At 59.6% G+C, this 57,671-nt stretch carries 53 protein-coding genes (2 of these 53 running past the window's edge); 24 read left to right on the top strand and 29 right to left on the bottom strand.

Annotated elements, in window-relative coordinates:
• From lon to bolA, 5 genes are all read right to left on the bottom strand, one after another.
• Positions 1–2,157: the 5' portion of an endopeptidase La gene (gene lon, locus GUC32_RS04840; protein ID WP_025301766.1), read on the bottom strand. The gene continues 198 nt to the left of window position 1, outside the view; only the first 2,157 of its 2,355 coding nucleotides appear in the window; its start codon is at positions 2,155–2,157; its stop codon lies beyond the left edge, outside the window.
• Between the two features lie 194 nt (positions 2,158–2,351).
• A complete protein-coding gene (clpX, locus tag GUC32_RS04835; RefSeq protein ID WP_004940354.1) occupies positions 2,352–3,623 on the bottom strand; it encodes an ATP-dependent protease ATP-binding subunit ClpX in 1,272 nt (423 codons plus the stop codon).
• Positions 3,624–3,766: 143 nt separating this feature from the next.
• Positions 3,767–4,390, bottom strand: coding sequence for an ATP-dependent Clp endopeptidase proteolytic subunit ClpP (gene clpP / locus GUC32_RS04830; RefSeq protein WP_004940356.1), 624 nt, complete (start codon positions 4,388–4,390; stop codon positions 3,767–3,769).
• Between the two features lie 438 nt (positions 4,391–4,828).
• Positions 4,829–6,133, bottom strand: coding sequence for a trigger factor (gene tig, locus GUC32_RS04825; RefSeq protein ID WP_004940358.1), 1,305 nt, complete (start codon positions 6,131–6,133; stop codon positions 4,829–4,831).
• Between the two features lie 367 nt (positions 6,134–6,500).
• On the bottom strand, positions 6,501–6,815 hold the full coding sequence (bolA, locus tag GUC32_RS04820) for a transcriptional regulator BolA (RefSeq protein ID WP_004940361.1): 315 nt from the start codon (positions 6,813–6,815) through the stop codon (positions 6,501–6,503).
• A 314-nt stretch (positions 6,816–7,129) separates the two neighbouring features.
• Between bolA and GUC32_RS04815 the strand changes: the two genes are divergently transcribed.
• The 8 genes from GUC32_RS04815 (at position 7,130) to GUC32_RS04780 (ending at position 16,037) form a co-directional block, all read left to right on the top strand.
• A complete protein-coding gene (locus GUC32_RS04815) occupies positions 7,130–7,708 on the top strand; it encodes a lipoprotein (RefSeq protein WP_033634001.1) in 579 nt (192 codons plus the stop codon).
• 51 nt (positions 7,709–7,759) lie between these two features.
• On the top strand, positions 7,760–9,238 hold the full coding sequence (gene ampG, locus GUC32_RS04810) for a muropeptide MFS transporter AmpG (protein ID WP_025301764.1): 1,479 nt from the start codon (positions 7,760–7,762) through the stop codon (positions 9,236–9,238).
• A 440-nt stretch (positions 9,239–9,678) separates the two neighbouring features.
• Complete coding sequence (cyoA, locus tag GUC32_RS04805) at positions 9,679–10,629, top strand: cytochrome o ubiquinol oxidase subunit II (RefSeq protein ID WP_025301763.1); 951 nt, start codon at positions 9,679–9,681, stop codon at positions 10,627–10,629.
• 3 nt (positions 10,630–10,632) lie between these two features.
• On the top strand, positions 10,633–12,624 hold the full coding sequence (cyoB, locus tag GUC32_RS04800) for a cytochrome o ubiquinol oxidase subunit I (protein ID WP_025301762.1): 1,992 nt from the start codon (positions 10,633–10,635) through the stop codon (positions 12,622–12,624).
• A complete protein-coding gene (locus GUC32_RS04795; protein WP_004940367.1) occupies positions 12,614–13,228 on the top strand; it encodes a cytochrome o ubiquinol oxidase subunit III in 615 nt (204 codons plus the stop codon). Before cyoB ends, GUC32_RS04795 begins: the two co-directional genes overlap by 11 nt.
• A complete protein-coding gene (locus tag GUC32_RS04790; protein WP_016928864.1) occupies positions 13,228–13,566 on the top strand; it encodes a cytochrome o ubiquinol oxidase subunit IV in 339 nt (112 codons plus the stop codon). The genes GUC32_RS04795 and GUC32_RS04790 overlap by 1 nt, the downstream gene beginning before the upstream one ends.
• Positions 13,567–13,583: 17 nt before the next feature.
• Positions 13,584–14,474 (top strand): heme o synthase, encoded by an 891-nt coding sequence (gene cyoE / locus GUC32_RS04785; protein WP_025301761.1) that lies wholly within the window; start codon positions 13,584–13,586, stop codon positions 14,472–14,474.
• A gap of 198 nt (positions 14,475–14,672) precedes the next feature.
• A complete protein-coding gene (locus GUC32_RS04780; protein WP_025301760.1) occupies positions 14,673–16,037 on the top strand; it encodes an MFS transporter in 1,365 nt (454 codons plus the stop codon).
• A gap of 34 nt (positions 16,038–16,071) precedes the next feature.
• On the opposite strand, the gene GUC32_RS04775 is transcribed toward GUC32_RS04780, so the two are convergent.
• Positions 16,072–16,563 carry a YajQ family cyclic di-GMP-binding protein gene (locus GUC32_RS04775; RefSeq protein ID WP_025301759.1) on the bottom strand — a complete coding sequence of 164 codons (492 nt, stop codon included), beginning with the start codon at positions 16,561–16,563 and terminating at the stop codon, positions 16,072–16,074.
• A gap of 182 nt (positions 16,564–16,745) precedes the next feature.
• Here GUC32_RS04775 and panE point away from each other — a divergent pair, with 182 nt between their 5' ends.
• Positions 16,746–17,657 carry a 2-dehydropantoate 2-reductase gene (gene panE, locus GUC32_RS04770; RefSeq protein WP_025301758.1) on the top strand — a complete coding sequence of 304 codons (912 nt, stop codon included), beginning with the start codon at positions 16,746–16,748 and terminating at the stop codon, positions 17,655–17,657.
• Positions 17,620–18,210, top strand: a complete 591-nt coding sequence (yajL, locus tag GUC32_RS04765; RefSeq protein WP_043135643.1) for a protein deglycase YajL — start codon at positions 17,620–17,622, stop codon at positions 18,208–18,210. The genes panE and yajL overlap by 38 nt, the downstream gene beginning before the upstream one ends.
• 66 nt (positions 18,211–18,276) lie before the next feature.
• Here the strand turns inward: yajL and thiI are convergent, their stop codons facing one another.
• Positions 18,277–19,725, bottom strand: a complete 1,449-nt coding sequence (thiI, locus tag GUC32_RS04760; protein WP_043135640.1) for a tRNA uracil 4-sulfurtransferase ThiI — start codon at positions 19,723–19,725, stop codon at positions 18,277–18,279.
• A 160-nt stretch (positions 19,726–19,885) separates the two neighbouring features.
• Here thiI and xseB point away from each other — a divergent pair, with 160 nt between their 5' ends.
• From xseB to GUC32_RS04740, 4 genes are all read left to right on the top strand, one after another.
• On the top strand, positions 19,886–20,149 hold the full coding sequence (xseB, locus tag GUC32_RS04755; RefSeq protein WP_025301755.1) for an exodeoxyribonuclease VII small subunit: 264 nt from the start codon (positions 19,886–19,888) through the stop codon (positions 20,147–20,149).
• 5 nt (positions 20,150–20,154) lie between these two features.
• Positions 20,155–21,075, top strand: coding sequence for a (2E,6E)-farnesyl diphosphate synthase (gene ispA / locus GUC32_RS04750; protein ID WP_043135638.1), 921 nt, complete (start codon positions 20,155–20,157; stop codon positions 21,073–21,075).
• 34 nt (positions 21,076–21,109) lie between these two features.
• The gene (dxs, locus tag GUC32_RS04745) at positions 21,110–22,975 is read left to right on the top strand and encodes a 1-deoxy-D-xylulose-5-phosphate synthase (protein WP_025301753.1); all 1,866 of its coding nucleotides are present in this window, start codon (positions 21,110–21,112) and stop codon (positions 22,973–22,975) included.
• Positions 22,976–23,082: 107 nt separating this feature from the next.
• Positions 23,083–24,057 (top strand): aldo/keto reductase, encoded by a 975-nt coding sequence (locus GUC32_RS04740; protein WP_049206201.1) that lies wholly within the window; start codon positions 23,083–23,085, stop codon positions 24,055–24,057.
• A 33-nt stretch (positions 24,058–24,090) separates the two neighbouring features.
• Here the strand turns inward: GUC32_RS04740 and pgpA are convergent, their stop codons facing one another.
• From pgpA to nrdR, 6 genes are all read right to left on the bottom strand, one after another.
• On the bottom strand, positions 24,091–24,585 hold the full coding sequence (pgpA, locus tag GUC32_RS04735; RefSeq protein ID WP_004940382.1) for a phosphatidylglycerophosphatase A: 495 nt from the start codon (positions 24,583–24,585) through the stop codon (positions 24,091–24,093).
• Positions 24,578–25,570, bottom strand: coding sequence for a thiamine-phosphate kinase (gene thiL / locus GUC32_RS04730; protein WP_369435586.1), 993 nt, complete (start codon positions 25,568–25,570; stop codon positions 24,578–24,580). The genes pgpA and thiL overlap by 8 nt, the downstream gene beginning before the upstream one ends.
• Before the next feature lie 51 nt (positions 25,571–25,621).
• Positions 25,622–26,038: a transcription antitermination factor NusB gene (nusB, locus tag GUC32_RS04725; RefSeq protein ID WP_004940384.1), complete on the bottom strand. Its 417-nt coding sequence runs from the start codon at positions 26,036–26,038 to the stop codon at positions 25,622–25,624.
• Positions 26,039–26,058: 20 nt separating this feature from the next.
• Positions 26,059–26,529 (bottom strand): 6,7-dimethyl-8-ribityllumazine synthase, encoded by a 471-nt coding sequence (ribE, locus tag GUC32_RS04720; protein ID WP_004940385.1) that lies wholly within the window; start codon positions 26,527–26,529, stop codon positions 26,059–26,061.
• A 107-nt stretch (positions 26,530–26,636) separates the two neighbouring features.
• Positions 26,637–27,746, bottom strand: a complete 1,110-nt coding sequence (gene ribD, locus GUC32_RS04715) for a bifunctional diaminohydroxyphosphoribosylaminopyrimidine deaminase/5-amino-6-(5-phosphoribosylamino)uracil reductase RibD (protein WP_025301750.1) — start codon at positions 27,744–27,746, stop codon at positions 26,637–26,639.
• Between the two features lie 10 nt (positions 27,747–27,756).
• Entirely contained in the window at positions 27,757–28,206 is a 450-nt protein-coding gene (nrdR, locus tag GUC32_RS04710; RefSeq protein ID WP_004940387.1) for a transcriptional regulator NrdR, read from the bottom strand.
• 176 nt (positions 28,207–28,382) lie between these two features.
• On the opposite strand from nrdR, the gene GUC32_RS04705 reads away from it, so the two are divergent.
• Positions 28,383–28,943: a DUF3251 domain-containing protein gene (locus GUC32_RS04705; protein ID WP_049209300.1), complete on the top strand. Its 561-nt coding sequence runs from the start codon at positions 28,383–28,385 to the stop codon at positions 28,941–28,943.
• 65 nt (positions 28,944–29,008) lie between these two features.
• Here the strand turns inward: GUC32_RS04705 and secF are convergent, their stop codons facing one another.
• The 5 genes from secF to queA form a co-directional block, all read right to left on the bottom strand.
• The gene (gene secF, locus GUC32_RS04700; RefSeq protein ID WP_004940389.1) at positions 29,009–29,977 is read right to left on the bottom strand and encodes a protein translocase subunit SecF; all 969 of its coding nucleotides are present in this window, start codon (positions 29,975–29,977) and stop codon (positions 29,009–29,011) included.
• Between the two features lie 10 nt (positions 29,978–29,987).
• The gene (secD, locus tag GUC32_RS04695; RefSeq protein ID WP_004940390.1) at positions 29,988–31,835 is read right to left on the bottom strand and encodes a protein translocase subunit SecD; all 1,848 of its coding nucleotides are present in this window, start codon (positions 31,833–31,835) and stop codon (positions 29,988–29,990) included.
• A 24-nt stretch (positions 31,836–31,859) separates the two neighbouring features.
• A complete protein-coding gene (gene yajC, locus GUC32_RS04690) occupies positions 31,860–32,192 on the bottom strand; it encodes a preprotein translocase subunit YajC (RefSeq protein WP_004940391.1) in 333 nt (110 codons plus the stop codon).
• A gap of 33 nt (positions 32,193–32,225) precedes the next feature.
• Positions 32,226–33,350 (bottom strand): tRNA guanosine(34) transglycosylase Tgt, encoded by a 1,125-nt coding sequence (tgt, locus tag GUC32_RS04685; protein WP_016928877.1) that lies wholly within the window; start codon positions 33,348–33,350, stop codon positions 32,226–32,228.
• 72 nt (positions 33,351–33,422) lie between these two features.
• Positions 33,423–34,493: a tRNA preQ1(34) S-adenosylmethionine ribosyltransferase-isomerase QueA gene (queA, locus tag GUC32_RS04680; protein ID WP_004940394.1), complete on the bottom strand. Its 1,071-nt coding sequence runs from the start codon at positions 34,491–34,493 to the stop codon at positions 33,423–33,425.
• Positions 34,494–34,613: 120 nt separating this feature from the next.
• On the opposite strand from queA, the gene GUC32_RS04675 reads away from it, so the two are divergent.
• The 3 genes from GUC32_RS04675 (at position 34,614) to ggt (ending at position 38,026) form a co-directional block, all read left to right on the top strand.
• Positions 34,614–35,195 carry an ACP phosphodiesterase gene (locus tag GUC32_RS04675; protein WP_025301748.1) on the top strand — a complete coding sequence of 194 codons (582 nt, stop codon included), beginning with the start codon at positions 34,614–34,616 and terminating at the stop codon, positions 35,193–35,195.
• Between the two features lie 229 nt (positions 35,196–35,424).
• A complete protein-coding gene (locus GUC32_RS04670; RefSeq protein WP_004940403.1) occupies positions 35,425–36,027 on the top strand; it encodes a peroxiredoxin C in 603 nt (200 codons plus the stop codon).
• Positions 36,028–36,262: 235 nt separating this feature from the next.
• The gene (ggt, locus tag GUC32_RS04665) at positions 36,263–38,026 is read left to right on the top strand and encodes a gamma-glutamyltransferase (RefSeq protein ID WP_369435585.1); all 1,764 of its coding nucleotides are present in this window, start codon (positions 36,263–36,265) and stop codon (positions 38,024–38,026) included.
• 53 nt (positions 38,027–38,079) lie between these two features.
• Here the strand turns inward: ggt and malZ are convergent, their stop codons facing one another.
• Complete coding sequence (malZ, locus tag GUC32_RS04660) at positions 38,080–39,903, bottom strand: maltodextrin glucosidase (protein ID WP_043135626.1); 1,824 nt, start codon at positions 39,901–39,903, stop codon at positions 38,080–38,082.
• A 247-nt stretch (positions 39,904–40,150) separates the two neighbouring features.
• Here malZ and GUC32_RS04655 point away from each other — a divergent pair, with 247 nt between their 5' ends.
• Both GUC32_RS04655 and GUC32_RS04650 read left to right on the top strand, forming a co-directional pair.
• Positions 40,151–41,407: a mechanosensitive ion channel family protein gene (locus GUC32_RS04655; RefSeq protein ID WP_049295136.1), complete on the top strand. Its 1,257-nt coding sequence runs from the start codon at positions 40,151–40,153 to the stop codon at positions 41,405–41,407.
• A gap of 132 nt (positions 41,408–41,539) precedes the next feature.
• A complete protein-coding gene (locus GUC32_RS04650) occupies positions 41,540–41,803 on the top strand; it encodes a hypothetical protein (RefSeq protein ID WP_369435584.1) in 264 nt (87 codons plus the stop codon).
• Between the two features lie 32 nt (positions 41,804–41,835).
• Here the strand turns inward: GUC32_RS04650 and proY are convergent, their stop codons facing one another.
• The 5 genes from proY to phoB all read right to left on the bottom strand — a co-directional run bounded on the left by proY (position 41,836) and on the right by phoB (position 48,125).
• Entirely contained in the window at positions 41,836–43,242 is a 1,407-nt protein-coding gene (proY, locus tag GUC32_RS04645) for a proline-specific permease ProY (RefSeq protein WP_025301743.1), read from the bottom strand.
• A 73-nt stretch (positions 43,243–43,315) separates the two neighbouring features.
• Positions 43,316–44,632 carry a branched-chain amino acid transport system II carrier protein gene (gene brnQ / locus GUC32_RS04640; RefSeq protein WP_025301742.1) on the bottom strand — a complete coding sequence of 439 codons (1,317 nt, stop codon included), beginning with the start codon at positions 44,630–44,632 and terminating at the stop codon, positions 43,316–43,318.
• Positions 44,633–45,117: 485 nt separating this feature from the next.
• Positions 45,118–46,080 (bottom strand): PstS family phosphate ABC transporter substrate-binding protein, encoded by a 963-nt coding sequence (locus tag GUC32_RS04635; protein WP_049206207.1) that lies wholly within the window; start codon positions 46,078–46,080, stop codon positions 45,118–45,120.
• 14 nt (positions 46,081–46,094) lie between these two features.
• Positions 46,095–47,411 (bottom strand): phosphate regulon sensor histidine kinase PhoR, encoded by a 1,317-nt coding sequence (gene phoR / locus GUC32_RS04630; RefSeq protein ID WP_025301740.1) that lies wholly within the window; start codon positions 47,409–47,411, stop codon positions 46,095–46,097.
• A 24-nt stretch (positions 47,412–47,435) separates the two neighbouring features.
• On the bottom strand, positions 47,436–48,125 hold the full coding sequence (gene phoB, locus GUC32_RS04625; RefSeq protein WP_197826186.1) for a phosphate response regulator transcription factor PhoB: 690 nt from the start codon (positions 48,123–48,125) through the stop codon (positions 47,436–47,438).
• Positions 48,126–48,340: 215 nt separating this feature from the next.
• Between phoB and sbcD the strand changes: the two genes are divergently transcribed.
• The 3 genes from sbcD to licT all read left to right on the top strand — a co-directional run bounded on the left by sbcD (position 48,341) and on the right by licT (position 53,902).
• Positions 48,341–49,573 (top strand): exonuclease subunit SbcD, encoded by a 1,233-nt coding sequence (gene sbcD / locus GUC32_RS04620; protein ID WP_025301739.1) that lies wholly within the window; start codon positions 48,341–48,343, stop codon positions 49,571–49,573.
• A complete protein-coding gene (gene sbcC, locus GUC32_RS04615; protein WP_369435583.1) occupies positions 49,570–52,821 on the top strand; it encodes an exonuclease subunit SbcC in 3,252 nt (1,083 codons plus the stop codon). The genes sbcD and sbcC overlap by 4 nt, the downstream gene beginning before the upstream one ends.
• 232 nt (positions 52,822–53,053) lie before the next feature.
• Positions 53,054–53,902: a BglG family transcription antiterminator LicT gene (licT, locus tag GUC32_RS04610; RefSeq protein ID WP_043135622.1), complete on the top strand. Its 849-nt coding sequence runs from the start codon at positions 53,054–53,056 to the stop codon at positions 53,900–53,902.
• On the opposite strand, the gene GUC32_RS04605 is transcribed toward licT, so the two are convergent.
• The 3 genes from GUC32_RS04605 to mak all read right to left on the bottom strand — a co-directional run bounded on the left by GUC32_RS04605 (position 53,899) and on the right by mak (position 55,532).
• Complete coding sequence (locus GUC32_RS04605; protein ID WP_025301736.1) at positions 53,899–54,285, bottom strand: type II toxin-antitoxin system VapC family toxin; 387 nt, start codon at positions 54,283–54,285, stop codon at positions 53,899–53,901. The genes licT and GUC32_RS04605 overlap by 4 nt on opposite strands.
• Positions 54,282–54,515, bottom strand: coding sequence for a type II toxin-antitoxin system Phd/YefM family antitoxin (locus GUC32_RS04600; RefSeq protein WP_025301735.1), 234 nt, complete (start codon positions 54,513–54,515; stop codon positions 54,282–54,284). Before GUC32_RS04600 ends, GUC32_RS04605 begins: the two co-directional genes overlap by 4 nt.
• 102 nt (positions 54,516–54,617) lie before the next feature.
• Entirely contained in the window at positions 54,618–55,532 is a 915-nt protein-coding gene (gene mak / locus GUC32_RS04595) for a fructokinase (protein WP_025301734.1), read from the bottom strand.
• Between the two features lie 216 nt (positions 55,533–55,748).
• Between mak and rdgC the strand changes: the two genes are divergently transcribed.
• The gene (gene rdgC / locus GUC32_RS04590; protein ID WP_004940461.1) at positions 55,749–56,660 is read left to right on the top strand and encodes a recombination-associated protein RdgC; all 912 of its coding nucleotides are present in this window, start codon (positions 55,749–55,751) and stop codon (positions 56,658–56,660) included.
• A gap of 65 nt (positions 56,661–56,725) precedes the next feature.
• Here the strand turns inward: rdgC and ppnP are convergent, their stop codons facing one another.
• Together ppnP and GUC32_RS04580 are read right to left on the bottom strand one after the other, a co-directional pair.
• Positions 56,726–57,016, bottom strand: a complete 291-nt coding sequence (gene ppnP / locus GUC32_RS04585; RefSeq protein ID WP_004940463.1) for a pyrimidine/purine nucleoside phosphorylase — start codon at positions 57,014–57,016, stop codon at positions 56,726–56,728.
• 211 nt (positions 57,017–57,227) lie between these two features.
• Positions 57,228–57,671, bottom strand: the 3' portion of a protein-coding gene (locus GUC32_RS04580) for an AroM family protein (protein ID WP_049209292.1). The gene runs 234 nt beyond the window's last position; 444 of the gene's 678 nt are visible here — the last part of the coding sequence; the start codon falls outside the window, past its right edge; it ends in the stop codon at positions 57,228–57,230.

The following is a 57,671-nucleotide window of genomic DNA, read 5'->3' as shown; positions in this document are numbered from 1 at the left end:
CAGGCCGCCGATCGGCAACACCTGGCCGCGCAGCGTGATCTCGCCGGTCATCGCCACATCGGCGCGTACCGGGTTACCGGTCAGGCAGGAGACCAGCGCGGTGCACATCGCGATACCGGCGCTCGGGCCGTCTTTCGGCGTCGCCCCTTCCGGCACGTGCACGTGGATGTCGCGTTTCTCGTAGAAATCGGCGTTGATGCCCAATTTCTCCGCGCGCGCACGCACCACGGTCAGCGCCGCCTGAATCGATTCCTGCATCACCTCACCCAGGGAACCGGTGTAGGTCAGCTTGCCTTTGCCCGGCACGCAGGCGGTTTCGATGGTCAGCAGATCGCCGCCCACTTCCGTCCACGCCAGCCCGGTGACTTCGCCCACGCGGTTTTCGGTATCCGCACGGCCGTAATCGACGCGCTGCACGCCCAGGTAATCCTTCAGGTTGTCGCCGTTGATCTCGATATGCTTGAGCTTCTTGTCCATCAGCAACGTTTTCACCGCTTTACGGCACAGCTTGGAGATTTCACGCTCCAGGCTACGCACCCCGGCTTCGCGGGTGTAGAAGCGAATGATGCCGATGATGGCGCTGTCGTCGACCGTCAGCTCGCCTTTTTTCAGCGCGTTGCGCTCAAGCTGCTTCGGCAGCAGGTGCTGCTTGGCGATGTTGAGCTTCTCGTCCTCGGTGTAACCCGACAGGCGGATCACTTCCATACGGTCCAGCAGCGGCGCAGGAATGTTCATCGAGTTAGAGGTGGCAACGAACATCACGTCGGACAGATCGTAATCGACTTCCAGGTAGTGGTCGTTGAACGCCACGTTCTGTTCCGGATCCAGCACCTCCAGCAGAGCGGAAGCCGGATCGCCGCGCATGTCGGAAGACATCTTGTCGATCTCATCCAGCAGGAACAGCGGGTTCTTCACCCCAACCTTAGCCATCTTCTGGATCAGTTTACCTGGCATCGAACCGATGTAGGTACGACGGTGACCGCGGATTTCCGCTTCGTCACGCACGCCGCCCAGCGCCATGCGCACGTACTGGCGACCGGTCGCTTTGGCGATCGACTGCCCCAGTGAGGTTTTACCCACGCCCGGTGGCCCCACCAGACACAGGATCGGCCCCTTGATTTTGCTGACGCGGCTCTGAACCGCGAGGTACTCGAGGATGCGATCCTTGACGCGCTCAAGGCCGTAGTGATCGGTATCGAGCACTTCCTGCGCCTTGTTCAGGTCTTTTTTCACCTTGCTGCGCGCATTCCACGGCACCTGCAGCATCCAGTCGATGTAGCCGCGCACCACGGTCGCTTCCGCCGACATCGGCGACATCATCTTCAGCTTTTGCAGTTCCGCTTCGGTTTTCTCGCGCGCCTCTTTCGGCATTTTCGCCGCATCGATCTTGCGCTTCAGCGCTTCGTGCTCGTCCGGCGCGTCGTCCATTTCGCCCAGTTCTTTCTGAATCGCCTTCATCTGCTCATTCAGATAGTACTCGCGCTGGCTCTTCTCCATCTGCTTCTTGACGCGGTTGCGGATACGTTTCTCAACCTGCAGCAGGTCGATCTCCGATTCCATCATCGCCATCAGGTATTCCAGACGCTCGGTGATGTCGGACATCTCGAGCACCGACTGCTTGTCGCTGAGTTTCAGCGGCATGTGGGCAGCGATGGTGTCCGCCAGGCGCGCGGCGTCGTCGATGCTGTTCAGTGAGGTCAGCACCTCTGGCGGGATTTTTTTGTTCAGCTTGATATAGCCTTCAAACTGATTGATCGCGGTGCGCACCAGCACTTCCTGCTCGCGCTCGTCGATCGATGGCGACTCCAGGTATTCCGCCTGCGCGGCGAAATGCTCACCGCTGTCGGACAGCGTAGTGATGCGCGCGCGCTGCAGCCCCTCGACCAGCACTTTTACCGTGCCGTCCGGCAGCTTCAGCATCTGCAGGATCGACGCTACGGTGCCAACCGAGAACAAGTCGTTAATGCCAGGTTCATCCGTTGAGGCCTCTTTCTGTGCCACCAGCATGATCTTCTTATCGTGATCCATTGCGGCTTCGAGGCACCGAATCGATTTTTCCCGGCCAACAAATAACGGGATCACCATGTGCGGATAAACCACCACGTCGCGCAATGGCAGGACGGGGATTTCAATGCGTTCGGAACGCTCAGGGTTCATAGAGCTCTCTCTTAGTTTAATTTCCGCCAGGTTGAGGGGGAATCTCATGAGACGCAAGCATCTAACGTTTCATAAAATCTGGTTAATGAGTATATGGGGATGAATCTCTTACATTCAACGGCAAGAATGCAGGAAAAAGAAATGGGGGATGAAATCCCCCATTTTGCTGATAACGCTCTGGTTTGACTGGCTAATTATTCGCCAGATGCCTGGGCTTCCGGCTTGCCGTAAATCAGCAGCGGCTTGGATTGGCCGGCGATCACCGACTCGTCGATCACCACTTTGTCTACGCTATCCATCGACGGCAGATCGTACATGGTGTCGAGCAGCGCGCCTTCCACGATGGAACGCAGGCCGCGGGCGCCGGTTTTGCGCGCCATGGCTTTCTTGGCAATGGCGTTCAGCGCTTCGTCACGGAACTCCAGCTCCACGCCTTCCAGGTTGAACAGCGCCTGGTACTGCTTGGTCAGGGCGTTCTTCGGCTCTTTCAGGATCTGAATCAGCGCGTCTTCGCTCAGTTCGCTCAGGGTCGCCACGACTGGCAAACGGCCGATGAACTCAGGGATCAGCCCGAATTTGATCAGGTCTTCCGGTTCGGCCTGCAGCAGCAGTTCGCCTTCGGTCGCCTTCTCGGACTCGCCCTTGACGGTCGCGCCGAAGCCGATGCCGGAGCCGGTGTTGACGCGCTGACCGATCACCTTATCCAGGCCGGCAAATGCGCCGCCGCAGATAAACAGGATCTTGGAGGTATCGACCTGCAGGAACTCCTGCTGCGGATGCTTGCGCCCGCCCTGCGGCGGAACCGCGGCGATGGTGCCTTCAATCAGCTTCAGCAGCGCCTGCTGCACGCCTTCACCCGAGACGTCACGCGTGATCGACGGGTTGTCGGACTTGCGGGAAATCTTATCGATTTCATCGATATAAACGATGCCGCGCTGCGCTTTTTGCACGTCATAGTCACATTTTTGCAACAGCTTCTGGATAATATTTTCCACGTCCTCGCCCACGTAACCGGCTTCGGTCAGCGTGGTGGCGTCGGCCATGGTGAACGGCACGTCCAGGAAACGCGCCAGCGTTTCCGCCAGCAGGGTTTTACCGCTGCCGGTCGGGCCGATCAGCAAGATGTTGCTCTTGCCCAACTCGATACCGTTGCTGGTATCGCCGTTGCGCAGGCGTTTGTAGTGGTTGTACACCGCAACCGCCAGCACTTTCTTCGCCTGCTCCTGGCCGATGACGTAGTCATCCAGGTGGTGGCGAATTTCGTGCGGCGTCGGCAGCGCACTGCGCTCACGATGCGGGGCAACTTCTTTAATCTCTTCGCGAATAATGTCGTTACACAGATCGACACATTCATCGCAGATATACACTGACGGCCCGGCAATCAGCTTACGCACTTCATGCTGGCTTTTGCCGCAAAAAGAGCAGTACAGCAGCTTTCCTGAACCGTCTTTGCGCTTATCTGTCATCAGTCAAACCTCTTCTTTAGTCTTGTCCCGCAGGAAAATCACGGCGGCAGTGCGCCCAAACTCATATCGGGAACGCCGAGGGGCTACAACAGAGCGAGCCCCTGCCCACTCTGATTACTATAGTCCATCGGCGCCGCGTGGTTCTAGCTGCGGTGTGTCAGAATGCCGTCAACCAGGCCGTATTCCACGGCTTCTTCCGCGGTCATAAAGCGATCGCGCTCGGTGTCGCGTTCGATCTGCTCCAGCGGCTGGCCAGTATGCTCGGCCATCAGTTCGTTCATGCGCGCTTTCACCTTGAGGATTTCACGCGCGTGGATTTCGATGTCCGTCGCCTGGCCCTGGTAGCCGCCCAGCGGCTGGTGAATCATCACGCGCGAGTTCGGCAGGCAGAAACGCTTGCCTTTGGCGCCGGCGGTCAGCAGGAAGGAGCCCATCGAGCACGCCTGGCCCATACAGATGGTGCTGACGTCCGGCTTGATGAACTTCATGGTGTCGTAAATCGACATGCCCGCGGTAATTACCCCACCCGGCGAGTTGATGTAGAGGTAAATGTCTTTTTCCGGGCTTTCCGCTTCGAGGAACAGCATTTGCGCCACGATCAGGTTGGCCATGTGATCTTCCACCTGGCCGGTCAGGAAAATGATGCGCTCTTTCAGCAGGCGGGAATAGATGTCGTAAGAACGCTCCCCGCGTGAAGTCTGCTCTACCACCATCGGCACCAGCGCCATGTTCGGTGCAAATTGATCTCGTTCGCCACTGTATGACATTACCGTCTCCTAATAGAAATTGCCTTGGCGGCCAGGGTGTCACCCTAATACGCCGATTCTACTTGAGAACGGCCATGATGACTATGCTCAAGCATTCGACCCGCGCCACACGTACCCGACGGTTATTTCATCCCGCGCACTTTGGCAAACAGCCCCAGAATTATTCTTTACAGATTGGGGGAGCCCGGCGCGATTTCAAGCCCAGAGGCCGATTTTCTCCGCGCGCCGAAAACGATGCCGTTAATCTGACCGTTATCATGCCAGCCAGTTCCCCAGGCAACAGGGTAAATATAGTGCATATTGCCCCGTTTAACCTGAGATTAATCAGCAACGTGGCAAAAAGAAAAGCCCGCAACCTGAGGTTGCGGGCTTTTTCATCGTGCGCCGGTTCGCCAGGCGAAACCGGGGGCGCCGTTCATTGCGCCCGGCACGCCGGCATTACGCCTGTTGAGTCTGGTTCATCAGCTCGCTGAAGGTAGTGGCTTTTTCTGTCACTTTCGCTTTTGCCAGCAGGGCTTCAACCGCTTGCTCTTCCAGAGCCACGTTACGCATGTTGTTCATCAGCTCTTTGTTTTTGCTGTAGAACTCGATGACTTCGCTTGGATCTTCGTAGGCAGAAGCCATTTCTTCGATCAGCGTCTTCACGCGGTCTTCGTCAGCTTTCAGATCGTTGGTGCTGATCACTTCGCCCAGCAGCAGGCCAACCACTACGCGGCGTTTCGCTTGCTCTTCGAACAGCTCGCGTGGCAGTTCCAGCGCTTGCTTCTCGTTGCCGCCGAAACGCTGTGCAGCCTGACGACGCAGTACGTCGATTTCGCCGTCGATCAGGGCAGCAGGCACGTCGATTTCGTTCGCGCTCACCAGGCCATCGATCGCCTGAGACTTGATGCGGTTACGCACGGCGCCTTTCAGCTCGCGCTCCATGTTCTTGCGAACTTCGGTGCGCAGACCGGCAACGGAACCGTCCGCCACGCCGAAACGTTTGATGAACTCTTCGGTCAGTTCCGGCAGTTCGCGCTCTTCAACTTTCTTCAGCACGATAGCGAATTTGGCCGCTTTGCCCTTCAGGTTTTCCGCGTGGTAATCTTCCGGGAAGTTCACGTCGATGGAGAACTCTTCGCCCGCTTTGTGACCGACCAGACCTTCTTCGAAGCCTGGGATCATGCGGCCCTGGCCCATTGCCAGCACGAAGTCAGACGCTTTGCCGCCTTCGAACTCTTCACCGTCGATAGAACCGGTGAAGTCAACGGTCACGCGATCTTCAGCTTCCGCTGCGCGATCGGTTTCTTTCCAGGTCGCCTGCTGCTTGCGCAGGGTGTCCAGCATCGCGTCGACGTCTTCGTCGTTCACTTCGACCACAGGTTTTTCAACTTCGATGTTTTCCAGGCCTTTCAGCTCAACTTCTGGATACACTTCGAATTCAACGGCGAAAGTGAAGTCTTCACCTTCTTTGTACTCGCCCGGCACGTAGTTTGGTGCGCCGGCCGGATTAATCTTTTCTTTGATGATCGCATCAACGAAGCTGCGCTGCATCGCTTCGCCCAGCACGTCCTGACGAACAGAAGCGCCGTAACGCTGTTCCACGATGTTCATCGGCACTTTGCCTTTGCGGAAGCCGTCGATACGCACGCTTTTCGCTGCGTTGATCAGCTCTTTCTTCACCGCCTGCTTGATAGTATCAGCCGGTACAGTAATAGAGAGACGGCGCCCAAGGCCTTGAGTGGTTTCTACTGAAACTTGCATCTTGTTACCTCAAAAAAATCACAGTGCTCGGTCAACTCCGTTCCAAGAACCAGGACGGCTACAGATAAGAACCGAGTTCCCTGATGACAGAAGCGTCCCGAAACCATTCCGGAAAAATAAGACGCGACATTATAGCGGCGCATGCGTGGCGAGTCGAGGAAAGCTAGGCGGCGCAGGCGCGCTAAAACTCACACTTTTGCCGATTCGATCGCCAAAAGGCCGCCAAAACAGACCGAACGTTGGCCACATTGCGCGTCGGCCGTGTCGTCGTCAAAAACAGAAACGGCCCGCAGGCCGTTTCAAAATTCGTCAGTAGTAATACCCTAATTCAAGGGCAAAGTTCCACTGATACCTGAAAATTTCCCCCTCAGGCCAGCGTCCCAGCGCCGCGGCACGGCGGCGAGGCCGGCACGGTATCCTGCAACCCTTCCCACTCCTTGAGCGTATAGGTGTGCAGCGCCAGCGCGTGTACGCCGTCCGCCAGCTCCTCCGACAGCACGCCGTAGATGGAACGGTGGCGCGTCAAAAAACGTTCGCCGACGAAGCGATCGCTGACCAATACCACTTTGAAATGGCTTTCTGAACCCGCCGGAACGTTATGACGATAGCTTTCATCAACGACTTCCAGATACGCGGGCTCAAACGCCGCCCTTAACTTTGCTTCTATTTGCTCGCGAATCATAGGATCTCCTTACAACACCGGCAGAGGACCGTGCCCATCTAGTTCAATATTAGCCGGTTTTCCCCCGTTTAGACCATCGCAGGGACAAATTTCTCTTTTCTGCGGTCAAATGATGAGCGCTATCCCCGTCGCTTGGGGGATTATCCGATTGAGCGGGACAAAAAAGCGTGTTTTTATCAACGGCAGGTAAAAATTTGTCACTCTGGCGCCTTCCGCGCTTCCACCGCACGGCGGCGATGCTATGATGTCGGCAATTTGTTGTCGGCTATCCCACTCTGATTATTGCTAAATCCATCGAGAATGAGACAGAAAACATGTTAAAGAAACTTTGTCTTCCTTTGCTGGCCGCCCTGCTGCTGGCCGGCTGCGCAACCAGCAGCAACACCCTGAACGTCACGCCGAAAATCGTTCTGCCGCAGCAGGATCCTACCCTGCAGGGCATCACCGTCAGCATCAACGGTGCGGATCAGCGTACCGACCAGGCGCTGGCCAAGGTAAACCGCGACGGCCAGCTGGTCACGCTGACGCCATCGCGCGATCTGCGTTTCCTGCTGCAGGAAGTGCTGGAGAAACAGATGGGCGCACGCGGCTACATGATCGGCGCCGACGGCCCGGTGGCGCTGCAGATCGTCGTCAATAACCTGTACGCGGACGTCTCCGAAGGCAACCTGCGCTACAACATCACCACCAAAGCCGACATCTCGATCATCGCCCAGGCGAAGAACGGCAACAAGCAGGTGAAGAATTACCGCTCGACCTATAACGTGCAGGGCGCCTTCACGGCGACCAACGAGAAGATCACCGACGCCGTCAACTCCGTGCTGGGCGACGTGATCGCCGACATGGCACAGGACACCAGCGTCAACGATTTCATCAAGCAAAACGCGCGCTAATCACCGCACCTTGCGCCGCCCGGCGGATCGGGCGGCGCAGACAGGGAACTCATGTCGAAACACTATCTGAACATCTTCACCCAGCGTAACTCCGCCATTCTGCTGCTGCTGGGCTTCGCGTCGGGTCTGCCGCTGGCATTGACCTCCGGCACGCTGCAAGCCTGGATGACCGTCGAAAATATCGATCTGAAAACCATCGGCATCTTCTCGCTGGTGGGCCAGGCCTATGTCTTCAAATTCCTCTGGTCGCCGTTCATGGACCGCTATACCCCGCCGTTCCTTGGACGGCGCCGCGGTTGGCTGCTGATCAGCCAGTTACTGTTGGTGGTCGCGATCGTGGCGATGGGCTTCATGCAACCCGCGCAGCACCTGTGGTGGTTGGCGGCGTTGGCGGTGCTGGTGGCGTTCTGCTCCGCCTCGCAAGATATCGTGTTCGACGCTTATAAAACCGACCTGCTGAAAGCCGAAGAGCGCGGCACGGGTGCGGCGATATCGGTGCTGGGATACCGGCTGGCGATGCTGGTTTCCGGCGGCCTGGCGCTGTGGCTGGCGGATCGCTATTTCGGCTGGCAAGCCACCTACTGGCTGATGGCCGGGTTGATGCTGATCGGCGTGGCGGCCACGCTGCTGGCGCCGGAGCCGGACGAAAGCATCCCGGCGCCGCGCACTATGGAACAGGCGGTCGTCGCGCCGCTGCGCGATTTCTTCGGCCGCAACAACGCCTGGCTGATCCTGCTGCTGATCGTGATGTACAAAATGGGCGACGCCTTCGCCGGCAGCCTGAGCACCACGTTCCTGATCCGCGGCGTGGGGTTCGACGCCGGTGAAGTCGGACTGGTGAACAAAACCCTCGGCCTGTTCGCTACCATCGTCGGCGCCCTGTTCGGCGGTGTGCTGATGCAGCGTCTCAGCCTGTTCCGTGCGCTGATGCTGTTCGGCGTCCTGCAGGCAGTCTCCAACCTCGGGTATTGGATCCTGGCGGTGACCGACAAGAGTCTGCTCACCATGGGCAGCGCCATCTTCCTCGAAAACCTGTGTGGCGGCATGGGCACCGCGGCCTTCGTGGCACTGCTGATGACGCTGTGCAACCGCTCGTTCTCCGCCACTCAGTTCGCGCTGCTGTCGGCGTTGTCCGCCGTAGGACGCGTCTATGTCGGCCCGATCGCCGGCTGGTTCGTCGAAGCCCATGGTTGGCCGCTGTTCTATCTGTTCTCGATCGCCGCCGCCCTGCCGGGCTTGCTGTTGCTCGGCATCTGCCGCCAGACGCTGGAACACACCCAGCAGCATGGCGACTTTATGCCGCGCACCGAGTTTTCAGAATCTTACCGTTGGGCTCTGCGCTTGCTGACGCTAGGCTGTTCGTTGCTGGGTCTGTGGTTGCTGTTGCTGATCGCCAATGCGCTGGACTGGGCACAGGCACCGCTGTTGGCCGATCGGCTGCTGCAGGTCGGCGCCGCGCTGAGCCTGCTCGGCGTCGCAATGGGCAGCACGCTGGATTACTTGGCGTTGCGCCGCACCCGTTTGGCATAACCTGACCGGCCGGCGATTTCGCCGGCCGAAAAAAAAGCGATCCGAGGATATATTTATTTCGCTAAAAAAAGATAATCGGCGCGGAAATTATTTTTTTATCCGACTGCGGCGCTCGGAAATAAAATTAAATTCACCTTTAAGACACAATTATTTTACATTAAATAAACCTTTTCTGCGTATTTCCCCGCCGCGCATTTCTTCGCCAAATTCATCATACCTTTAGTTTTCCTTAACATACGGGCTGCTCGTCACGATTCAGCGTGCCAACGCGTTGTTGTCATTAGTAAATTGTCACGTAGGGTTACATCTGTGACCCCCTTAACAGAAAGTGTCAACAAGCCGCTGACACTCCCTTAAGCATGTTTACAGTACTGCAACCTTCCCGTAAAATGCCCGCACACATGAAACGACAATTGAGCCTTTGTTATTGAGGTCGTTAGATGAGACTTAAGAAATACAATAAAAGTATTGGGATGCTGTCATTAATCGCAGCCACTGTATTGCTCAGTGGTTGCGATATGGTTTTGATGAATCCCAAAGGAGCAATTGGTGTTGAGCAACGGACACTGATTATCACTGCAATCGCGTTGATGTTGATCGTGGTGGTGCCAGTTATCTTCATGGCGTTCGCCTTTGCCTGGAAGTATCGCGCTTCCAACAAAGACGCCAAGTACAGTCCGAACTGGGCCCACTCCAACAAGATCGAAGCGGTCGTCTGGACCATTCCTATCATTATCATCGCCATCCTTGGCACCATTACCTGGAAGACTACCCACGAACTCGACCCGTTCAAGCCGATTGTCACCGACAAGAAGCCGATGACGATCGAAGTGGTGTCGCTCGACTGGAAATGGCTGTTCATCTACCCGGAACAAGGCATTGCGACGGTTAATGAGCTGGCTTTCCCGAAAGATGTTCCAGTCGAATTCAAGATCACCTCTAACTCGGTAATGAACTCGTTCTTTATCCCGCAGTTGGGTGGACAGATTTATGCGATGGCCGGCATGCAGACCAAACTGCACCTGATCGGCAACGAAGCCGGTGCCTACAAGGGCATCTCCAGCAGCTACAGCGGCGCAGGCTTCTCCGGTATGAAATTCACCGCGATCGTTACCCCGACCGAAGGCGACTTCGATCAGTGGGTGGCCAAGGTGAAGGCATCGTCTAAAAACCTGAACACCACCGACGACTTTAACAAACTGGCAGAGCCGAGTGAAAACAACCCGGTTGAGTACTTTGCCGCTGTCAAACCGAATTTGTTCAAAGAAACAATTGCCAAATTCATGGGCGACATGGATATGCACAAGGGCGCTGGCGCGCACGAAGGCATGGACATGAGCCAAGGTATGGACATGGGTGAACATGCTGCTCACGCCGGAGCCGAGGAATAACTGATGTTGGGAAAATTAACACTTGATGCGGTTCCGTACCACGAACCGATCATCATGGTCACCGTAGCCGCAATTATTGTCGGGGGCCTGGCAGTGCTGGCGCTGCTGACCTATTTCGGCAAATGGAAGTGGCTGTGGAGCGAATGGCTGACTTCGGTCGACCATAAAAAAATTGGTATCATGTACATCGTCGTGGCGATGGTCATGCTGCTGCGCGGCTTCGCCGACGCCATCATGATGCGTAGCCAGCAGGCGTTGGCGTCCGCCGGCGAAGCCGGGTTCCTGCCGCCGCACCACTACGACCAGATCTTCACCGCGCACGGCGTTATCATGATCTTCTTCATGGCGATGCCTTTCGTAGTCGGCCTGATGAACGTCGTGGTACCGCTGCAAATCGGTGCGCGCGACGTTGCCTTCCCGTTCCTGAACTCCCTGAGCTTCTGGTTCTTCGTGGTGGGCGTTGTGCTGATCAACATCTCCCTGGGGGTCGGTGAGTTCGCTCAGACCGGTTGGCTGGCGTATCCGCCGCTGTCGGGTAAAGAGTACAGTCCTGGCGTCGGGGTCGATTACTGGATCTGGAGTCTGCAGATTTCCGGTCTGGGTACCCTGCTGACCGGCGTGAACTTCTTCGCCACCATTCTGAAGATGCGCGCCCCTGGCATGCCTCTGATGAAGATGCCGGTGTTCACCTGGGCGGCACTGTGTACTAACGTCCTGATCATCGTTTCTTTCCCAATTCTGACCGTCACCATCGCGCTGCTGACCCTGGATCGCTATCTGGGCACCCATTTCTTCACCAATGATATGGGCGGCAACATGATGATGTACATCAACCTGATTTGGGCCTGGGGTCACCCAGAGGTGTATATCCTGGTTCTGCCGGTGTTCGGCGTGTTCTCCGAAGTCACCGCAACCTTCTCCAGAAAACGCCTGTTCGGCTATACCTCACTGGTATGGGCAACCATCGCGATTACCGTTCTGTCGTTCATCGTCTGGCTGCACCACTTCTTCACCATGGGGTCCGGCGCGAACGTTAACGCCTTCTTCGGTATCGCCACCATGATCATTTCCATCCCGACCGGGGTGAAAATCTTCAACTGGCTGTTCACCATGTATCAGGGCCGTATCAAGCTCAACTCCGCGATGCTGTGGACCGTTGGCTTCATCATCACCTTCTCCGTGGGTGGTATGACCGGCGTTCTGCTGGCGGTACCGGGCGCGAACTTCGTGCTGCACAACAGCCTGTTCCTGATCGCTCACTTCCACAACGTCATCATCGGCGGCGTGGTGTTCGGTTGCTTCGCGGGCCTGACCTACTGGTTCCCGAAATCCTTCGGCTTCACGCTGAACGAAAAATGGGGCATCCGCGCGTTCTGGTTCTGGATCATCGGCTTCTTCACCGCCTTCATGCCGCTGTACGCATTGGGCTTTATGGGCATGACCCGTCGTATCAGCCAGAACATCAACCCTGAGTTCCACCCTCTGCTGCTGGTTGCAGCCGGCGGTGCGGCGCTGATCGCCTGCGGCATCCTGTGCCAGCTGACCCAGATCTTCGTCAGTATCCGTGACCGCGAACAGAACCGCGATCTGACCGGTGACCCATGGGGTGCTCGTACTCTGGAGTGGTCAACCTCGTCTCCACCGCCGTTCTATAACTTTGCCGTAGTGCCACAGATCCATGACCGTGATGAGTTCTGGGACATGAAAGAAAAAGGCGAAGCGTATAAGAAACCGGCTAAATACGAACCGATTCATATGCCTAAGAACACCGGCGCCGGCGTTATCATCGCCTTCTTCAGCCTGGTATTCGGTTTCGCAATGATTTGGGAAATCTGGTGGATGGCTCTGGCCGGCTTCATCGGTATGATCGTTGTCTGGATCGGCAAGAGCTTCGATCACGATGTTGACTACTATGTGCAGGTTGATGAAATCGAACGCATTGAGAACCAACACTACGAACAAATCCGTAAAGCAGGCGTGAACCATGTCAACTGAAACTCTGACCAATCATAACGCAGCCCATGCAGAGCATGGGCACCACGACGCAGGAGAGACCAAAGTCTTCGGATTCTGGATCTACCTGATGAGCGACTGTATTTTGTTTGCGAGCTTGTTCGCGACTTATGCAGTCCTGGTGAACGGGACCGCTGGCGGTCCCTCAGGCAAAGACATCTTCGACCTGAAGTTTGTCCTGGTCGAAACTTTCCTGCTGTTGTTCAGCTCCATCACCTACGGCATGGCGATGATCGCCATGAACAAAGGTAAAGTTGGCGGTGTAAACACCTGGTTGTTCCTGACCTTCCTGTTTGGTCTGGGCTTCGTGGCGATGGAAATCTATGAATTCCATCACCTGATCGCCGAAGGCTTCGGTCCGGATCGCAGCGCGTTCCTGTCCAGCTTCTTCGCGCTGGTCGGCACCCACGGTCTGCACGTGACTTCTGGCCTGATTTGGATCATCGTGCTGATGATTCAGGTGAGCAAGTTCGGCCTGACCGCGACCAACAAAACCCGCCTGATGTGCCTGAGCCTGTTCTGGCACTTCCTGGACGTGGTCTGGATCTGCGTATTTACCGTTGTCTACCTGCTGGGGGTTATGTAATGAGCCATTCATCCCATGAAACCTCTCACGGCGGCGCAAGCCACGGCAGCGTGAAGTCATACCTGATCGGCTTTATCCTGTCGATCATCCTGACGGTAATTCCATTTGCGATGGTAATGAACGGCTCCGCCTCTCATTCCACCATCCTGGCGGTTGTTGTCGGTATGGCGGTTATCCAGGTGATTGTTCACCTGGTTTACTTCCTGCACATGAACACCTCATCGGAAGAGCGCTGGAACCTGGTGGCATTGCTGTTCACCGCTATGATCATCGGTATCGTTGTTGTAGGTTCACTCTGGATTATGTACAACCTCAACATCAATATGATGGTCGATTAAGAGCTGAGCTGCACGTGATGATTAAGCAATACCTGCAAGTCACTAAACCAGGAATTATTTTCGGCAATTTAATTTCTGTCGTCGGGGGATTCCTGCTCGCTTCCAAAGGGAGCATCGACTATCCCCTGTTTCTCGCCACCCTGGTGGGTGTCTCGTTGGTGGTCGCGTCGGGCTGTGTGTTTAACAACTACATCGACCGCGACATCGACAAGAAAATGGAGAGAACGAAGAATCGGGTGCTGGTAAAAGGCCTGATCGCGCCGAGTGTCACCCTGGTTTATGCGACCGCTTTGGGTATTGTGGGCTTTGCGTTGCTGTATATCGCAGCCAACCCGCTGGCCATGTGGCTGGCGGTGATGGGCTTCGTGGTTTATGTCGGCGTTTACAGCCTGTACATGAAACGCCACTCGGTCTACGGCACGCTGATCGGCAGCCTGTCGGGCGCCGCGCCGCCGGTTATCGGCTACTGCGCGGTGACCAACGAGTTCGACGCCGGCGCGTTGATCCTGCTGGCTATCTTTAGCCTGTGGCAGATGCCGCATTCTTATGCGATCGCTATCTTCCGCTTTAAAGATTACCAGGCGGCCAACATTCCGGTGCTGCCGGTGGTGAAAGGCATTTCCGTCGCCAAGAACCACATCACGGTCTACATCCTGGCATTTATGATCGCCACGCTGATGCTGACCCTGGTTGGTTATGCCGGCTACAAGTACCTGATCGTCGCTGCGGCGGTGAGCGTATGGTGGCTGGGCATGGCGCTGCGCGGTTACAAGACCGAAAACGACAGCGTCTGGGCGCGTAAACTGTTCGTGTTCTCCATCGTCGCCATCACCTCGCTGAGCGTGATGATGTCGATCGACTTCAGCGCCACGGCGGCGCCTGAAGCGCTGGTGACCTACGTTTGGTAAGCCAAATCATCTGTGAATGGGCCGCTTTTGCGGCCCATTTTATTTGTCACGCCGAAAAGCGGCCAAACTGTAATATCTGTTAAACAACATTCGATTTACCCCCCCTGCCCTGCACACTAAAATGACGCAGCTTTACAGAAATCATGCCATCAGGCGCTGTCGCAACGTCTGATGGCATGGTTTTTACCGAGGTTTGATGTGAACGATAATTCAATGACCCCGCAGGAGCGCCGCGCCACCTGGGGATTGGGCACCGTATTCTCCCTGCGCATGCTCGGCATGTTTATGGTACTGCCGGTGCTGACCACCTACGGCATGGCGCTCAACGGCGCCAGCGAAGCGCTGATCGGCATCGCCATCGGCATTTACGGCCTGGCACAGGCGGTATTTCAGATCCCGTTCGGCCTGGTGTCCGATCGCATAGGCCGCAAGCCGCTGATCGTCGGCGGCCTACTGATCTTTGCCCTCGGCAGCGTGATCGCCGCCGTCACTGACTCTATCTGGGGCGTGATCCTCGGCCGCGCGTTGCAAGGCTCCGGCGCCATCGCCGCCGCGGTAATGGCGCTGCTCTCCGATCTGACCCGCGAGCAGAACCGCACCAAAGCGATGGCGTTCATCGGCGTCAGCTTCGGTATCACCTTCGCCATCGCCATGGTTCTGGGCCCCATCATCACCCATGCCTTGGGCCTGCATGCGTTGTTCTGGATGATCGCCGTGCTGGCGCTGGCCGGCATCGTCATCACTCTGGCAGTAGTACCTTCCGCCGATACCCATCTGCTGAACCGCGAGTCCAGCATCGTGCGCGGCAGCTTCCGCAAAGTGCTGAGCAACTCGCGCCTGCTGAAGCTCAACTTCGGCATCATGTGCCTGCATATCCTGCTGATGTCGAGCTTCGTGGCGCTGCCGCTAGCGATGGAGAAAGCCGGGCTGGCGGCCAGCGAACACTGGATCGTCTACCTGGTGACCATGCTGGTGTCGTTCGCCGCCGTGGTGCCGTTCATCATCTATGCCGAAAAATATCGCCGCATGAAGCAGGTGTTTATGGGCTGCGTGGCGGTGCTGTTTTGCGCCGAAGTGCTGCTGTGGCTCTCCGGCGCTCATCTATGGGGCATCATCGCCGGCGTGCAGCTGTTCTTCATGGCCTTCAACGTGATGGAAGCCATTCTGCCTTCACTGATCAGCAAAGAATCACCGGCCGGCTACAAGGGCACCGCGATGGGGGTCTACTCCACCAGCCAGTTTATCGGCGTGGCGATCGGCGGCAGCCTCGGAGGCTGGCTGTACGGTTTGCAGGGGGCGGGCTTGGTGTTTATCGCCGGCGCCGTGCTGGCCGCAGTCTGGTTCCTGGTCAGCAGCACCATGAAAGAGCCGCCGTATGTCAGCAGCCTGCGCATTACGCTGTCGGAACTGGCGGTGAAGGATTCGGCGCTGGAAAGCCGCCTGAAGGCGCAGCCCGGTGTGGCCGAGGCGATCGTCGTGCCGGAAGAGCGCAGCGCCTACGTCAAGGTGGATACTAAGCAGACCAATCGCGGTCAGCTGGAAGCGCTGGTCAATTCGCTGTAAAGAATCAGGGCCGGCAATGCCGGCCCCGTAGAGATTAATCGCGGAAGTTCTTGAACTGGAACGGCTGCCCCAGATCGCCGCCGCGCACCAGCGCCATCACGCTCTGCAAATCGTCGCGTGACTTGCCGGTCACCCGTACTTCTTCACCCTGGATCTGCGCCTGCACCTTCAGCTTGCTGTCTTTGATCAGCTTGACGATTTTCTTCGCCACAGAGGTTTCAATCCCCTGCTTCAGCTTGGCTTCCACGCTGTAGGTTTTGCCGCTGTGGGTAAACTCTTCCGGGATCTCCAGCGCAGCGCCGTCGATGCTGCGCTTGCTCAGCTTTTCGCGCAGAATGTCGAGCAGCTGTTGCACCTGGAAATCAGACTCGGTGGCAACCTTGATGCTTTGGTCTTTCTCGTTTAGCTCAAAGCTGGCCGGCACGTTGCGAAAATCCCAGCGGGTACCGAGATCGCGGGTAGCGTTCTCAACGGCGTTACGCACTTCCTGCATATCAATTTCGGAAACGATGTCGAAAGATGGCATACTTCTTCCTCCTGAATGAGTGCCTAATAGCTTAGGCGATTTTGATGCCGAGCATGATAACCGCTTTGCCGCCTCAGACAAAATCTGCTGAACGCACGCAGGGATAGCGCTTCGGGCTGCCATAAAGCCTATAGTTAATTCACGGTAATTGAGCGGTATTCCCGTGTTTCCAAGGAGACTGAATGAAAATAACCATTCTTGGTTGCGGCGCGCTCGGACAACTGTGGCTCTCCCGGCTGTATCAGCAGGGCCACGATGTACAGGGATGGCTAAGAGTGCCACAGCCTTTTTGCGCAGTGAACGTGATAGAGCCGGAAGGCGTCTCGTTCAATCGCAATTTGCCCACCAACGATCCGGAGCATCTTGCGCAAAGCGAGCTGCTGCTGGTGACGCTAAAAGCCTGGCAGGTGTCCAGCGCGGTCAGCACGCTGCTGCCGAAGCTGAACCCCCAGTGCGCTATTTTGCTGCTGCACAACGGCATGGGCACCCAGGAAGAGCTGCCGCCGAACGGCCAGCCCATCCTGCAGGGCACCACCACCCACGCTGCGCGCCACGAAGGCAGCACCATTATCCACGTCGCCACCGGCATCACCCACATCGGCCCAACCTCGCCGGCCGCCCAACACCTCAGCCACCTGGCGGAAGTGCTGCATCAGGCACTGCCTGACGTCGCCTGGCACAACAATATCGCCTCGGCCAACTGGCGCAAGCTGGCGGTCAACTGCGTGATCAACCCGCTGACGGCGCTGTACGGCTGCCGCAACGGCGACCTGCAGCGTTACCCGGAACAGATCGAAACGCTGTGCCGTGAAGTCGCCAGCGTGATGGCGATGGAGGGCTACCACACCTCCTGTGAAGGCCTGATGCAATACGTGATGGACGTGATCCACAGCACCGCCGACAACATTTCGTCGATGCTGCAGGACATCCGCAGCCAGCGGCACACCGAGATCGACTACATCACCGGTTACCTGCTGCGCCGCGCGCGCAGCCACGGCCTCACGCTGCCGGAGAATGCGCGGCTGTTTGAATTGATTAAACGAAAGGAAAATGAATATGAGCGTATCGGCGCTGGTCTGCCTGGCACCTGGTAGCGAAGAAACCGAAGCCGTCACCACCATCGACCTGCTGGTGCGGGCGGGCGTAAAAGTCACTACCGCCAGCGTTGCCGGCGACGGCGAGCTGACTATCGTCTGTTCGCGCGGCGTCAAGCTGCTGGCCGACGCGCCGCTGGTGGCGATCGTCGATGAGCCGTTCGACGCCATCGTGCTGCCCGGCGGCCTGAAAGGCGCGGAATGCTTCCGCGACAGCCCGCTGCTGGTGGAGAAGGTGCGGCAAATGCATCTGCAGGGCAACATCGTCGCCGCCATCTGCGCGGCGCCGGCGCTGGTGCTGCAACACCACGATCTGTTCCCGATCGGCAACATGACCGGCTTCCCGGGCCTGAAAGACCAGATACCGGCGGATAAATGGATGGAGCGCCGCGTGGTGTACGATGCCCGCGTCAACCTGCTCACCAGCCAGGGGCCGGGCACCGCGATGGAGTTCGCGCTGAAGCTGATAGACCTGCTGCTTGGTAAAGCCAAGGCGGCGGAGATCGCCGCGCAGCTGGTGCTGATCCCGGGGATGTACGACTTCCGCGACTGAGCGGCTTGCCGATAAAAAAAGGGCTGAACATCGGTTCAGCCCTTCTCGTTGATGCCGCTCCGTGCGTTACGGGCGATAAACCTTCACGTTGTTGAAGCCCTGCTCCAACAGGTACAGCGCCTGCAGGCGGCTCATCACGCCGCGCTCGCAGTACAGCAGGTAGGTTTTGCTCTGGTCCAGATTACCAAACTGGGTGCTCAGCTTGTAGAACGGCAGCGCTTTCACTTCAACCTGTTCCAGCTGCAGCGGTTTCTCTTCCTGCTCGTCGTTGGAGCGGATATCCAGGATCACCTCGTCGGCGCCAAAGGCCGCGACGGTTTCCACCTCGGTCACCTGTTCCTGCGTCTGTTCGGCGATAGAGCGGATATCAACGTTCTTCGCCTCGCTCACCACCCGGTCAAGAATGCTGAAATCGAAGTGGCTCTCTTCCTCTTCGATCTTGGCCTTGACGGCTTTTACCGTCGGGCTCTTCGAAATCACACCGCAATATTCCGGCATGGTTTTGGCGAAGTCTTCAGTGCCGATTTCGCGCGCCAGCTTGATGATGTGCTCTTTATCGTGCGAGATCAGCGGACGCAGGATCAAGGTATCGGACGCATTGTCGATCAAGCGCAGGTTGGTCAGCGTCTGGCTGGAGACCTGCCCCAGCGCCTCACCGGTCACCAGCGCCTGCACGCCGTAGCGTTCGGCCACTTGCGAAGCGGCGCGCACCATCATGCGCTTGAGCACCACGCCCATCTGGCCGTCGTCGACCTTCTCCAGGATCTCGCCCACCACCGGCTCGAAGTCGATAGCGACGAAGCGCACCTTGTGCGAACTGGCGAAGCGATTCCAGAGATAATGTGCCACCTGCTTCACGCCGATCTCGTGCGCAGCGCCGCCCAGGTTGAAGAAGCAGAAGTGCACGCGGCAACCGCGACGCATCAACATATAGCTGGAGACGCCCGAGTCGAAACCGCCGGAAATCAACGACAGTACGTCTTCCTGGGTGCCGACCGGGTAACCACCGATGCCTTCGAGGCGGCGTTTGACCAGCATCAGCTTGTCGTCTTCAATCTCCAGATTTACCGTGACCTGCGGGCGGCTAAGGTTAACGCGCGCGCTCTCGATATGCTGGTTCAGGCCGCCGCCGACGTAGCGCTCTACGTCCTGCGAATTGAACGCCTGCTTGCCGCGGCGCTTGACGCGCACGCAGAAGGTTTTGCCTTCCAACTGGGCGCGGTAGGCTTCCAGCGTCTGCTCGAAGATGTGGTGGATGTCGGTATAAGCGCGGTCTTCCACTTCCAAAATATGGTGGATGCCGGGAATGCGCGTCAGGGCGTCGGCGATGATCGGCCGCTGGTTTTCATCTTTGGCGCGAACTTCGATATGATCCCAGTGACGGACGACCGCCAGCGTTTCATCATACTGCTTCAGGACGTTGCGAATATTGGTCGAGAGAATCTTGATAAAGCGCAAGCGCACAGATTGGCTCTTGATGGTGATTTCCGGGAACAATTTAATGATAAACTTCATGGCGGTCTTTGTTGTCAGATAAGAATTACGGCGCGGAGTATATCACCATATCGCCGTGCTCTGCGCACAAAACCACACATGAGCGCCATGATTTGCTAATCAAGATCCGCTAGGATAGGCTCTGGCGCCACGGTTCACATGATGACGTAAAAAGAAAATTATGCCGAAAAAACCAGCACAATCAGCCAGTACAGAGCAAACTGCCAGCTTTGAAAGCGCCCTCGGCGAGCTGGAAAGCATCGTGACGCGTCTGGAGTCAGGCGAATTGCCGCTGGAAGACGCGCTGAACGAGTTCGAACGTGGCGTACAGCTGGCGCGTCAAGGCCAGCAGAAACTGCAACAGGCGGAACAGCGTGTGCAGATACTCCTTAACGACAGCGCCGACGATGCGGCGCTGACGCCTTTTACACCGGATACCGAGTAACCGACATGTCTGAGATCGCCCCATCGGCCGCTTTTGCCGATCAAATGCAGATTTTCCGCCAGCGTGCCGATCGCGCGCTGTTGGACTTCATCGCCCCGCTGCCGTTCAACGACGGCAACATGGTGGCGGCGATGCGTCACGGCGCCTTGCTGGGCGGCAAGCGCCTGCGGCCATTCCTGGTCTACACCACCGGCCAGATGTTCGGCGTGTCGCTGAGCAACCTGGATGCGCCGGCGGCAGCGGTAGAATGCATTCATGCCTACTCGCTGATCCACGACGATCTGCCGGCGATGGACGACGACGATCTGCGCCGCGGCCAGCCGACCTGCCACATTAAATTCGGCGAAGCCAACGCGATCCTGGCCGGCGATGCGCTGCAAACGCTGGCGTTTTCGATCCTGGCCGATGCCGAAATGCCTGACGTGGCGTTGCGCGATCGGCTGGCGATGGTCTCCGAACTGGCGACCGCCAGCGGCGTAGCCGGCATGTGCGGCGGCCAATCACTGGATCTGGAAGCCGAAGGCAAGCGCGTCGATCTGCAGGCGCTAGAGCAGATCCACCGCCACAAAACCGGCGCGCTGATCCGCGCGGCGGTGCGCTTGGGCGCGCTGAGCGCCGGCGAAGCCGGGCGAGCGGCGCTGCCGCAGCTGGATCGTTACGCCGCCGCGGTCGGCCTGGCGTTCCAGGTTCAGGATGACATTTTGGACGTTGTCGGCGAGACTGAGAAAATCGGCAAGCGCCAGGGAGCGGACCAACAACACGGAAAGAGTACCTACCCGGCGTTACTCGGGCTTGACAGCGCGAAAGCAAAAGCGTGGGATCTCTATCAGGAAGCATTAGCTGCATTGGACACTTTGGCAGCGCAATCTTATAACACAGCGCCATTGCGAGCGTTAGCCAGCTTCATTATTGAACGCGACAATTAACGTGTGACGTTAACTCCTCTGATATGAGTATCGAATGAGTCTTGATATAGCCAAATACCCAACCCTGGCGCTAGCGGAAAACCCCGAGGAACTCCGCTCGCTGCCCAAAGAGAGCTTGCCGAAGCTGTGCGATGAGCTGCGGCAATACCTGCTGAACAGCGTCAGTCGTTCCAGCGGCCACTTTGCCTCCGGGCTGGGTACCGTCGAACTGACGGTGGCGTTGCATTTCGTCTACAACACGCCGTTCGATCATCTGGTGTGGGACGTCGGCCACCAGGCCTACCCGCACAAAATTCTGACCGGCCGTCGCGACCGCATCGCCACCATTCGGCAAAAGAACGGCTTGCACCCCTTCCCGTGGCGCGCCGAAAGCGAATACGACGTGCTGTCGGTCGGCCACTCATCGACCTCGATCAGCGCCGGCCTCGGCATGGCGGTGGCGGCAGAGCGTGAAGGCAAAGGCCGCCGCACGGTGTGCGTGATCGGCGACGGCGCCATCACCGCCGGCATGGCGTTCGAAGCGATGAACCACGCCGGCGACATCAATCCGGACATGCTGGTGGTGCTGAACGACAATGAGATGTCGATCTCGGAAAACGTCGGCGCGCTGAACAATCACCTGGCGCAGCTGCTGTCCGGCAAGCTTTACTCCACCCTGCGCGAAGGCGGCAAGAAAGTGCTGGCCGGCGTGCCGCCGATCAAGGAGCTGGTGAAACGCACCGAAGAGCACCTGAAAGGCATGGTGGTGCCGGGTACGCTGTTCGAAGAGCTGGGCTTCAACTACATCGGCCCGGTAGACGGGCACGACGTACAGGGCCTGGTCGCCACGTTGAAAAACATGCGCGATCTGAAAGGCCCACAGCTGTTGCACATCATGACCAAGAAAGGCCGTGGTTACGCGCCGGCGGAGAAGGATCCGATCAGCTTCCACGCGGTGCCGAAGTTCGATCCCGCCAGCGGCACGCTGCCGAAAAGCGCCGGAGGTCTGCCGACCTATTCGAAAATCTTCGGCGACTGGCTGTGTGAAACCGCCGCCAAAGACAGCTCGCTGATGGCGATCACGCCGGCGATGCGCGAAGGCTCCGGCATGGTGCAGTTCTCTCGCGACTACCCGCAGCAATATTTCGACGTGGCGATCGCCGAGCAGCACGCGGTCACTTTCGCCGCCGGGCTGGCGATCGGCGGCTACAAGCCGGTGGTGGCGATCTATTCCACCTTCCTGCAACGCGCCTACGATCAGCTGATCCATGATGTGGCGATCCAAAACCTGCCGGTGATGTTCGCCATCGATCGCGGCGGCATCGTCGGCGCCGACGGCCAGACCCATCAGGGGGCGTTCGATCTGTCGTTCATGCGCTGCATCCCGACCATGGTGATCATGACGCCAAGCGACGAGAACGAATGCCGGCAGATGCTGTATACCGGCTATCACTATAACGATGGCCCGAGCGCCGTGCGCTATCCGCGCGGCACCGGCACCGGCGCTGCGCTGGAGCCGCTCAGCCTGCTGCCGATCGGCAAAGGCGTGGTGCGCCGTCAGGGGGAAAAGATCGCCATTCTCAACTTCGGCACCCTGCTGCCGGAGGCCGCGCAAGCGGCGGAAGCGCTCAACGCCACGCTGGTCGACATGCGCTTCGTCAAACCGCTGGACGAGCAGTTGGTGCTCGAACTGGCCGCCAGCCATGAAACGCTGGTCACGCTGGAAGAGAACGCGATCATGGGCGGCGCCGGTAGCGGCGTTAACGAACTGCTGATGGCCAAACGCCGCCCGGTGCCGGTGCTGAACCTCGGCCTGCCGGACAGCTTCGTCTCGCAGGGCAGCCAGGAAGAGCTGCGCGCCGATCTGGGGCTGGACGCCGCCGGCATTCAGCGCCAAATCGAAACCTGGCTGGCGCAGTAATCAGCCCCCGCGCCTGAAAAAACGCCTCCGCTCTCGGGGGCGTTTTCGTTTCCGCCCTTCGGGATCCGCGCTACAGTTACTGTCTGAGCTGTGAATGGGAGGCAAGCATGAAGTACCTGAAACTGGGCAACACCGATCTGAACGTCTCGCGCATCTGCCTGGGTTGCATGACCTACGGCGAACCGAACCGCGGCAATCACGCCTGGACGCTGCCTGAAGAGAGTAGCCGTCCGCTGCTGAAACAGGCGCTGGAAGCCGGCATCAACTTTTTCGACACCGCCAACAGCTATTCCGACGGCAGCAGCGAGGAGATCCTCGGCCGGGCACTGCGCGACTATGCGCGCCGCGAGGAGGTGGTGATCGCCACCAAGGTGTATTTCCCGCTGAGCAACCTGGAGCGCGGTTTGTCGCGCGCCAAGATCATGCAATCCATCGACGACAGCCTGCGGCGTCTGGGCACCGACTATGTCGATTTGCTGCAAATCCATCGCTGGGATTACGAAACGCCGCTGGAAGAGACGCTGGAAGCGCTGCACGACGTGGTGAAAGCCGGTAAGGCGCGATACATCGGCGCCTCCTCGATGTACGCCTGGCAGTTCGCCAAGGCGCTGTATACCGCCGATCTGCACGGCTGGACGCGCTTCGTCAGCATGCAGGATCAATACAACCTGATCCAGCGCGAAGAAGAGCGCGAGATGCACCCGCTGTGCGCCGCCGAAGGCATCGCCGTGCTGCCGTGGAGCCCGCTGGCGCGCGGCCGCCTGACCCGCCCCTGGGGCGAAACCACCGCGCGGCTGGTTTCCGACCAGTTCGGCAAGAGCCTGTACGAGGAAACCGAAGGCATTGACGCCATTATCGCCGAGCGCGTCGCCAGCCTCGCCGACGAACGCGGCGTGTCACGCGCGCAGATCGCGCTGGCCTGGCTGCTGAACAAGCCGGCGGTCAGCGCACCGATCGTCGGCGCTTCGCGCAGCGAACAGCTGGACGACGCCATCGCCGCAGTCGATTTGAGTTTGTCGCCGCAAGAGGTGGCGGAACTGGAGACGGCTTACGTGCCGCACCGGGTGACAGGGTTTGAATAAAGAGAAGCGGGCGCGAAGAAGCGCGCCCGTCTGTCAGAACAGCCCGATCGGCCAGTGGTGCCCAATCAGGTAGATGATGCCGGCGGACAGCACGCCGGCGATGATATCGTCGACCATAATACCCATGCCGCCATGCACGTTGCGGTCGAACCAGCGGATCGGCCACGGTTTCCACATATCCAGAATACGGAAGATGACGAAACCGGCGGCGACCCAGCGCCAATCGTTGACCGGCAACGCCATCAGCGTGATCCACATGCCGACGAACTCGTCCCAGACGATGCTGCCGTGATCGTGCACCTTCATGTCTTTTGCCGTGCGATGGCAAATATAGACACCGATGCAAATGCTGAACATCACCGCCAGCGAGTAAAGCTGCCACGGCAGTTGGATCAGCAGCAGCCAGAACGGGATCGCCGCCAGCGATCCCATGGTGCCCGGCATCACCGGCGACAAACCGCTGCCAAAACCGGTGGCCAGCAGGTGCCACGGATTGCTCATCCGCAGCCGGCGCTTGGCTTCATCCATCGGTGCCCGGCTCCGCGTTGAAATGATCGAAGCCGGCCCAGTCCAGCTCTACCGCCTCATCGTCGCGATAATAGCGAATACCTTCAGACAGCGGGCCAATTTGGCCGATACAGGTGTAGTCGGCTCCGAGGTGGCTCAGCGCCACTTCCAGCGCACCGCGGTTGATCTCCGGCACGGTGAAGCACAGCTCATAATCTTCGCCGCCCGCCAGCGCCCAGCGCAGCGCCTGCTCGGCATCGGCGTGGCTGCTCAGCGCCTGCGACATCGGCAGCTCCTCCAGTACGATGCGTGCGCCACAGTCGCTGGCCTTCAGGATATGCTTCAGATCGGAAATCAGGCCATCGGAGATGTCGATCGCCGAGCTGGCCAGATCGCGCAGCGCCTGCCCCTGCAACACCCGCGGCTGCGGCCGCAGATGACGCGCGACCAGATAATCGCGCGCCGCCGCATCCGTCACCGCCAGGCGATCCTGCAGGATCGCCAGACCGGCGGCGCTGTCGCCCAGCGTGCCGGTCACATAGATCCAGTCGCCGATGCGCGCGCCGCTGCGGGTCAGCGCCCGGCCGGCCGGGATCAGCCCCTGAATGGTCAACGTCATGCTCAGCGGGCCGCGCGTGGTATCACCGCCAATCAGCTGCATGCCGTAATAGTTGAGCTGATCGAACAGGCTGTCGCTGAAGGCCTTCAGCCACGGCTCGTTCACCTCCGGCAGGGTCAGGGCCAGCGAGAGCCACGCAGGATCGGCGCCCATCGCCGCCAGATCGCTCAGATTGACCGCCAGCGCCTTGTAACCGAGATCGGCCGGATCGATGTCCGGCAGGAAGTGAATGCCCGCCACCAGTGTATCGGTACTGACGGCCACCAGCTGTTTTTCCGGCACTGCCAGCAGTGCGCAGTCATCTCCAATGCCCAACTGTACATCCCGGCGCACGCGCTTAAACCGGTCAAAATAGCGGGCAATGAGGTCAAATTCGCCGCATGCCATATCGATATTCCACTAGAAGAAATTAAGGCCGGGAATGCCGGCCTTAATGTTTTACTTTTTCTTGCGAAGGGTTGGCGCCACTTTATCCAGCACCCCGTTCACAAACTTGTGGCTGTCTTCCGCGCCGAAGGTTTTCGCCAGCTCGATCGCTTCGTTAATCGCCACCTTATAAGGGACATCCTCGCGCATTTTCAGTTCAAACAGCGCGACGCGCAGCACCGCGCGCTCCACCTGGCCCAGCTCTTCGAGCTGACGCGACAGGTAAGGCGCCATCAGTTCGTCCAGCATACCTGCATTCACTGCCGCGCCGGACAGCAACTCGCGAAAATAGGCGACGTCAACATCTTTGACATCCTGCTCCGTCAGGAACTGGTGTTCAACATCGGCAAGGTCGTTTTTAGACAACTGCCAAGAGTAAAGCGCTTGAACAGCGCACTCACGAGCGCGGCGACGAGCAGCAGGTTTCACGGAATTCCCCTTAACTAAATTCAGGCTTTAATAGCTTTGATAACATTAATCATTTCAAGTGCGGTCAGCGCGGCTTCAGCGCCCTTGTTGCCCGCTTTGGTGCCGGCGCGTTCGATCGCCTGTTCGATGCTTTCGGTGGTCAGCACGCCAAAGGCAACCGGGATTTCGGCATTCATCGCAACGTTGCCGATGCCGGAGCTGGCTTCGCCCGCTACATATTCGAAGTGCGCGGTGCCCCCACGGATAACGGTGCCCAGCGCGATAACCGCGTCGTATTTGCCGGTTTTAGCCAATACGCTCGCCGTCAGCGGCAGCTCGTAAGCGCCCGGGACCCAGACAACGGTGATGTTGTCGTCAGCAACCTGACCAATGCGTTTCAGCGCGTCGATAGCACCTTCCAGCAGGCTGTCGTTGATGAAATTGTTAAAACGTGCAATTGCGATCGCCACACGGGCATTTGGAGTAGCAACAACACCTTCGATAACTTTCATGGGCTTTCCTTAAAAATGGGTTCAATACCCCGCAGGGGGGCGGATTCTATCATATTCTTTCATCGCCTGCGCGGCGCTTTTGTAAAACCGGCGCGCGGGCGCGAGATTCAGTGTTTCGCCCGCAGGCGCAAACGCAGATCGGGGCCAACCTGACGCACGTCACTAAAGACGAATTCCGGCGCGTCGGCCAGCCGTTCCAGGCCCGGCAGATGACACAGGCCACGGCCATTATCGCCCAACAGTTTCGGCGCGATGTACAAAATGAGCTCATCCACCAGGCCAGCCTGCAGCAGCGCGCCGGCCAGCGTTGCGCCCGCCTCTACCCAGATTGAATTCACCTGGCGCTTGGCCAACAGCATCATCATCACCACCAGATCGATGCCGCCGCCGTGCGCCGGGCAGATAAACTGTTCGACCTCTTGCGGCCAGGCCTGTTCATCCGCCTGCAGGCGCGCCAGCCAGGTAGCGCCCGGCTGCTGCACCACGCGGTGCTGCGGGGTAATGCGATTTTGGCTGTCGAGCAGGATGCGCAGCGGCTGGCGCAGATTTTCGCGCGGATAGAGGCGCTGCGTCTCGGCGTCCAGCTCATCCCAACGCACCGTCAGCGACGGATCGTCCGCCAGCACGGTGGCGCTGGTGCTGAGAATGGCGGCGCTCTGCGCGCGCAGGCGCTGCACGTCCTGACGCGCTTCGGGTGAGGTGATCCACTGGCTTTCGCCGGAGGCCATCGCCGTGCGGCCGTCCAGCGACGCGCCCAGCTTCAGCTGCACATAGGGGAAACCGGTGCGCATGCGTTTGAGGAAGCCCAGGTTGACCGCTTCGGCCTCGGCCAGCATCAGGCCATGACGGACTTCGACGCCGGCTTGCTGCAGCTTGTACAAGCCGCGCCCCGCCACCTGCGGATTGGGATCTTGCATCGCCGCGACCACCCGCGTCACGCCGGCGGCCACCAGCGCATCGGCGCAGGGCGGCGTGCGGCCGTGGTGACTGCACGGTTCGAGCGTGACATAGGCAGTGGCGCCGCGCGCCTTGTCGCCCGCCATGCGCAGCGCGTGCACTTCCGCATGCGGCTCGCCGGCGCGCAGATGATAGCCTTCACCGACAATTTCGCCGTCGCGCACGATAACGCAGCCGACGTTCGGATTGGGCGCGGTGGTGAAACGCCCCAGCCGCGCCAGTTCGAAGGCGCGCGCCATGTAAAATTCGTCGTGATGCATGAAAGATCCTTTAGTCTTGCAGGCGGGCAATCTCTTCACCGAACTCGCGCACGTCTTCGAAGCTGCGGTACACCGACGCGAAGCGAATGTAGGCCACCTTATCCAGCTTTTTCAGCGCATCCATCACCAGATTGCCGACTAACTTGGTCGGCACTTCGCGTTCGCCGGTGGCGCGCAGTTGGGATTTGATATGATTAAGGGCGTTTTCCACATCGTCCGAGCTGACCGGGCGCTTTTCCAGCGCTTTCAGCATGCCGCGACGCAGTTTGTCTTCGTTGAACGGCTCGCGCACCTCATCGCTTTTAATCACTCGCGGCATCACCAGCTCGGCCACCTCGAAGGTGGTGAAGCGTTCATTGCATACCAGACACTGGCGGCGGCGGCGCACTTGCGAACCGTCCCCCACCAGGCGGGAATCGATGACTTTGGTATCAACGGCGGCGCAGAAAGGGCAATGCATAACACGTCCTGATAAACGTTTTTTATAGATAAATGCAGTTTAACCCGAAGTGCAGCCACAACAAAGGGCGGCGGCCATTTGTTGCGACAGGCGGCGGGAAGGTGGCAGCGATATGACTTTCACCACTATGCGGACTAAGCTTGATAGCAGGAGACTCAGCATAGGAAATCGCCGTCATGACAACCTGTTACCCTAAAATCGCCCTGCTCGCCGCCGCCATTTTGCTGGCGGGCTGCGCGCACAACACCGCCGTGCCTCAACTGCGCCATCAGGTCGCCGCGCTGAACCAGAAAGTGAGCGTACTAACCGACCAAACCACCGCACTGGAGCGGCAGAATTTGCTCAATCAGCACTCCGACAATGGCGTCTACCTGCTGCCGGCGGCTCGAAGCGCTGCCCGTTTGCAGAGCGGCATCGGCGAACTGAGCGTTTCGCTGAGCCACATCAAGAGCGAAGCCAACGGCACGCAGGCGCAGCTGCATGTGCGCATCCTCTCACAGGCTACGCTGCCGCCGTTCAACGCGGTGGTGGAATGGGGTCAACTGGATGAGGCCACCGGCCGGCCGCTGACCGCCGAAGCACTGTCGCAACCGATCGCCAGCGCCGACTCGCTGCTGCCGAAACCCGGTCAGGACTTCGAGCTACGCTTCAGCGGCCTGACGCCGGAACAGCTCGGCTATATCCGTCTGCACAGTCTGGTGGCCACCGCCCAACCGGCGGTGGTGCAGCAACGCTGAAACCCAAAGCAAAAAAAGGAGCGCCATTGGCGCTCCTTCTCATTTTTCGCTGAATACTGCGGCGGTTAAGGCAGAATCGAAGGCTGATCCGCGCCCTCTTTTTCCACTTTTTGCTGCAGCATGTGCTCGCGTTTCATCCCCAGCTTCAACGCCAGCGCGGACGCGACATAGATGGAGGAAACGGTACCGATCGACACGCCGATCAGCATCGCCAGCGAGAAGCCTTGCAGCATCGCGCCACCGAAGATGTACAGCATCAGCACCACCATCAGGGTAGTACCGGAAGTCATCAGCGTACGGCTCAGCGTCTGGGTCAACGACACGTTCATGATCTCGTAAGGCGTACCGCGGCGGATCTTGCGGAAGTTCTCACGAATACGGTCGGAGACCACGATGCTGTCGTTCAGCGAGTAACCGATAACCGACATCAGGGAAGCGACGATGGTCAGGTCAATCTCGATGTGGAACAGCGACAGCACGCCCAGCGTGATGATCACGTCGTGCGCCAGCGCGATAACCGCCCCCAGCGCCAGGCGCCATTCGAAGCGGAAACCGACGTAGATCAGGATACAGATCAACGCCACCAGCAGCGCCATGCCGCCGGTTTGCGCCAGCTCGCTGCCCACGCTCGGGCCGACGAACTCGATGCGCTTCACGGTGGCGTTTTTATCCACCGAGTCGTTGATCACGCCGATCACCTTGTTGCCCAGTTCCTGGCCTGCGGTGCCGGTCGCCGGTGGCATGCGCACCATCACGTCGCGGCTGCTGCCGAAGTTCTGGATGATCGGATCCTGGAACCCGGCCTTCTCCAGCGTGTCGCGCATCAGGTCAAGGTTAGCCGGCTTCTCCAGGTTGATTTCAATCACCGTACCGCCGGTGAAATCCAGACCCCAGTTAAACCCGCGCACCGACATGGTGACGATCGACGCGACCAACAGCAGCAACGAGATGCCGAAGGCCAAATAGTCCCAGCGCATAAAGTCGTAGACTTTACGGCCGTAGTTGAGTTGCTCAACAGTATAATCCTGTGCCACAACGCACTCCTCAGATAGACAGCTTGTTAATGCGTTTGCCGCCGTAAAGCAGGTTGACGATGGCACGGGTACCGACAATCGCGGTGAACATGGACGTCGCCACACCGATCGCGGTGGTGATCGCAAAGCCTTTGATCGAACCGGTGCCCACTGCGTACAGGATGACCGCGGTGATCAGCGTGGTGATGTTGGCGTCGACGATACTGGAGAACGCGCCTTTATAGCCCTCATGGATTGCCTGCTGAACGGACCGGCCATTCTTCAGCTCTTCCTTGATACGTTCGTTAATCAGTACGTTGGCGTCGACCGCCACCGCCAGCGTCAACACGATCCCGGCAATGCCCGGCATGGTCAGCGTCGCCCCCGGCAACAGGGACATCACGCCGACGATCAGCACCAGGTTGGCGACCAGCGCCGTGGTGGCGATCACGCCGAACTTACGGTACCAGACCACCATGAAGACGATGGACGCCACCAGGCCCCACAGACAGGCTTCCAGACCTTGGGTAATGTTCTGCTGACCCAGGGTTGGACCGATGGTGCGCTCTTCAACGATCTGAATCGGCGCGATCAGCGCACCCGCACGCAACAGCAGCGAAAGCTGACGCGCTTCGTTCGGGTTGCCGATACCGGTGATGCGGAAGCTGTTGCCCAGACGCGACTGAATGTTCGCCACGTTGATCACTTCTTCCTGTTTCACCAGCACCGCACGGCCGTTGGCGTCTTTCTTACCGCTGTCCTTATACTCCACGAACAGGGTCGCCATCGGCTTGCCGATGTTGTCCTTGGTGAAGTTGGACATCGACGTGCCGCCGGCGCTATCCAGCGAGATGTTAACCTGCGGCTGGTTGTATTCGTCGGTGCTCGAGGTGGAGTCGGTGATGTGGTCACCGGTCAGGATCACGCGCTTGTACAGCACGATCGGCTGGCCGTCGCGGGTATATTTCACCTCGGAATCGCCCGGCACGCGGCCATTGGCCGCCGCGGTGGCGTCCGCATTGGTGTTCACCAGACGGAATTCGAGGGTCGCGGTGGCGCCCAGAATTTCTTTGGCGCGCGCGGTGTCCTGAATGCCCGGCAGCTCGACCACGATGCGGTCAGCGCCCTGGCGCTGCACCAGCGGTTCGGCGACGCCGAGCTGGTTGACGCGGTTACGCAGGATAGTGATGTTCTGCTGGACGGCGTATTCACGCGCTTCGCTCAGACGGGCGTCCGTCAGGTTCGCTTTCATGGTGTTGGCGCCGTTGGCGGACAGCACCAGATCGCGCTGACGCGGGCCGATGTAGCTGATGGCCTGGTCGCGAGCCGCATCGTCACGGAAGCGAACTTCCACGCCGTTGTTGTCCAGCTTGCGGATAGACGCGTAAGGAATGCCCTTCTCGCGCAGCTCGCTGCGCAGGGTATCCATGGTCTGTTCCTGCAGCTTGCTCAACGCGGTGTCCATGTCCACTTCCATCAGGAAGTGCACGCCGCCGCGCAGGTCCAGGCCGAGTTTCATCGGTTCTGCGCCCAGCATGGCCAGCCAGGTCGGCGTGGCCGGCGCCAGGTTCAGCGCCACGACGAATTTGTCACCCAGCTCGGTCACCAGCGCTTCGCGGGCGCGCAGCTGAACGTCAGGATCTTTAAAGCGAGCCAGGATAGCGCCATTTTCCAGCGCAATCGACTTGCTCGCGATGTTGTCTTTTTCTAATACGGTACGGACCTGGTCCAGCGTAGTTTCACTGGCGGCGACACCGCGCGCGCCAGTGATTTGTACGGCCGGATCCTCACCGTAGATGTTGGGAAGCGCATAAAGCAGACCGACGAGGATCACGACGATCAACATCAGATACTTCCACAAAGGATAACGGTTTAGCACGGCAATTCCCTTCGGGAAAAAAGATTACAGGGCCTTCATGGTACCTTTCGGCAGAACGGCCGCCACGAAGTCACGCTTGATCATCACTTCCGTGGTGTCGTTCAGCGCGATGGCGATGATGCCGGTGTCGGCCACTTTGGTCACACGACCGATCAGGCCGCCGGTGGTCAGCACTTCGTCGCCTTTACCGATGGAGTCCATCAGCTTCTTGTGATCTTTCGCGCGTTTCTGCTGTGGGCGCAGGATCATGAAGTAGAAGATCAGGCCGAACACCACCAGCATAATGATCAGAGAGTACGGGCTTCCCTGAGCCGGAGCCCCTGCGGATGCGACGGCGTCAGAAATGAAAAAGCTCATTGAAATTCCCTCATTAAGTTATCAATTATTAGATCAAGCGTTTAAAGGCGGAATCGGCTTGCCGATCCGACCATAGAAATCCGCAACAAACTGCTCTAATTTACCCTCTTCGATAGCCTGGCGTAAACCCGCCATCAGGCGCTGGTAGTGACGCAGGTTATGAATTGTGTTCAGTCGAGCACCCAATATTTCGTTGCAACGGTCGAGATGGTGCAAGTAGGCGCGGCTGTAATGGCGACACGTGTAGCAATCACAGTCCTTATCCAGCGGAGAAGTATCATCCTTGTGCTTGGCATTACGGATTTTTACCACACCGTCAGTCACGAACAAATGGCCGTTGCGGGCGTTGCGGGTCGGCATGACGCAGTCGAACATGTCGATGCCGCGGCGCACGCCTTCCACCAAATCTTCCGGCTTGCCGACGCCCATCAAATAGCGTGGCTTATCTTCCGGAATTTGCGGGCAAACGTGTTCAAGAATGCGATGCATATCCTCTTTCGGCTCGCCTACAGCCAAGCCGCCCACAGCGTACCCGTCAAAGCCGATATCCACCAGCCCTTTGACGGAAACATCACGTAAATCTTCGTAAACGCCGCCCTGAATGATGCCGAACAGCGCATTTTTATTTTCCAGCTCGTCGAAACGCTGGCGGCTGCGCTGCGCCCAACGCAGCGACATTTCCATCGAACGCTTGGCGTAGTCCCAGTCGGCCGGGTACGGCGTGCATTCGTCGAAGATCATCACGATGTCGGAACCCAGGTCATACTGGATTTCCATCGATTTTTCCGGGCTCAGGAACACCTTGTCGCCGTTGATCGGGTTGCGGAAGTACACGCCTTCCTCTTTGATCTTGCGCATCGCCCCCAGGCTGAACACCTGAAAACCGCCGGAGTCGGTGAGGATCGGGCCCGGCCACTGCATGAAATCATGCAGATCGCCGTGCAGCTTCATGATCTCCTGGCCAGGGCGCAGCCACAGGTGGAAGGTGTTGCCCAGCAGGATCTGCGCGCCGGTTTCTTTCACTTCTTCCGGCGTCATGCCCTTGACCGTGCCGTAGGTGCCGACCGGCATAAAGGCCGGGGTTTCCACCACGCCGCGGTCGAAAATCAGGCGGCCGCGGCGTGCGCGGCCATCGGTAGTTTGTAGTTCGTACTTCACAAAGCCTCCAGCATCAGAGAAACAGTCTGATGTCGTTGAAACGGGGCCGCGCCGTGGGCGCAGCCCGGGAAATTAACCGCCGACGGACTCGTTTTCCGCCTGCGGATTACGGCTGATGAACATCGCATCGCCATAGCTGAAAAAGCGGTACTGCTCGGCCACCGCCTGCTGATAGGCGTTCATGGTATTTTTGTAGCCGGCGAAGGCCGACACCAGCATGATCAAGGTCGATTCCGGCAGGTGGAAATTGGTCACCAGCGCGTCGATCACCTGGTAGTGATAGCCCGGATAGATAAAGATGCTGGTGTCGCCGAAGAACGGCGCAATCAGCGCCTCTTTGCTGGCCGCCGCGGCGCTTTCCAGCGAACGCACCGAGGTGGTGCCCACCGCCACGACGCGCTTGCCGCGCGCTTTGCAGGCCAGCACCGCATCCACCACCTCCTGCGGCACTTCAGCGTATTCGGCGTGCATCACGTGATCTTCGATGGTTTCCACGCGCACCGGCTGGAAGGTGCCGGCGCCGACGTGCAGCGTCACGAACGCCATTTCCACGCCTTTGGCGCGCAGCGCCGCCAGCAGCGGTTCGTCGAAGTGCAGGCCGGCGGTCGGCGCGGCGACCGCGCCCGGTTTCTCGCTGTAGACCGTCTGATACAGCTCACGGTCGGCGTCTTCATCCGGGCGAGCGATATAAGGCGGCAGCGGCATGTGGCCGGCCGCGTTGAGAATGGTGAATACATCGCGTTCGTCGTTGAAGCGCAGCTCGAACAGCGTCTCGTGGCGCGCCACCATGGTGGCGGCGATGCTCTCATCATCCCCCAACAGCAGCTCGGCCCCCGGCTTGGGCGCTTTCGACGCGCGCACGTGCGCCAGCACGCGATGGTCGTCCAGCACGCGCTCCACCAGCACTTCTATCTTGCCACCGCTGACCTTGCGGCCGAACATGCGCGCCGGGATCACGCGGGTATTGTTGAACACCAGCAGGTCGCCGGCTTCCAGCTTATCCAGCAGATCGGTGAATACGCCGTGCGTCAGCGCCCCGCTCGGCCCGTCCAGCTGCAGCAGGCGGCATGCGCTGCGCTCGGCCTGGGGATAGTGGGCAATCAGGGATTCGGGAAGTTCAAACGAAAAATCAGCGACGCGCATGGGTATTCACTTCTTCAATTTATGGCTGGTTGGTAAAAAACAGGCGGCCTAGTCTAAAGCCGGGGGCGGTCAGCGGCAAGAAATAAGGAGGATTTGCCTGACTTCGGGTATAGTTGAGGGATGAATTTTCTCGCTCATCTTCACCTGGCCATGCTGGCGGACAGCTCGCTGCTGGGCAACCTGCTGGCCGATTTCGTGCGTGGCAACCCCGCCGCCGACTACCAGCCCGACGTGGTGGCCGGCATCATGATGCACCGTCGCGTCGACGTGCTGACCGACAGCCTGCCGCAGGTCAAAGCCTGCCGCGACTATTTCAGCGCCCCCTACCGCCGCGTGGCGCCGATCACCCTCGACGTGGTGTGGGACCATTTTTTGGCGCGCCACTGGCAGCAGTTGGAGCCCTCACGCGACCTGCACCAGTTTACCCAGGAAGCCCGCAGCCAGATCGAACCTTACCTGCCGCTCACGCCGCCACGCTTTCAGAACCTGAACGGCTATCTGTGGCCGGAACGCTGGCTGGAACGCTACGCCGAATTGCCGTTCATCGCCCGGGTGCTGCAGGGCATGGCCAGCCGCCGTCCGCGCCTCGATGCCCTGGCAGGCTCGTTCGCCGACGTCGAGCGACATTATCATCAGCTTGAAACACAATTCTGGCAGTTTTATCCGCAAATGATGCAGCAGGCGAAGGAAAAAACGCTCTGAGGTCAAGCTCAAGCGTTTGAAATTGCAGCGCCTTGCAAGAATTTACGCTTTGCCGCTTGCCCTTTTGTGGGAAAAGGTTATTTTTAAAGCCTGTCAAATTTAATTAATGAATTTAATAGGTAAAAGCTATCTCATCGATTGGTCTTTTGCCCTTTATTCGCCAAGTCGTGGCCCCTATACTGGCCCTTGTTTTTACATCCACCCTTTAACACCTATTACAGGAGTAATTATGGTCCTGGTAACTCGTCAAGCCCCTGACTTCACTGCAGCTGCCGTACTGGGTAGCGGCGAAATCGTTGAAAACTTCAACCTGAAGAAGCACCTGAACGGCAAACCAGCCGTGCTGTTCTTCTGGCCAATGGACTTCACCTTCGTATGCCCTTCCGAGCTGATCGCTTTCGATCACCGCTATGAAGAGTTCCAGAAGCGTGGCGTTGAAGTGGTTGGCGTTTCCTTCGACTCAGAATTCGTCCACAACGCATGGCGTAAAACCCCTGTCGACAAAGGCGGCATCGGTGAAGTGAAATACGCAATGGTTGCTGACGTTAAGCGTGAAATCCAGAAAGCTTACGGCATCGAACACCCGGAAGCTGGCGTTGCGCTGCGCGGCTCCTTCCTGATCGACAAAGACGGCATCGTACGTGCTCAGGTTGTTAACGACCTGCCAATCGGCCGTAACATCGACGAAATGATCCGTACCGTTGACGCGCTGCAATTCCACGAAGAGCACGGTGAAGTGTGCCCGGCTCAGTGGGAAAAAGGCAAAGCAGGTATGGGCGCTTCTCCAGACGGCGTGGCAAAATACCTGTCTGAAAACGCTGCCAAGCTGTAATTTCAGCCTGATAGTGAATCAACCGGCCCACGCGGCCGGTTTTTTTATGCCCCTTTTTGGGGCAGACCGCCCGCCTTCAGTGCTTTATTTCCCTGTTTCCGCTCACATTTTCCACCCTGCTCGCCGCGTGTGCGCCCATCTGCGGCTACTATCAATAACGCTGGCTCGCGCTTTGCAAGTGAACAACAGCCAAGCAAACACAACACAATAAAAAACTGACAGGGTAGGAATAACTATGTTTTTACAGAAATGGAGCAAACCCCTGACCATGGCGGCGCTGCTGGTCAGCGGCAGCCTGCATGCGGCATCCAACCCAGCGGTGGAAGCCAAAAACGGCATGGTGGTCACCTCGCAGCATCTGGCTTCGCAGGTCGGGGTGGATATCCTGAAGATGGGCGGCAACGCCATCGACGCCGCCGTGGCGGTCGGCTACGCGCAGGCGGTGGTGAACCCCTGCTGCGGCAACATCGGCGGCGGCGGCTTTATGACCGTCCACCTGGCGGACGGCACCGACACCTTCATCAACTTCCGCGAAACCGCGCCGGCGGCGGCCAGCGCCAACATGTATCTGGACGCCGACGGCAAGGTGAAGAAAGACGCCAGCCTGTACGGCTATCTGGCGGCGGGCGTGCCGGGCACCGTGCTGGGAATGGAAACCGCGCGTGAGAAGTACGGCAAACTGAGCCGCGAACAGGTGCTGGCGCCGGCGATCAGGCTGGCGCGCGAAGGCTTTGTGCTGACCCGCGCCGATACCGATATTCTCGACACCACCGTCGCACGCTTCAAACAGGATCCCGAGTCGGCCAAAATCTTCCTGCGCCCGGACGGCAGCCCGCTGCAGCCGGGGGACAAACTGGTGCAAACCGATCTGGCCAATACGCTGGAAGCCATCGCCAAAGGGGGAACCGACGCCTTCTACAAAGGCAAGATCCCACAGGCGGTGGAGGCGGCGGCCAAACAGGGCGGCGGCATTTTGACCGCCGCCGACTTCGCCGACTACAAGGTCACCGAAACGCCGCCGATCACCTGCAGCTATCGCGGCTACAAGTTCGTGTCGGCGCCGCCTCCCAGCTCCGGTGGCGTCACGCTGTGCGAAATCCTCAACGTGGTGGAAGGCTATGACCTGAAAAGCATGGGCTTCAACTCGGCGGCGGCCATTCACACCATGACCGAAGCGATGCGCCATGCCTACATGGACCGCAACACCTACCTCGGCGACCCGGAATTCATCAAGAACCCGATCGACCGGCTGGTGAGCAAGAGCTACGCCGAGCAGATCCGCAAGAAAATCGTCGCGGACAAGGCCACGCCGTCGGAAAATGTGCAGCCCGGCATGGAACCGCATGAGAAGCCGGAAACCACCCACTATTCGATCGTCGACCACGACGGCAACGCGGTCTCCACCACCTATACCGTCAACGGCCGCTTCGGCGCCGTGGTGATCGCACCGGGCACCGGCTTCTTCCTCAACGACGAGATGGACGACTTCACGGTGAAAGTGGGCGAGAAAAACCTGTACGGGCTGGTGCAAGGCACCGCCAACAGCATTGCCCCCGGTAAGCGCCCACTATCGTCGATGAGCCCGACGCTGGTGACCAAGGACAACAAGATCTTTATGGTGCTGGGCTCGCCGGGCGGCTCACGCATCATCACCATTACCCTGCAGACCGCGTTGAACGTGATCGACCACGGTATGGCGCCGCAGGAAGCGGTGGACGCACCGCGCATCCATCACCAATGGTTGCCGGATGAGGTGTACTACGAACAGCGCGGCGTTTCCGCCGATACGCTGAAGCTGCTGAGCGGCATGGGCTATAAGATGGTCGAGCAAACGCCATGGGGCGCCGCCGAACTGATTCTGGTCGGTTTGCCGGGCGCGGCGGGCGTCAGCCCGGCCAACTCCGGCAACGATTCGGCGGTTTCCGGCAAAGTGCGCGAAGGTTACCTGTACGGCGCCAACGACGTGCGTCGCCCGGCAGGCTCCGCGGTCGGTTACTGATGTAAACGCCTACTCACCTTGATCGCGGGGGCCTTACGGCCCCCGCAGTTCCCTTAGCCTTCATACCGCCACACGGTGGCCGACTCTTCCGCCAGCTGCAGGCGCAGCCCGCCGGCCGTTTCGCTCAACTCTCCCCGCCCTTCCACACGCCGCCACGGGCCGCGGGCCAACAGCGGGTTGTGCGGCAGCTGCGCCTGGCCGCTGCCGTCGCGCTGCAGCGCCACCAACACCTGCTCCTGCTGATACAGACGCACGAACACCAGCGTTTCTCCGCTGGCGTACAGCACCTGACAGCCGCCGCGACGCAGCGCCAGGCTCTGTTTACGCAGCGCCGCCATGCGCTGGAACAGCGCCAGCAGCGGCCGATCCCAGTCACCGACGTCCCACGGGAACGGCTTGCGGCAGAACGGATCGTTGCCGCCGTCCAGGCCAATCTCATCGCCGTAATAGAGACAAGGCACGCCGATCCAGCTCAGCAACCACACCGCCGCCATCTGCATGCGCGCCGCGTTCCCCTGCAACAGCGTGAGGAAACGCGCGGTATCGTGGCTGTCCAGCTGATTGAACTGGATCAGCTGGCGGCCGTGCGGCAGCCCCGCGCGGTAGCCGTCCATCCACTGCGCGCACCCGGCGGCGTCCAGCCGCACCGGGTGATAGGCCACGTCCAGCCCCGCCAAGAATGCCCGCACTGGCAGCGCAAAGCCCATGTAGTTCATCGCCGCATCCTCCACGCCGGCGTGCAGCCAGCGGCGCGCGTCGCCGAAGTGTTCGCCCAATACGTAGGCCTGCGGATTCTCCTGCTTCACCGCCTGATAGATGCCAGCCAGGTGGTGCAGGTTGCCGGTGGCACCGCCGTTCTCCCCCAGCATGTGCACCACGTCCAGCCGCCAACCATCGATGCTGTACGGCGGGCGCAGCCAGTGGCGCACCACGCTGCCTTCCCCGCGATAGATCGCTTCCGCCACCTGCGGCTCGGCGAAGTTGAGCTTCGGCAGGCTGGCGTTGCCCTTCCAGTCGAGCGCGCGGCCGTCCGGGTAAAAGTTGAACCAGCCGCGATACGGCGAATCGGGATGGTGACAGGCGCCGTTTTCGCCCTGACGATGGCGGTCGAACCATGGATGCGAGTCACCGGTGTGGTTGAAGACCCCGTCCAGCACCAGTTTCATGCCCACCTTGTGAGTGCTCACTCGCAAACGCTGCAGCGCCGCGTTGCCGCCGAAGTGCGGATCGACCTGGTAATAGTCCTCGGTATCGTACTTATGTACGCTCGGCGCGGTAAAAATCGGGTTCAGATACAGCGCCGTCACGCCCAGCTGCTGCAAATACGGCAGTTTGGCGCAGATGCCGTCCAGATCGCCGCCGTAAAAGGTCGAGGCGGCGTGACGATCCTCCAGCGGATGCTGCCAGTCGCGCCGAATCACCTCGGCACCGGCCGCGTGATGGCGGTAGCTGCCGCTTTGGATGCCGTGCTCGCCGCCGCTGCTGGCGAAACGATCGGGGAAAATCTGGTAGAACAGCTGATCCGCCACCCACTCGGGGCCATGGTCGGGCTCGTCGACGGCGAACTGCGCCAGCTGGCCCGGCGGCGTTGGCGACCAGCCCTGCGGGCCGAACCACTGCTGGCGATCGGCCCACAGCAGCTTGAAGCAGTAACGCCGCGTCGGCTCGCCCTCATTCAGCGTAAGGCTGGCCTGGTAGCGCCGCATCCCCTCGTAGCGCTGCGCTTTCATCACCAGCAGCCACTCTTCGTTGTCCGGTTCGGCGCGCAAAAACACCCGTTCCGGCAGTTCATCCCCCTGTAACCACAGCGTGATATCCAAACGTTGCCCTTGCTTCACCACAAAAGGCGGGACCGGTTGATGCCAGGCGTTAAGCATACTGTTTCTCCTGCTGTACCAAACGAAATCGACGGCGTTCTTCAAGAAGCGAACAATGCCACGTTAAGTGCAACTCCCCCTCCTCTCTGGCCGCAAAACCCAGGGATGAGCCGGGGGGCGGAGACCGAAAAATAACGCTAACTCGATGTAAAAAAAGGTAAACAGGCACAAATCCTTCACGTTACCCCTTAGGCTAACGCGTTTTGAGCTTACAGGATATTTTTTGCGCATTTTTTAAGGAGCGGTAATGCAACAACAGATAACGCGCTGGCTGGAACAGTTTGGTTTGGAATTCGGCGGAGTGATGTCGCTGTTGATGGTATTGGGGTTGATTGTCCTGATCTCGGTGGTGATCCACCTGGTGCTGCACCGGGTGGTGTTGGCCGCCCTTCAGCGCCGCGGCCAGCAATCGCAGCGCGTCTGGCAACAGGCCATAACCCAATACAAACTGTTCCAGCGCGTGGCGCTGCTGCTGCAAGGGGTGATCATCAGCATCCAGGCGACGCTGTGGTTGCAGAGCGGCAGCCAAACCCAGGCGGTGATCGTCACCGCCGCGCAGGTGTGGATCCTCGCCTTCACCCTGCTGTCGCTGTTCTCGCTGCTGGATACGCTGCTGGCGCTGCTGCGCCAAAGTCCGATCGCCAATCAGCTGCCGCTGCGCGGCATTTTCCAGGGCCTGAAACTGGTGGCGGCGATCCTGATCGGCATCATGATCGTTTCGTTGCTGATGGGCAAATCGCCGCTGCTGCTGCTCAGCGGCCTGGGTGCCATGACCGCGGTCTTGATGTTGGTGTTCAAGGATCCGATCCTCGGGCTGGTGGCCGGCATTCAGCTCTCCGCCAACGATATGCTGAAGATCGGCGACTGGCTGGAAATGCCGAAATACGGCGCCGACGGCGCGGTCACCGACATCGGCCTGACCACGGTCAAAGTGCGTAACTGGGACAACACCGTCACCACTATTCCTACCTACGCGCTGATCTCCGACTCGTTCAAGAACTGGCGGTCGATGTCGGAATCCGGCGGGCGCCGCATCAAGCGCAGCCTGAATATCGACACCGGCAGCGTGCACTTCCTGTCGGAAGAGGAACAGCGCCGCCTGCAGCGCAACCCGCTGCTGCACAGCTACCTGAACGTCAAGACCCAGGAGCTGAGCCAGCATAACCAGGAGATCGCCGTCGATCTGGCCTCGCCGCTCAACGGCCGCCGCCTGACCAACCTCGGCACGCTGCGCGCCTATCTGGAAGCCTACCTGCGCGCTCACCCGCGCATTCACCAGAATATGACGCTGATGGTGCGCCAGCTGGCGCCGACGCCGGAGGGCCTGCCGCTGGAAATCTACGCCTTTACCAACACCACGGTCTGGGCGGAGTACGAAAGCATTCAGGCGGATATTTTCGACCATCTCCTGGCGGTGATCGACGAGTTCGGCCTGCGCGTGCATCAAACGCCAACCGGCAACGACCTGCGCGGCATGCTGCGACAAAGCGCGAACGCTTCCTGACGTCGGCTGACGTAACTGTGTCTGCTGGTAATTATTCTCTTTCAATTGCCAGCAGATATCTCCATCCCCTTCTTTTCCCCGGCGAAAACGGCGTTAATGCGCCATCACCTTCACTACCGAGAGGGAAAGCCCTTGCTGAAACGGTTACGTCACCGACTGTTTACCCTGCTGGCCACCCTGCTGTTTATCGGCTGCCTGCACAGCGCGTCGCTGGATGAAAGCCGCATGCCCCGCAATCTGCAACCTTCGCTGAGTGCGCTCAGCAGCAACCTGCAAGATATTCGCGAAGTGCTGGCGCGCTGCGCCGGCGAGGAGGAGGAAGAACGCCTTAACGGCGGCGACATGCGTATCGAAGCGCGCGCCGCCGGGGAGGATGAAGTGGAAGACAAACGCTAAAAAAACACCGGCCTCAGCCGGTGTTTTTCCATTTAGTCTTGCTGCGTCGCCAACGGCGCGCGTTTTTTCTGATGGTTGACCTTGAACCAGTACCCCGCCAACAGCAACACCACCCAAACCAGGCCGGCGTACAGCGAGACGCGCGTGGTCGGGAAGTAGCCGATCAGGCCGATGATGAACACCAGGAACACGATCGCCACCACCGAGGTGAATACCCCACCGCGCAGTGGGAACGCCAGCTGTTTCACCTGCTCTTTGCTCAGGCTGCGGCGGAAGGCAATTTGCGAGAACAGGATCATGATCCACACCCACACGGTGGCGAAGGTCGCCAGGGAGGCGATCACCAGGAACACGCTCTCCGGCATGATGTAGTTGAGGTATACCGCCAGCAGCAGCGCCAACATCATCACCACTACCGTCACCCAAGGAATGCCGCGCTTCGACACCTTGCTGAACATCTTCGGCGCGTGGCCCTGTTCGGCCATGCCGTGCAGCATGCGGCCGACGCCGAACACGTCGCTGTTAATCGCCGACAGCGACGCGGTAATCACCACGAAGTTGAGGATGCCTGCCGCCACGGTGATGCCCATATGCTGGAAAGTCAGCACGAACGGGCTGCCGTTGGTACCCACCTGGTTCCACGGGTAGATAGACATAATGACGAACAGCGTGCCGACGTAGAACACCAGAATGCGCCACGGCACCGAGTTGATGGCTTTGGGTATCGATTTTTTCGGATCTTTGGCTTCGCCGGCGGTAATACCGATGATTTCAATGCCGCCGTAAGCGAACATCACCAGCTGCAGCGACAGGATCATGCCGATAAAGCCGTTGCTGAAGAAGCCGCCGTTCGACCACAGGTTATGAATACCGGTCGGTTGCCCGCCGTTGCCGATACCCCAGATGATGATGCCGATACCGGCCGCGATCATGATGATGATGGTGGCGACCTTGAAGAACGAGAACCAGAATTCCAGTTCGCCGAATACCTTGACGCTCATCAGGTTGATGGCGCCAATGATCAGCACCACGCTCAGCACCCAGATCCAGTGCGGCACTTCCGGGAACCAGACCCCCATATAGATGCCGAAGGCGGTCACGTCGGCGATGGCGACAATCAGGATTTCAAAGCAGTAAGTCCAGCCGGTGATGTAACCCGCCATCGGGCCGAGGTAGTCCTGCGCGTAGCGGGAAAATGAGCTGGCCTGCGGGTTGTTGACCGACATCTCCCCCAATGCGCGCATGATGATGAAGGCCACGATGCCGCCGATCAGGTAAGCCAGCAGCACGCTCGGGCCGGCCATTTTGATGGCGTCCGCCGAGCCGTAGAACAACCCGGTGCCGATGGCTGACCCCAACGCCATAAAGCGGATATGACGCGTGCTGAGGCCGCGTTTCAGCTTATTGTCGGGGACAGTGGTGGGTGACTGTTGTTGCATGAAAATGACCCATAGTTTTAAACGTAAAAAAGCCACGGACATGTCCGTGGCCCTAGATTAAGCCGGGGGATTATCAGTGCGCGGTCACTTGGGAACGCGTACACACCCGATCATAAATCGCGACCAGCGCCAGCATCAGCAGCGAAGGCGGCAACCATGCCAACCCCTGCTCCGCCAGCGGCAGGTGAGTGGTCCAGGCCGGCAGCAGCTGCTGGAAGCTGGACGCTTTCACCGCGTCAAGGATACCAAACAACAGGCTGACAAGCATCACCGGCGCGATGATGCGCGGCGCGCTGTGCCACCAACGCAGGGTGAAGCTCAGCACCACCAGCACGATGCACGGCGGGTAAATCGCGGTCAGCACCGGAATGGAGATCTGGATCAGGTGGCTCAGGCCGAGGTTGGACACCACCATCGAGAACAGGCCCAGGATAAACACCAGCGTCTTGTACGAGAACGGCAGATATTGCGCGAAGAACTCGGCGCAGGCGCAGGTCAGGCCTACCGCGGTCACCATGCAGGCGATGAAGATCAGCGCCGCCAGGAAGAAGCTGCCCAAACCGCCGAAGGTGTTCTGAACGTAAGCGTGCAGGATCACCGCGCCGTTGGTGGCGTCAGGCACCAGCGCGCCGCTGCCGGAGCCCAGCTTGAACAGGCTCAGGTAAACCAGCGTCAGGCCCACGCCGGCGATCAAACCGGCCAGAATGGTGTAACGAGTCAACAGACCGGCGTCTTTCACGCCGCGTGAACGCGCCGCGTTGACGATAACGATACCGAATACCAGCGCCCCCAGCGTATCCATGGTCAGATAGCCGTTAACGAAGCCAGAGGAGAAAGGCACGCTCTGGTAAGCCGCCGTCGCCGGGATCGGCGCGCCGGCAGGCCACAGCAGCGCGGCGATGCCCAGTACGGCCAGCGCCACGATCTTCAGCGGCGCCAGCACGTGGCCGACGGTATCGAGCAGACGGCCCGGATACAGGGAGATGCCGATCACTAGCGCGAAGTACACCAGGCTATAGATGAACAGCGGCATGGTGCCGTCGCCGGTCAGCGGGGCAATGCCCACTTCAAAGGATACGGTGGCGGTGCGCGGCGTGGCGAACAGCGGGCCGACGGCCAGGTAGCAGACGGTCGCCAGCAGCAGGCCGGCGCCGCGGCCGATCGGCGAACTGAGGGCGTCGATGCCGCCGCCGACGCGCGCCAACGCGATGACGGTGATGACCGGCAGACCCACGGCGGTGATCAGGAAGCCCAGCGCTGCGGTCCAGACGTGTTCACCGGACTGCAAGCCGACCATCGGCGGGAAGATGATGTTCCCGGCCCCAACGAATAAGGCAAAGGTCATGAAACCCAGTGCCAGGATATCTTTTGACGTTAAACGATGACTCATACGATGTCGTGTTGCCTGTTCAAATGAAAAAAAGGGTCCGATAGCGTGGTGGCGTAACGCCCCACCCGGTTGCCGGCATGCCCTAACGTTGCAGCGCCAAATAAGCACCCTAAACGCAGTCGATCCGGCGTTTATGTCCCTATTCGAAAGTGGCCGCTCATGAAGATGGGCGAAATTTTAGGAGTTATAAAAATGGAGGTTTAATCCGACAACGAGGGCTAAGGTAAACGTTTATAGCGCTTCAAGGCAAGACGCACGGCGAAAAGCAGAGCTATCGACCATATAAACTTTAGCCACCAGTCGATCATATTGGCTATCAATAAATATACACTACATGATTTGTATCATTTTTGAACAGCAGATTCACGAAACGTGAAGCATATATCACTTTACCGCGCGAAAACGCCAATATAAGCCCGATTTTCGCGTGGCACGAGCTTCGTTTGGCCGTGAAAAAAGGCGAAAATTACGTCGCATTTTGTCGGTTATTTCATCACGGCCGGCGCGAGCGGTGGCAACCCAAGCGCCTGACGGGTCTTCTGCAGGGCGCCCGGCGGCAGCGGCAGATAGCCGTCGTGATTGACCAGGCTCTGCCCGGCAGTCGACAGCACGCGGTCGAGGAACGCGGCGGTCAGCGGCTCCAGCGGTTGATTAGGGGCTTTGTTGATGTAGATATACAGATAGCGCGACAGCGGGTAGCGATCGTTGCGCACGTTGGCGGCGGTAGGCGCAACATAGTCCTCTCCCGACTCCGCCAACGGCAGCAGCCGCACGCCGCTGGCGCGAAAACCGATGCTGGCGTAGCCGATGCCGTTGAGCGAACCGGCCACCGCCTGCACCACCGAGGCTGAACCGGGCAGCTCATTGACGCGCGGCATAAAATCGCCGCCGCACAGCGCACGCAGTTTGAAATAGCCGTAGGTGCCGGACGCCGAGTTGCGGCCGAAACGCTGCAGCGAACGCGTCGCCCAGTCGCCACTCAGCCCCAGCTCGCCCCAGCGCGTCAGCGGTTTGCTTTCGCCGCAGCGCCGGGTGGCGGAGAAAATGCGATCGAGCTGCTGCAGATTGAGGCCGCGCAGCGGGTTGTCCTGATGCACCAACACCACCAGCGCATCCACCGCTACCGGCACCGCCAGCGGCGCATAGCCGTAACGGTGTTCGAACGCCGAAACCTCGGCGGCCTTCATCGGCCGGCTCATCGGGCCCAGCTGCGCGGCGCCCGCCGCCAACGCGGTCGGCGCGGTCGACGATCCGGCGGCCTGGATCTGCAGGTTAACGTTGGGATAATGCTGGCTGAAATCCTGCGCCCATAGCGCCATCAGATTCGCCAGGGTGTCGGAACCGACGCTGGACAGGTTGCCCGCCAGCATGCCGTCGGGCTGCGCCAGCGCGCCGCGCCCGGCCAGCAGCGCCAGGCAAAGCAACAGCCCTCGGGTTATTCGGGTCATACCGGTGTCTCGCGTTAATTTTTCACCGCATTCTCTGATAAAGCGGCGGGAACAATCAACCGATTGGGTAAGGTAAAGATAAAGCGGGTGCCGATCCCCGGTTCGCTGAGGATCTCCAGCCGCGCATCGTGATGGCTGAGCGCGTGTTTGACGATCGCCAGCCCCAGCCCGCTGCCGCCGGTCTGGCGCGAACGGGCCTTGTCGACGCGGTAAAAACGCTCGGTCAGGCGCGGCAGGTGCTCGGCGGCGATGCCCGGCCCGTTGTCGCTGACCTGGAACTGCGCGCCGTGCGCCGTCTGCTGCCAGCTCACTTCGATGTGGGTACCCTTCGGCGTGTGGTTGACCGCGTTGTACACCAGGTTAGACACCGCGCTGCGCAACTGATCTTCATTACCGAACACGTTGAGCTGCTCGTTAACCCGGAAGGTGATCTCGTGATTGCCGCCGCTCAGCGACTGCGCCTCGCGCTGCAACACCCGCAGCATCAGCGGGATATCCACGCGCTCGTTCATGTCGACATTGGGCGCCGCCTCGATGCGCGACAGTGTCAGCAACTGCTTGACCAGCCCGTCCATCCGGCGGGTCTGCTCTTGCATGGTGCCGAGCGCCTTGCTGCGCAGCGAACCATCCTGCTCTTCGTCACCCATCATCTCCAGGTAGCCCTGCAGCACCGTCAGCGGCGTGCGCAGCTCATGGCTGACGTTGGCGAAGAAGTTGCGCCGCGCGCCCTCCAGCTGGCGCATCTGGGTGACGTCGCGCGCCACCATCAGCAGTTGCCCTTCGGAATACGGCATCACGCGGAATTCGACGTAGTGTTCGTTGTTCAGCTGCAGCGTCAGCGGGCGTGAAAACTCCTGCTGTTGCAGATAGTGGCTGAATTCCGGATAGCGCAGCAGGTTGAGGATGTGCTGGCCGTTGTCTTCCGGCCAGCGGAAGCCGAGCAGATGCTGCGCCAGCCCGTTGCACCAGAAGATATTGCCCTCGACGGTGGTCATCACCACCGCGTCAGGCAACGATTCGGCCCCGCTGCGAAAGCGCTTGATCAGCAGCGCCAGCTCGCGCCGGCGGCGGCGATTGCGCTGCTGCATCTGATACAGGCCATAGAACAGCGGCTCCCAGCTCCAGCGGCCGGGCGGCGGCGTCATGCTGCGGTCAATCCACAGCCAATGGGAGAGTTTGAGCTGGTTGTAGAAATTCCACACCAGCGCAGCCAGCGCGGAGGCCAGCAGAAACCAGGGCAGATAACCGAAAATCAGCCCCAGCAGCAAGGCGGGCAAACAAAAAAGAGCCAGCTCCAGAGCCAGCCTCTTCCACGACAGACGTTCTAACACGGCATATTCTCCAGCGCAGCGCGATCAGTAGCGCGTTGAGAACCGGTAGCCGGTGCCCCGAACGGTTTGAACCATTTTATCATGCCCACTGGATTCTAACGCTTTGCGGAGCCGACGGATATGCACGTCAACGGTACGGTCTTCCACATAAACGTTAGTGCCCCAGACGTGATTAAGCAACTGCTCACGGCTATAAACCCGCTCCGGGTGGGTCATAAAGAAGTGCAGCAGCTTGAACTCGGTCGGCCCCATGTCCAACGCCTGATCGTTCGCCATCACGCGGTGGGAGGACGGGTCCAGGCTCAGGCCTTGCATTTCAATCACTTCTTCCACCGCCATCGGTGAAATGCGGCGCATGACCGCCTTGATGCGCGCCACCAGCTCCTTGGGCGAGAACGGCTTGGTAATGTAATCATCCGCCCCCACTTCCAGGCCGCGCACGCGGTCTTCCTCTTCCCCGCGCGCGGTCAGCATCATGACCGGAATATCGCGGGTCAGCGCTTCGCGCTTCATATGTTTGATAAACTGAATGCCGGAACCGCCGGGCAACATCCAGTCAAGCAACACCAAATCAGGGAACGGCTCAGACAGACGCGTCACGGCGCTGTCATAATCCTCGGCTTCCAACGGTTGGTAACCATTTTGTTCCAACACAAAGCACACCATCTCACGGATCGGCGCTTCGTCTTCCACCACCAGTATGCGTCTTGCCATCGTCAATCCTGCCAATGTGTTAGCGACTTTTCGGGCGCCATTATGCGTCAGTTTTGTGACACTTTTATGAAAAAAACCGGCTGTTATAGGCAGTAAGCATAGCGATTATTTCCCGCAGTAAAGAAAAATCATCCGGTTGTCATCATCATTGCGCCGGGACAGCCGCCGCCGCGGCCTTTATAATCATCGCCATTATCTTTGCATCCGGGAGTGTCATGCGCCTGATCCACACCTCTGACTGGCACCTTGGCCAGTACTTTTTCACCAAAAGCCGCGCCGCCGAGCACCAGGCTTTTCTGAACTGGCTGATCGAACAGATCGAACAGCAACAGGTGGATGCGCTGATCGTCGCCGGGGATCTGTTCGATACCGGCTCACCACCCAGCTATGCCCGCGAGCTGTACAACCGCTTCGTGGTGGAACTGCAGCGCACCGGCTGCCAGTTGGTCGTGTTGGGCGGCAACCACGATTCGGTGGCGACGCTGAACGAATCGCGGGAACTGCTCTCCTGCCTGAACACCACGGTGATCGCGAGCGCGCAAGGCGCGGCCGAACAGCAGATCGTGGTGCTTAACCAGCGCGACGGCCAGCCGGGCGCGGTGCTGTGCGCCATCCCGTTCCTACGGCCGCGCGATCTGCTTACCAGCCGCGCCGGCGAATCCGGCGCGCAGAAACAGCAGGCGCTGCAGGAAGCCATCGCCGAACATTATCAGACGCTGTATCAGGCGGCCTGCGAGCGCCGCGACCAGCTGGGCTTGCCGCTGCCGATCGTCGCCACCGGCCACCTGACCACCGTCGGCGTCACCACCTCCGACTCGGTGCGCGACATCTATATCGGCACTCTGGACGCCTTCCCGGCGCAGGCCTTCCCGCCCGCCGATTACATCGCACTCGGCCACATTCACCGCGCGCAGAACGTCGCCAAGTCAGAGCATATTCGCTATAGCGGCTCACCGATCCCGCTCAGCTTCGATGAGCTGGGCAAAGCCAAAAGCGTCTTCCTGGTCGATTTCGCCGACGGAGCCCTCCAGCAGGTAGATGCGTTAACGATCCCGCAGTTCCAGCCCATGCAGCTGATCAAAGGGGATCTGGCCGAGATCGAACGGCAACTGCAGCAATTTGCCGACTATGCCGGCGAGCTGCCGGTGTGGCTGGATATCGAAGTGGCGACGCAGGACTACCTCAGCGATATTCAGCGCCGCATCCAACTGATGGCGGATGAGCTGCCGGTGGAAGTGGTGCTGTTGCGGCGCAGCAAAGAGCAGCGCCGCCAGGCAATCGCGCAGCAGGATAAGGAAACGCTGAACGAACTGAGCGTCAACGAGGTGTTCGAACGGCGCCTGGCGCAGGAGGCCGACATGCCCGAAGCACGCCAACGGCGGATGCACCAACTGTTCCGCCAGGTGGTCGATGCGGTGCAGCACAATCCTGAGGAGACCAACCCATGAAGATCCTCAGCCTGCGGTTAAAAAACCTCAACTCGCTGCAGGGCGAATGGAAAATTGACTTCACCGCCGAGCCGTTCGCCAGCAACGGCCTGTTCGCCATTACCGGCCCGACCGGCGCGGGCAAAACCACCCTGCTGGACGCCATTTGCCTGGCGCTGTACCACCAGACGCCGCGCCTCAACGTCACGCCGAGCCAGAATGAACTGATGACCCGCCACACCGCCGAATCGCTGGCGGAGGTCGAATTCGAGGTCAAGGGCGTCGGCTATCGCGCCTTCTGGAGCCAGCGCCGCGCCAAGAATGCGCCGGACGGCAATCTGCAGGCGCCGAAGGTCGAATTGGCGCGCCGCGAGGACGGCAAGATCCTGGCGGACAAGGTGCGCGACAAGCTGGAGCTTACCGCAACCATCACCGGGCTGGACTTTGGCCGCTTCACCAAATCGATGATGCTGTCTCAGGGGCAGTTCGCCGCCTTCCTCAATGCCGATGCCAACGATCGCGCCGAACTGCTGGAAGAGCTGACCGGCACCGAAATCTATGGGCGACTGTCCGAACAGGTGTTCGAGTCGCACAAGCAGGCCAAAACCGACCTGGATGGGTTACACCAACGCGCCAGCGGCATCGAACTGCTGAACGACGAGCAGCGCCAGTCTCTGACCGAACAGCTGACGGCGCTGAGCGCGCAGGAAATCGCCCTCGGCGAGCAAACCCAGCGACAGCAACAGGCGCTGAGCTGGCTGCAGCAATGGCAACGCCTCCGGCAACAGCAAGGCGAGGGTCAACGGCGGCTGGAAACCGCCCAGCGCGAGCAGGCGGAGGCCGCCCCGCAGCTGCAGCAGCTGGCGCTCAGCGAACCGGCCGAGAAATTGCGGCCGCTGCGCGGCGAACGCGATCGCTGCCGCGCCGAACTGCAGACGATACAACAGCAGGCAGCCCAGCTGACGCAGCAACAGGAACAGCACTCGGCGCAGCTGGCGCCGCTGCAGCAGGCGGTGGAAAAAGCCCGCCTGGCGCAGCAAACCCATGCCGAGCATATGCGGCAACAGCAACAGCTGATCGATGAGCAAGTCGCTCCGCTCGACCACCAAATAGCCCAACTGCAGTCGACACAGGCCGAGCGACGACAGGCCGCCGATGCCACCACGCAGCAGTGCGCCCAGCAGCAAACTACGCTGGAGCAGCTCACCGCTCAGCGCAGCCAGCTGACGGCACAGGGCGCACTACATCAGCAGCAGTTGAACGCGCTGAACGAAGCGCTGGCCGTTCAACAACAGCAGCAACAGGCGCTGGAGGCGCAAACGCCGTTGGCCCCGCTTCGCCAACGCCTGAGCGCCCTGGCGGATCTGCGCCCAACACGCCAGCAGCTGTTTACTCTGGCGTCCCTTAACCGTCAGACCCGCGAGCGTCTGGCTAGGCAACAGGCGGAGCACGCCGAGCGGCAAACGCAGCTCGCCGGGCTGCAACAGCAGTTGGAGAGCGCGCGTCAGCAATTCAAACAGCACAAGGCGCAGCTGCAGGAAGTGGAGCAGATCCACGAACTGGAAAAACGCATCGTCAGTCTGGAAGCGGAGCGCGCCCTGCTGCAAAGCGGTGCCCCCTGCCCACTGTGCGGTTCCACCAGCCATCCAGCAGTAGAGCAGTATCAGGCTGTACAGCCTTCGGCCACGGAACAGCGTTTGGTTGAGATGCGTACTCTCACCGAGAAACTGCAAACCCAGGGCACCGAGTTGCGCACCCGCTGCGAAGGCCTGCAGGAACAGCAACAACGCCAGCAGCAAACCATCGCGCAGGATGAACAGCAGTTGGCTGCCCAACAGCAGCAGTGGCAGCAGCTCAGCGCACCGCTGGCGTTCGACTTTACGCTGGCGGAGAGCGAGCGACTCAGCGCCTGGCTGAGCGGTTGCGACGATGAAGAGCGGCGCGGGCAGCACGCGCTGCAGCAGCATGAACAGGCGGCGCAGGCAGTACAACAGGCAAAAGACGCGCTCGCCGCTCTGCAAACGCAGCAGCAGCAGGCGCAGCAACAGCTGGCGCTGCTCGAAGAGCGCTTTACGCTGCTGCAGAAAACCTATGCCGACAGCCTGCAACAGCAGCAAGACCTGCAACAACGCTGGCAGGAAGGCGAAAAAACCCTCGCAGAGCGGCGCGCGCAGCGGCTGGCGCTGTTCGGCGAACAGCGGGTCGCCGAGGTACGGGAACAGCTGCGCGCCAAACAAACCGCCAGTGAACAGGCCAGCTTACAGGCCGCCGAGCAGTGGCAAAAGGCGCAGGAACTGCGCGAGCGCCTGACCGGCCAGCAGGCCGGGTTACAACAACAACACACCCTGATGCAGGAGCGGCTGCAGCAGGCGCAGCAGCAGTGGCAGCAGGCGCTGGCCGACAGCGAATTCGCTGATGAAACCGCCTTCACCGCCGCGCTGCTGGACGACACACTGCGCCGCGAATTGCAGCAGCGTAGAGAGCAACTGCAACAGCGGCAGGTAGAGGCCGCGGCCCTGCTGACGCAGGCGACGCAAACGCTGGAGCAGCATCGGCTGAACCGCCCTGAGGGGGTGGATGAAGCCAACACGGATCTCGACGCGCTCACCCAATCGCTGGCCGAGTTGGCACAGCAGTTGAAAACGTTGCAGCTGCGCCAGGGTGAACTGCGCAACCAGTTGGAAAGCGACGCCGCCCGTCGCCTTAATCAGCAGGCGCTGTTCGAGCAGATCGCCCGCAGTCAGCAAGACTACGACGACTGGAGCTACCTCAACCAGCTGATCGGCTCGAAAGAAGGCGACAAGTTCCGCCGCTTCGCTCAGGGGTTAACGCTCGATCATCTGGTCTATCTGGCTAACCAGCAACTCGGCCGGCTGCATGGGCGCTACCTGCTGCAGCGCAAAACCAGCGATGCGCTGGAGCTGCAGGTGGTGGACACCTGGCAGGCGGACGCGCTGCGCGATACCCGCACCCTGTCCGGCGGTGAGAGCTTCCTGGTCAGCCTGGCGCTGGCGCTGGCGTTGTCCGATCTGGTCAGCCACAAAACCAGCATCGACTCGCTGTTCCTCGACGAAGGCTTCGGCACGCTAGACGCCGAAACCCTCGATACCGCGCTGGACGCGCTGGACAGCCTGAATGCCTCCGGCAAAACCATCGGCGTGATCAGCCACGTCGAGGCGATGAAAGAACGTATTCCGGTGCAGATCAAGGTGAAAAAGGTCAACGGGCTCGGCGTCAGCCGGCTGGAGGCGCATTTCAGGCTGGAATGATCCCGCGGCGCGCGGCGCAGAAGTGTGACCGCGGCGGCACTCCGCAGTGAAAAGCGTTGAGCCGCGGCGGGCACGGGTTATTATGCCAACATAATAGGATTGTTACTGTATCCCCTCCGCCGCTCAGGGCCGCAGGGAAGAAACATAAAATACAGGCAAAACCTGACACCCGGGATCGCTTCCGGGCGTCAGGTTTTTTCGTTTTCAGGATGCTGAAACACCGGGAAAAACCATGAAAATCGCTAAAATACTCAATAATAACGTGGTGATTACGCTGGACGACCGTCAGGAAGAGACGGTGGTGATGGGAAAAGGAATCGGCTTTAAAAAGAAGCCCGGCGATACGCTGGACGAAAGCCTGATCGAAAAGGTATTCACCCATAACGGCGGAGAAACCGCCGAGCGCTATAAAGAGCTGCTCGCCGAGATCCCATTAGCCTGCGTCACCACCGCCGACAAGATCATTACTCTCGCCCGCGAACGCCTGCCGGGCAAGTTGCATAACATCGTCTACATCACGCTGACCGATCACATCCACTTCGCCCTGCAGCGCCATGCGCAAGGGCTGGATATCAAAAATGCGTTGCTGTGGGAGATTAAAAAGCTCTATCCGGCCGAGTTCGCCGTCGGGCTGGAGGCGCTGGCCCTGATCGCCCAACGGCTGGACACCGCGTTGCCGGAGGACGAAGCCGGATTTATCGCCCTACACCTGGTCAACGCCCAGCTTAACGACGAGATGCACAACACGCTGCATATTACCCGCGTGATGCAAGAGATCCTCAACCTGGTCAAATACCATTTCCGCTTTGATTACAACGAGGAATCCCTGAGCTACCACCGTTTCGTCACCCATTTGAAATTCTTCGCCCAGCGCCTGCTGGGGAAAAACTACGTCGACAGCGACGACGACTCGCTCTATCAGGTGGTGAAAGAGAAGTACCGCGAGTCATTCGCCTGCGCCGGTAAGATCAACCGCCACATCGAAAAGCACTATCAGCATCAGCTCACCACGGAAGAGATGATGTTTCTAACCATTCATATCGAACGGGTGCGCAGCGAAAGCGAGGAAAAGCCGGCTTAACGGCGAGCGTCGGCTACCCGCACGCCGTACTGCGGAAACACCGCGTCGGCGGAGACCAGCGTCAGCCCTTCGGCCTGCGCCTGTGCGATCAGCATGCGATCGAAAGGATCCTGATGATAGGGCGGCAACTGCCCGGCCTGTTGGCAGTGAAAGGCGTCCATCGGCAGCGACAGAAATTCCTCGGCCTCGATGATCGCAAAGATATCTTCCGGCAGCGCCAGTTTGCCCAGCGCCTGCTTGATCGAGATCTCCCAAATGCTGGCCGCGCTGACGTACACCGCATTGCCCGGATCGGCGATCTGCCTTTTGGCGTTCGCGCCCAAGCAGGCGTCATCGATCAGCCACCACAGCAACGCGTGGGTATCCAGCAGCAAGCGCTTCATGCATCGCCCTCAAACAGCGCCGCAATGGCCGCGTCCTCGGCGTTGAAATCCGCCGGCACGGTGAACTTGCCCTTGGCGGCGCCAGGGCGGCGCGCTTCCCCCTTGATGGCGACCAGCTGTACGTACGGCTTCCCTGCTTTTGCAATAATCACGGTTTCTCCCTCCGCGGCTCTGTCCGCCAACTGGCTCAGATTGGATTTGGCTTCGTGCATATTGGCCTGAATCGGCATACGCGTCCTCCTTAGCTAAGTTAGCTAAATCATAAAACGCCGTCCAGTTTTTGTACAGGGAAGGGTTTAAAGCGCGAGCAGCCTCGCGCTTTGCTGCAACGTTTAGCGCTGCTGTTGCGGCCACAGCCAGGCCGCACCGCGTACGCCGCTGGAGTCGCCGTGAACCGCCTTGCGGATCGGCGTTTCACACTCGCCGCCAAATACCCAACTTTTCACCCGCTGCGGCACCGTGCGGTACAGGCGATCCACGTTGCTCATGCCGCCGCCGAGCACCACCACGTCCGGATCCAGCATGTTGATCACGTGCGCCAGCGATTTCGCCAACCGCATTTCGTAGCGAACGATCGCCTGCTCCGCCAGCGCATCGCCCCGCTCGCTCAGCGCCATGATCTCATGCCCTTGCAGCGCGTTGCCGCTCAGGCGCGCATAGTCGGTAGCGAAACCGGTGCCGGAAATAAAGGTTTCGATGCAGCCCGGCTTGCCGCAGTAACACGGCACGTCGCGAGCGTAACGCAGCTCATCGTCATCCTGCCACGGCAGCGGGTTGTGGCCCCACTCGCCGGCGATGCCATTGCCGCCAGAATGCGCCTGGCCGCTCAGCGCCACGCCGGCGCCGCAGCCGGTGCCGATAATGACCGCGAACACCGTTTTCGCGCCAGCGCCTGCGCCGTCGGTAGCTTCCGACACCGCCAGGCAGTTGGCGTCGTTGGCGATACGCACCTCGCGCGCCAGCAGCGCCGACAGATCCTTGTCCAGCGGTTGGCCGTTGAGCCATACCGAGTTGGCGTTCTTCACCCGCCCGGTAAACGGCGACAGCGTGCCGGGAATGCCGATCCCGACCGATCCCAATTCGCCGGTATGATCTTCCGCCAGCTTCACCAGCCCGGCGATCGCCGCCAGGGTTTGCCCATAGTCATGGCGCGGCGTGGCGATGCGATGGCGAAACAGCTCCCGCCCGTCGTCCGCCAACGCAATCACTTCAATTTTCGTCCCACCCAAGTCGATGCCAATGCGCACGTATTTTTCTCCTCGATGCCACGTAGCGTTGCCACAGCCTAATGTAAGCGCGCAGATGAATCACCTGTTTCCCACCCTCCACCCCGCCCTTTCTCGGTGCGTAAAGCAACGCAATTCGGAGAGAATGGGGCGATTTTTCAGCGTCAATTCGTTATCATGCCGCCCTGTTTTTGACGAATCAGCGTGCCGAGCGCACGCCCAGCCAGGGATAACATTATGCTGTGGTTTAAGAATTTGATGGTTTACCGTTTGAGCCGCGAAGTGGCGTTAAACGCGGATGAAATGGAAAAACAACTCAGCGCATTCGCCTTCACGCCGTGCGGCAGCCAGGACATGGCGAAGACTGGCTGGGTCTCCCCGATGGGCTCGCACAGCGATGCGCTGACGCACGCGGTCAACGGCCAGATCGTCATCTGCGCGCGCAAGGAAGAGAAAATCCTGCCGTCGCCGGTCATCAAGCAAGAGCTGCAGGCCAAGATTGAGCGCCTGGAGGCGGAACAACACCGCAAACTGAAGAAAACCGAGAAAGACGCGCTGAAGGACGAAGTGCTGCACAGCCTGCTGCCGCGCGCGTTCAGCCGCTTCAACCAGACCTTCATGTGGATCGACACCGTCAACGATCTGATCATGGTCGATGCCGCCAGCGCCAAACGCGCCGAAGATACGCTGGCGCTGCTGCGCAAGAGCCTCGGCTCGCTGCCGGTGGTGCCGCTGACGATGGAAAGCCCGATCGAACTGACGCTGACCGAATGGGTGCGTTCCGGCGAGATGCCGGCCGGCTTCGCCATTCAGGATGAAGCGGAATTGAAAGCGATTCTGGAAGAAGGCGGCGTGATCCGCTGCAAGAAACAGAATCTGATCAGCGACGAAATCGCGGTGCATATCGAAGCCGGCAAGCTGGTGACCAAGCTGGCGGTGGATTGGCAGGAGCGCATTCAGCTGATGCTATCGGACGACGGCTCGCTCAAGCGCCTGAAGTTCGCCGACACGCTGCGCGAGCAGAACGACGACATCGATCGCGACGACTTCGCCCAGCGCTTTGACGCCGACTTTATCCTGATGACCAGCGAGCTGGCGGCGTTGATCAAAAACACCATCGAAGCGCTCGGCGGCGAAGCCCAGCGTTAATCCCGCCGCAGAAACGACCAGGGCCCAGCCTTCGCTGAGCCCTGCGTTCCCCTAACGAGCAACGTTTATTTGCTCAGATAGCGGCACAGATAGGCGGTCGCGTCGGCCACCTGCAGGTTGAACTCGCTGTGCCCCGGCACGAAGAACTTCTCACCCGGCGTAAACACCTGCCAGTCCGGCGCCCCTGGCAGCAGCACTTTCAGCGCCCCGGTGATCACCGTCATTTCTTCCGGTTGCGCGGTGGAGAAGGTGTATTCGCCCTCTTCCATCACGCCCACGCTGGTAAGACCGATGCTGCTACTGTCAAAACCGATAGACTTCACTTTTCCGGCAAAATACTCATTCACTTTCAGCATAGACTGGCACCCGCGTAATCATCTTGATGGAAAATCCATATTGGGGGATTGCGGTTGATCTGTCACTGGTTTTTCGCGCGAAATGCGATCGCTGCGCAGAGTAAAACGCTGCCGGGCTTCTCACCGGCAGTCAGGGCTGCTGAAGCCCAGGGAGATCCAGGGGAGCAAAGCGCCTGAGACCGCGTCGAGCGGTAACTTTTCGCTATTTGAATCAGTCGACTAACTCTGCAGCCAGCTTGGCGACCAGTACGTTCGACAACAACACTGGCACCGACAGACGCGCCTGCAAAAAGGCGCGGTGACGCTGGTGATAACCGATGCAGTCTAGCACCACCACCTCCGCCCCCTGCCGCAGCAGTGCGCAAGCCGCCTGCTCCAGCGCGGCATCATCTGCCAGATAGGGGCTGGCGACGGCATAGCTCGGCGGCGTCGCCAGCTGCCGCCATTTACGCGCCTGCTGCTCAACCTGTTCCGCCATCGGCACCACGATGCCGACGCGGTGTGCGCCGACGATCGCGGAGATCAACGGCGGAATAATGCGATCCGGCTCCAGCAACAGCGCCTGTTCCGCCTGCAATTGGCCGAATTCGCCGGTGCACAGCAGCAGGATCACCTGGCACCCCGCCGCCTCCAACTCGCGGATCTTCTGCTGCAA

The sequence above is a fragment of the Serratia sp. NGAS9 genome, assembly GCF_009905295.1.
Taxonomy (GTDB): domain Bacteria; phylum Pseudomonadota; class Gammaproteobacteria; order Enterobacterales; family Enterobacteriaceae; genus Serratia; species Serratia bockelmannii.
Note: the sequence above shows the minus strand (reverse complement) of the source record. Positions and strands in the feature narration are given on the sequence as shown.

Coding starts and splice junctions, on each gene's coding strand:
- clpX (WP_004940354.1), bottom strand. CDS start 3,623: ATGACAGATAAGCGCAAAGACGGTTCAGGAAAGCTGCTGTACTGCTCT.
- clpP (WP_004940356.1), bottom strand. CDS start 4,390: ATGTCATACAGTGGCGAACGAGATCAATTTGCACCGAACATGGCGCTG.
- tig (WP_004940358.1), bottom strand. CDS start 6,133: ATGCAAGTTTCAGTAGAAACCACTCAAGGCCTTGGGCGCCGTCTCTCT.
- bolA (WP_004940361.1), bottom strand. CDS start 6,815: ATGATTCGCGAGCAAATAGAAGCAAAGTTAAGGGCGGCGTTTGAGCCC.
- GUC32_RS04815 (WP_033634001.1), top strand. CDS start 7,130: ATGTTAAAGAAACTTTGTCTTCCTTTGCTGGCCGCCCTGCTGCTGGCC.
- ampG (WP_025301764.1), top strand. CDS start 7,760: ATGTCGAAACACTATCTGAACATCTTCACCCAGCGTAACTCCGCCATT.
- cyoA (WP_025301763.1), top strand. CDS start 9,679: ATGAGACTTAAGAAATACAATAAAAGTATTGGGATGCTGTCATTAATC.
- cyoB (WP_025301762.1), top strand. CDS start 10,633: ATGTTGGGAAAATTAACACTTGATGCGGTTCCGTACCACGAACCGATC.
- GUC32_RS04795 (WP_004940367.1), top strand. CDS start 12,614: ATGTCAACTGAAACTCTGACCAATCATAACGCAGCCCATGCAGAGCAT.
- GUC32_RS04790 (WP_016928864.1), top strand. CDS start 13,228: ATGAGCCATTCATCCCATGAAACCTCTCACGGCGGCGCAAGCCACGGC.
- cyoE (WP_025301761.1), top strand. CDS start 13,584: ATGATTAAGCAATACCTGCAAGTCACTAAACCAGGAATTATTTTCGGC.
- GUC32_RS04775 (WP_025301759.1), bottom strand. CDS start 16,563: ATGCCATCTTTCGACATCGTTTCCGAAATTGATATGCAGGAAGTGCGT.
- panE (WP_025301758.1), top strand. CDS start 16,746: ATGAAAATAACCATTCTTGGTTGCGGCGCGCTCGGACAACTGTGGCTC.
- yajL (WP_043135643.1), top strand. CDS start 17,620: ATGAGCGTATCGGCGCTGGTCTGCCTGGCACCTGGTAGCGAAGAAACC.
- thiI (WP_043135640.1), bottom strand. CDS start 19,725: ATGAAGTTTATCATTAAATTGTTCCCGGAAATCACCATCAAGAGCCAA.
- xseB (WP_025301755.1), top strand. CDS start 19,886: ATGCCGAAAAAACCAGCACAATCAGCCAGTACAGAGCAAACTGCCAGC.
- ispA (WP_043135638.1), top strand. CDS start 20,155: ATGTCTGAGATCGCCCCATCGGCCGCTTTTGCCGATCAAATGCAGATT.
- dxs (WP_025301753.1), top strand. CDS start 21,110: ATGAGTCTTGATATAGCCAAATACCCAACCCTGGCGCTAGCGGAAAAC.
- GUC32_RS04740 (WP_049206201.1), top strand. CDS start 23,083: ATGAAGTACCTGAAACTGGGCAACACCGATCTGAACGTCTCGCGCATC.
- pgpA (WP_004940382.1), bottom strand. CDS start 24,585: ATGGATGAAGCCAAGCGCCGGCTGCGGATGAGCAATCCGTGGCACCTG.
- thiL (WP_369435586.1), bottom strand. CDS start 25,570: ATGGCATGCGGCGAATTTGACCTCATTGCCCGCTATTTTGACCGGTTT.
- ribE (WP_004940385.1), bottom strand. CDS start 26,529: ATGAAAGTTATCGAAGGTGTTGTTGCTACTCCAAATGCCCGTGTGGCG.
- ribD (WP_025301750.1), bottom strand. CDS start 27,746: ATGCATCACGACGAATTTTACATGGCGCGCGCCTTCGAACTGGCGCGG.
- nrdR (WP_004940387.1), bottom strand. CDS start 28,206: ATGCATTGCCCTTTCTGCGCCGCCGTTGATACCAAAGTCATCGATTCC.
- GUC32_RS04705 (WP_049209300.1), top strand. CDS start 28,383: ATGACAACCTGTTACCCTAAAATCGCCCTGCTCGCCGCCGCCATTTTG.
- yajC (WP_004940391.1), bottom strand. CDS start 32,192: ATGAGCTTTTTCATTTCTGACGCCGTCGCATCCGCAGGGGCTCCGGCT.
- queA (WP_004940394.1), bottom strand. CDS start 34,493: ATGCGCGTCGCTGATTTTTCGTTTGAACTTCCCGAATCCCTGATTGCC.
- GUC32_RS04675 (WP_025301748.1), top strand. CDS start 34,614: ATGAATTTTCTCGCTCATCTTCACCTGGCCATGCTGGCGGACAGCTCG.
- GUC32_RS04670 (WP_004940403.1), top strand. CDS start 35,425: ATGGTCCTGGTAACTCGTCAAGCCCCTGACTTCACTGCAGCTGCCGTA.
- ggt (WP_369435585.1), top strand. CDS start 36,263: ATGTTTTTACAGAAATGGAGCAAACCCCTGACCATGGCGGCGCTGCTG.
- malZ (WP_043135626.1), bottom strand. CDS start 39,903: ATGCTTAACGCCTGGCATCAACCGGTCCCGCCTTTTGTGGTGAAGCAA.
- GUC32_RS04655 (WP_049295136.1), top strand. CDS start 40,151: ATGCAACAACAGATAACGCGCTGGCTGGAACAGTTTGGTTTGGAATTC.
- proY (WP_025301743.1), bottom strand. CDS start 43,242: ATGCAACAACAGTCACCCACCACTGTCCCCGACAATAAGCTGAAACGC.
- brnQ (WP_025301742.1), bottom strand. CDS start 44,632: ATGAGTCATCGTTTAACGTCAAAAGATATCCTGGCACTGGGTTTCATG.
- GUC32_RS04635 (WP_049206207.1), bottom strand. CDS start 46,080: ATGACCCGAATAACCCGAGGGCTGTTGCTTTGCCTGGCGCTGCTGGCC.
- phoB (WP_197826186.1), bottom strand. CDS start 48,125: ATGGCAAGACGCATACTGGTGGTGGAAGACGAAGCGCCGATCCGTGAG.
- sbcD (WP_025301739.1), top strand. CDS start 48,341: ATGCGCCTGATCCACACCTCTGACTGGCACCTTGGCCAGTACTTTTTC.
- sbcC (WP_369435583.1), top strand. CDS start 49,570: ATGAAGATCCTCAGCCTGCGGTTAAAAAACCTCAACTCGCTGCAGGGC.
- licT (WP_043135622.1), top strand. CDS start 53,054: ATGAAAATCGCTAAAATACTCAATAATAACGTGGTGATTACGCTGGAC.
- GUC32_RS04605 (WP_025301736.1), bottom strand. CDS start 54,285: ATGAAGCGCTTGCTGCTGGATACCCACGCGTTGCTGTGGTGGCTGATC.
- GUC32_RS04600 (WP_025301735.1), bottom strand. CDS start 54,515: ATGCCGATTCAGGCCAATATGCACGAAGCCAAATCCAATCTGAGCCAG.
- rdgC (WP_004940461.1), top strand. CDS start 55,749: ATGCTGTGGTTTAAGAATTTGATGGTTTACCGTTTGAGCCGCGAAGTG.
- ppnP (WP_004940463.1), bottom strand. CDS start 57,016: ATGCTGAAAGTGAATGAGTATTTTGCCGGAAAAGTGAAGTCTATCGGT.